Source organism: Kitasatospora sp. NPDC091207 (assembly GCF_044768625.1).
Taxonomy (GTDB): domain Bacteria; phylum Actinomycetota; class Actinomycetes; order Streptomycetales; family Streptomycetaceae; genus Kitasatospora.
In genome coordinates, this window is the sequence record NZ_JBIVVS010000006.1 from 147,562 (window position 1) to 204,281 (window position 56,720).

The 56,720-nt window shown below is 73.8% G+C and carries 47 protein-coding genes and 1 pseudogene (1 of these 48 running past the window's edge); 12 read left to right on the plus strand and 36 right to left on the minus strand.

Annotated features, from left to right (window positions below; all coding sequences use genetic code 11):
* Positions 1-410 precede the first annotated feature (410 nt).
* On the minus strand, positions 411-608 hold the full coding sequence (locus tag ACIQTO_RS13810; RefSeq protein WP_380577356.1) for a hypothetical protein: 198 nt from the start codon (positions 606-608) through the stop codon (positions 411-413).
* A 442-nt stretch (positions 609-1,050) separates the two neighbouring features.
* Between ACIQTO_RS13810 and ACIQTO_RS13815 the strand changes: the two are divergent.
* Positions 1,051-2,535: pseudogene (locus tag ACIQTO_RS13815) on the plus strand (serine/threonine-protein kinase); the annotation flags it as partial.
* 742 nt (positions 2,536-3,277) lie between these two features.
* On the opposite strand, the gene ACIQTO_RS13820 reads toward ACIQTO_RS13815, so the two are convergent.
* Complete coding sequence (locus ACIQTO_RS13820) at positions 3,278-4,087, minus strand: TrmH family RNA methyltransferase (protein ID WP_402387369.1); 810 nt, start codon at positions 4,085-4,087, stop codon at positions 3,278-3,280.
* Positions 4,088-4,184: 97 nt separating this feature from the next.
* Here ACIQTO_RS13820 and ACIQTO_RS13825 point away from each other — a divergent pair, with 97 nt between their 5' ends.
* Positions 4,185-6,953 carry a SpoIIE family protein phosphatase gene (locus ACIQTO_RS13825; RefSeq protein ID WP_402387371.1) on the plus strand — a complete coding sequence of 923 codons (2,769 nt, stop codon included), beginning with the start codon at positions 4,185-4,187 and terminating at the stop codon, positions 6,951-6,953.
* Between the two features lie 401 nt (positions 6,954-7,354).
* On the opposite strand, the gene cobA is transcribed toward ACIQTO_RS13825, so the two are convergent.
* The 17 genes from cobA to ACIQTO_RS13910 form a co-directional block, all read right to left on the minus strand.
* The gene (gene cobA / locus ACIQTO_RS13830; RefSeq protein WP_402387374.1) at positions 7,355-8,650 is read right to left on the minus strand and encodes a uroporphyrinogen-III C-methyltransferase; all 1,296 of its coding nucleotides are present in this window, start codon (positions 8,648-8,650) and stop codon (positions 7,355-7,357) included.
* A gap of 107 nt (positions 8,651-8,757) precedes the next feature.
* Positions 8,758-12,615, minus strand: a complete 3,858-nt coding sequence (cobT, locus tag ACIQTO_RS13835; protein WP_402387377.1) for a nicotinate-nucleotide--dimethylbenzimidazole phosphoribosyltransferase — start codon at positions 12,613-12,615, stop codon at positions 8,758-8,760.
* Between the two features lie 495 nt (positions 12,616-13,110).
* The gene (gene cbiE / locus ACIQTO_RS13840; RefSeq protein WP_402387380.1) at positions 13,111-14,376 is read right to left on the minus strand and encodes a precorrin-6y C5,15-methyltransferase (decarboxylating) subunit CbiE; all 1,266 of its coding nucleotides are present in this window, start codon (positions 14,374-14,376) and stop codon (positions 13,111-13,113) included.
* Positions 14,377-14,573: 197 nt separating this feature from the next.
* Positions 14,574-15,275, minus strand: a complete 702-nt coding sequence (locus ACIQTO_RS13845; RefSeq protein ID WP_402387383.1) for a GNAT family N-acetyltransferase — start codon at positions 15,273-15,275, stop codon at positions 14,574-14,576.
* Positions 15,276-15,479: 204 nt separating this feature from the next.
* The gene (locus tag ACIQTO_RS13850; protein ID WP_402387386.1) at positions 15,480-16,307 is read right to left on the minus strand and encodes a MetQ/NlpA family ABC transporter substrate-binding protein; all 828 of its coding nucleotides are present in this window, start codon (positions 16,305-16,307) and stop codon (positions 15,480-15,482) included.
* A gap of 58 nt (positions 16,308-16,365) precedes the next feature.
* On the minus strand, positions 16,366-17,103 hold the full coding sequence (locus ACIQTO_RS13855) for a methionine ABC transporter permease (RefSeq protein WP_402387389.1): 738 nt from the start codon (positions 17,101-17,103) through the stop codon (positions 16,366-16,368).
* Positions 17,100-18,125, minus strand: coding sequence for a methionine ABC transporter ATP-binding protein (locus tag ACIQTO_RS13860; protein ID WP_402387392.1), 1,026 nt, complete (start codon positions 18,123-18,125; stop codon positions 17,100-17,102). The genes ACIQTO_RS13855 and ACIQTO_RS13860 overlap by 4 nt, the downstream gene beginning before the upstream one ends.
* Positions 18,126-18,682: 557 nt before the next feature.
* Complete coding sequence (locus ACIQTO_RS13865) at positions 18,683-19,186, minus strand: GNAT family N-acetyltransferase (protein WP_402387395.1); 504 nt, start codon at positions 19,184-19,186, stop codon at positions 18,683-18,685.
* Between the two features lie 312 nt (positions 19,187-19,498).
* Complete coding sequence (locus tag ACIQTO_RS13870) at positions 19,499-19,756, minus strand: hypothetical protein (protein WP_402387398.1); 258 nt, start codon at positions 19,754-19,756, stop codon at positions 19,499-19,501.
* 140 nt (positions 19,757-19,896) lie between these two features.
* Complete coding sequence (gene argH, locus ACIQTO_RS13875) at positions 19,897-21,321, minus strand: argininosuccinate lyase (RefSeq protein ID WP_402387401.1); 1,425 nt, start codon at positions 21,319-21,321, stop codon at positions 19,897-19,899.
* Positions 21,322-21,417: 96 nt separating this feature from the next.
* Positions 21,418-22,611 carry an argininosuccinate synthase gene (locus ACIQTO_RS13880; protein WP_402387403.1) on the minus strand — a complete coding sequence of 398 codons (1,194 nt, stop codon included), beginning with the start codon at positions 22,609-22,611 and terminating at the stop codon, positions 21,418-21,420.
* Positions 22,612-22,848: 237 nt separating this feature from the next.
* Positions 22,849-23,397: an arginine repressor gene (locus ACIQTO_RS13885; protein WP_380578057.1), complete on the minus strand. Its 549-nt coding sequence runs from the start codon at positions 23,395-23,397 to the stop codon at positions 22,849-22,851.
* A gap of 17 nt (positions 23,398-23,414) precedes the next feature.
* Positions 23,415-24,644, minus strand: a complete 1,230-nt coding sequence (locus ACIQTO_RS13890) for an acetylornithine transaminase (RefSeq protein ID WP_402387406.1) — start codon at positions 24,642-24,644, stop codon at positions 23,415-23,417.
* The gene (gene argB / locus ACIQTO_RS13895) at positions 24,641-25,516 is read right to left on the minus strand and encodes an acetylglutamate kinase (protein ID WP_402387732.1); all 876 of its coding nucleotides are present in this window, start codon (positions 25,514-25,516) and stop codon (positions 24,641-24,643) included. Before argB ends, ACIQTO_RS13890 begins: the two co-directional genes overlap by 4 nt.
* An 88-nt stretch (positions 25,517-25,604) precedes the next feature.
* Positions 25,605-26,750 carry a bifunctional glutamate N-acetyltransferase/amino-acid acetyltransferase ArgJ gene (gene argJ, locus ACIQTO_RS13900; RefSeq protein WP_402387735.1) on the minus strand — a complete coding sequence of 382 codons (1,146 nt, stop codon included), beginning with the start codon at positions 26,748-26,750 and terminating at the stop codon, positions 25,605-25,607.
* Between the two features lie 35 nt (positions 26,751-26,785).
* The gene (gene argC / locus ACIQTO_RS13905) at positions 26,786-27,814 is read right to left on the minus strand and encodes an N-acetyl-gamma-glutamyl-phosphate reductase (RefSeq protein ID WP_402387409.1); all 1,029 of its coding nucleotides are present in this window, start codon (positions 27,812-27,814) and stop codon (positions 26,786-26,788) included.
* A gap of 223 nt (positions 27,815-28,037) precedes the next feature.
* On the minus strand, positions 28,038-29,288 hold the full coding sequence (locus ACIQTO_RS13910) for a methyltransferase (RefSeq protein ID WP_402387412.1): 1,251 nt from the start codon (positions 29,286-29,288) through the stop codon (positions 28,038-28,040).
* A gap of 98 nt (positions 29,289-29,386) precedes the next feature.
* Between ACIQTO_RS13910 and ACIQTO_RS13915 the strand changes: the two genes are divergently transcribed.
* On the plus strand, positions 29,387-29,794 hold the full coding sequence (locus tag ACIQTO_RS13915) for a VOC family protein (protein WP_402387418.1): 408 nt from the start codon (positions 29,387-29,389) through the stop codon (positions 29,792-29,794).
* Positions 29,795-29,865: 71 nt separating this feature from the next.
* Complete coding sequence (locus ACIQTO_RS13920) at positions 29,866-30,240, plus strand: RNA-binding S4 domain-containing protein (RefSeq protein ID WP_402387421.1); 375 nt, start codon at positions 29,866-29,868, stop codon at positions 30,238-30,240.
* A gap of 85 nt (positions 30,241-30,325) precedes the next feature.
* Here ACIQTO_RS13920 and ACIQTO_RS13925 read toward each other — a convergent pair whose 3' ends face one another.
* A complete protein-coding gene (locus ACIQTO_RS13925; protein ID WP_402387424.1) occupies positions 30,326-30,832 on the minus strand; it encodes an FBP domain-containing protein in 507 nt (168 codons plus the stop codon).
* Between the two features lie 215 nt (positions 30,833-31,047).
* Positions 31,048-31,926, minus strand: a complete 879-nt coding sequence (locus tag ACIQTO_RS13930; RefSeq protein WP_402387427.1) for an SAM-dependent methyltransferase — start codon at positions 31,924-31,926, stop codon at positions 31,048-31,050.
* Positions 31,927-32,192: 266 nt separating this feature from the next.
* Here ACIQTO_RS13930 and ACIQTO_RS13935 point away from each other — a divergent pair, with 266 nt between their 5' ends.
* Positions 32,193-33,131 (plus strand): polysaccharide deacetylase family protein, encoded by a 939-nt coding sequence (locus ACIQTO_RS13935; RefSeq protein WP_402387430.1) that lies wholly within the window; start codon positions 32,193-32,195, stop codon positions 33,129-33,131.
* A 73-nt stretch (positions 33,132-33,204) separates the two neighbouring features.
* A complete protein-coding gene (locus ACIQTO_RS13940; RefSeq protein ID WP_402387432.1) occupies positions 33,205-34,203 on the plus strand; it encodes a ketopantoate reductase family protein in 999 nt (332 codons plus the stop codon).
* A 38-nt stretch (positions 34,204-34,241) separates the two neighbouring features.
* Here ACIQTO_RS13940 and ACIQTO_RS13945 read toward each other — a convergent pair whose 3' ends face one another.
* The gene (locus tag ACIQTO_RS13945; protein ID WP_402387434.1) at positions 34,242-35,060 is read right to left on the minus strand and encodes an SDR family NAD(P)-dependent oxidoreductase; all 819 of its coding nucleotides are present in this window, start codon (positions 35,058-35,060) and stop codon (positions 34,242-34,244) included.
* 282 nt (positions 35,061-35,342) lie between these two features.
* Between ACIQTO_RS13945 and ACIQTO_RS13950 the strand changes: the two genes are divergently transcribed.
* Positions 35,343-36,212, plus strand: a complete 870-nt coding sequence (locus ACIQTO_RS13950; protein ID WP_402387437.1) for a 3-hydroxybutyryl-CoA dehydrogenase — start codon at positions 35,343-35,345, stop codon at positions 36,210-36,212.
* Between the two features lie 408 nt (positions 36,213-36,620).
* On the opposite strand, the gene ACIQTO_RS13955 is transcribed toward ACIQTO_RS13950, so the two are convergent.
* The 9 genes from ACIQTO_RS13955 to infC form a co-directional block, all read right to left on the minus strand.
* Positions 36,621-37,352, minus strand: a complete 732-nt coding sequence (locus ACIQTO_RS13955; RefSeq protein WP_380578070.1) for a hypothetical protein — start codon at positions 37,350-37,352, stop codon at positions 36,621-36,623.
* A 91-nt stretch (positions 37,353-37,443) separates the two neighbouring features.
* Positions 37,444-38,283, minus strand: a complete 840-nt coding sequence (locus ACIQTO_RS13960) for a chitosanase (RefSeq protein ID WP_402387440.1) — start codon at positions 38,281-38,283, stop codon at positions 37,444-37,446.
* Between the two features lie 234 nt (positions 38,284-38,517).
* The gene (gene pheT, locus ACIQTO_RS13965) at positions 38,518-41,019 is read right to left on the minus strand and encodes a phenylalanine--tRNA ligase subunit beta (RefSeq protein WP_402387442.1); all 2,502 of its coding nucleotides are present in this window, start codon (positions 41,017-41,019) and stop codon (positions 38,518-38,520) included.
* Positions 41,019-42,140 carry a phenylalanine--tRNA ligase subunit alpha gene (gene pheS, locus ACIQTO_RS13970; protein ID WP_380578073.1) on the minus strand — a complete coding sequence of 374 codons (1,122 nt, stop codon included), beginning with the start codon at positions 42,138-42,140 and terminating at the stop codon, positions 41,019-41,021. Before pheS ends, pheT begins: the two co-directional genes overlap by 1 nt.
* A gap of 279 nt (positions 42,141-42,419) precedes the next feature.
* Positions 42,420-43,523 carry an ATP-binding protein gene (locus ACIQTO_RS13975; RefSeq protein ID WP_402387446.1) on the minus strand — a complete coding sequence of 368 codons (1,104 nt, stop codon included), beginning with the start codon at positions 43,521-43,523 and terminating at the stop codon, positions 42,420-42,422.
* A gap of 124 nt (positions 43,524-43,647) precedes the next feature.
* Entirely contained in the window at positions 43,648-44,514 is an 867-nt protein-coding gene (locus tag ACIQTO_RS13980) for a TrmH family RNA methyltransferase (protein WP_402387448.1), read from the minus strand.
* A 141-nt stretch (positions 44,515-44,655) separates the two neighbouring features.
* A complete protein-coding gene (gene rplT, locus ACIQTO_RS13985; RefSeq protein WP_030055649.1) occupies positions 44,656-45,051 on the minus strand; it encodes a 50S ribosomal protein L20 in 396 nt (131 codons plus the stop codon).
* A 109-nt stretch (positions 45,052-45,160) separates the two neighbouring features.
* On the minus strand, positions 45,161-45,355 hold the full coding sequence (gene rpmI, locus ACIQTO_RS13990; protein WP_380578076.1) for a 50S ribosomal protein L35: 195 nt from the start codon (positions 45,353-45,355) through the stop codon (positions 45,161-45,163).
* 139 nt (positions 45,356-45,494) lie between these two features.
* Entirely contained in the window at positions 45,495-46,220 is a 726-nt protein-coding gene (infC, locus tag ACIQTO_RS13995; protein WP_402387738.1) for a translation initiation factor IF-3, read from the minus strand.
* Positions 46,221-46,704: 484 nt separating this feature from the next.
* Here infC and ACIQTO_RS14000 point away from each other — a divergent pair, with 484 nt between their 5' ends.
* Complete coding sequence (locus tag ACIQTO_RS14000) at positions 46,705-47,082, plus strand: DUF1844 domain-containing protein (RefSeq protein WP_329486878.1); 378 nt, start codon at positions 46,705-46,707, stop codon at positions 47,080-47,082.
* A gap of 89 nt (positions 47,083-47,171) precedes the next feature.
* Here the strand turns inward: ACIQTO_RS14000 and ACIQTO_RS14005 are convergent, their stop codons facing one another.
* Positions 47,172-47,915: an SseB family protein gene (locus ACIQTO_RS14005; RefSeq protein WP_402387452.1), complete on the minus strand. Its 744-nt coding sequence runs from the start codon at positions 47,913-47,915 to the stop codon at positions 47,172-47,174.
* A gap of 118 nt (positions 47,916-48,033) precedes the next feature.
* Between ACIQTO_RS14005 and ACIQTO_RS14010 the strand changes: the two genes are divergently transcribed.
* The 3 genes from ACIQTO_RS14010 (at position 48,034) to ACIQTO_RS14020 (ending at position 50,947) form a co-directional block, all read left to right on the plus strand.
* Positions 48,034-49,266 carry an amino acid deaminase/aldolase gene (locus ACIQTO_RS14010; protein ID WP_402387455.1) on the plus strand — a complete coding sequence of 411 codons (1,233 nt, stop codon included), beginning with the start codon at positions 48,034-48,036 and terminating at the stop codon, positions 49,264-49,266.
* Between the two features lie 80 nt (positions 49,267-49,346).
* The gene (locus ACIQTO_RS14015) at positions 49,347-49,784 is read left to right on the plus strand and encodes a hypothetical protein (RefSeq protein ID WP_402387457.1); all 438 of its coding nucleotides are present in this window, start codon (positions 49,347-49,349) and stop codon (positions 49,782-49,784) included.
* A 239-nt stretch (positions 49,785-50,023) separates the two neighbouring features.
* Entirely contained in the window at positions 50,024-50,947 is a 924-nt protein-coding gene (locus ACIQTO_RS14020; protein ID WP_402387460.1) for a lytic polysaccharide monooxygenase, read from the plus strand.
* A 139-nt stretch (positions 50,948-51,086) separates the two neighbouring features.
* On the opposite strand, the gene ACIQTO_RS14025 is transcribed toward ACIQTO_RS14020, so the two are convergent.
* From ACIQTO_RS14025 to ACIQTO_RS14040, 4 genes are all read right to left on the minus strand, one after another.
* Positions 51,087-52,298, minus strand: coding sequence for a DUF2510 domain-containing protein (locus ACIQTO_RS14025; RefSeq protein ID WP_402387463.1), 1,212 nt, complete (start codon positions 52,296-52,298; stop codon positions 51,087-51,089).
* A 99-nt stretch (positions 52,299-52,397) separates the two neighbouring features.
* A complete protein-coding gene (locus ACIQTO_RS14030) occupies positions 52,398-53,204 on the minus strand; it encodes a 3-oxoacyl-ACP reductase (RefSeq protein ID WP_402387466.1) in 807 nt (268 codons plus the stop codon).
* A 9-nt stretch (positions 53,205-53,213) separates the two neighbouring features.
* Positions 53,214-54,581 carry an aldehyde dehydrogenase family protein gene (locus tag ACIQTO_RS14035; protein ID WP_402387469.1) on the minus strand — a complete coding sequence of 456 codons (1,368 nt, stop codon included), beginning with the start codon at positions 54,579-54,581 and terminating at the stop codon, positions 53,214-53,216.
* A gap of 5 nt (positions 54,582-54,586) precedes the next feature.
* A complete protein-coding gene (locus ACIQTO_RS14040; RefSeq protein ID WP_402387472.1) occupies positions 54,587-55,981 on the minus strand; it encodes a glutamine synthetase family protein in 1,395 nt (464 codons plus the stop codon).
* 155 nt (positions 55,982-56,136) lie between these two features.
* On the opposite strand from ACIQTO_RS14040, the gene ACIQTO_RS14045 reads away from it, so the two are divergent.
* Positions 56,137-56,720 carry the 5' portion of a gamma-glutamyl-gamma-aminobutyrate hydrolase family protein gene (locus ACIQTO_RS14045; protein WP_402387475.1) on the plus strand. It continues 163 nt past the right edge of the window, so only the first 584 of its 747 coding nucleotides appear in the window; it begins with the start codon at positions 56,137-56,139; the stop codon falls past the right edge of the window.

The window sequence follows — 56,720 nt, forward strand, 5'->3', positions numbered from 1 at the left end:
CGTATCGCGCACAGTAACCGGCCGGGGCCGTGATCCACCAGGATCACGGCCCCGGCTCTTTGGCGTGCTCCGAGCCGGTGGATGCTCCGAGCCGGTGGATGCTCCGGCTGGTCGGGTGCTCCGGCTGGTCGGGTGCTCCGGCTGACGGGCCCTCTGCCGGGGCCGCTCCGGGGGTGGGCTCGTCCGGGGTGGGCCCCGGGAAAGAAGAAGAGCCGCGTACGGACGCCCTCACCGACGTCCGTACGCGGCGTCTCCGCCTGCCGGGGTGCTCTGTGCACCGCACTCGCCCGTCCGCGAGTCATCGCGGGCACGGCCTTCCCCGGCGGCACCGGCTCCCCGTCCCCAGGGGATCAGTGCCCGTTCAATGGCCGGCCGGGCTGGTGGCCGGCCGGGATTCACAGGGTGATCGGTCAGTGTTTGATCAGATCGGCGACGGCCTGGGCCTGGTTCGCCATCTGCTCCCAGCCTCCGAAGAGCATGACCAGCAGCACCGCGCAGGGCAGCGCGATGGCCAGCGCCACCGCCGGGTGCCTGGTCGGCTCGGCGGCCTGGCGTTGGGTGAAGGCCGGCCGACGGCGGCGGGGGGATCCCGTGAGCTGCGGTGCCATGCCCTCACTCCTGATTCCTGCGCTGTGTGAACGATGTGCTGCTCGTGCCGACCAGTGGCCGAAGTGGACGCGGTGGACGGCTTACCTCGGGGGACGAGCTCCCCGTCCACCGCTGAGGACAACGCTATGGCCCGAGGGGGTAGTCGGACGTCATGCCGTCGTACTGTTCTCCGGGCATCCCCGAGGATGACGCTCCGACTTGAGGACTACTACCGCAGGGGGAGACGCGCTCCACCCCACCCCCGGGGGAACCCTGAGGGCCGACCCCGAGAAGCGTCCGCCGCCCCGTGCGCGACTGTCAGTGCAAGATCGGACAATCGCACGGAGGGTTCAGGTGTTGCGTATCAGCACACCGCAGCAGGCAGTCCGTAAGCTGTGCCCGACAGGAACTGACGATGCCCCAACCGACGGGGCCTCATCCACAGGCTGACGGGGAACGATGATGGCGATGATGCGGCTGAGGCGTGAGGACCCCCGCATCGTCGGGCCGTACCGACTGCACCGGCGGCTCGGAGCCGGTGGCATGGGCGTCGTCTACCTGGGCTCGGACCGGCGCGGGCAGCGGGTCGCGCTCAAGCTGATCCGCGCGGAGCTGGCCGAGGACCTGGAGTTCCGGACCCGCTTCGCGCGCGAGATCGCCGCCGCCTCCAGGATCCGGGGCGGCTGCACGGCGCGGGTGGTCGGCTCCGACATCGAGACCGAGCGGCCCTGGCTGGCCACCGCGTACGTCCCCGGGCCCTCGCTCTACAAGCGGGTCGGCGACGGCGGGCCGCTGAGCTGGCCGGAGGCCGCCAGGATCGGCGCCGCGCTGGCCGACGGACTGGTCAAGGTGCACGAGGCCGGGGTCGTCCACCGGGACCTCAAGCCGTCCAACATCCTGCTCTCACCCCGCGGTCCGCGGATCATCGACTTCGGGATCGCCTGGTCGCGCGGCGCCAGCACGCTCACCCATGTCGGCACGGCGGTGGGCTCCCCCGGCTTCCTCGCGCCCGAACAGGTCCGCGGCGCCGCCGTGACACCCGCGACGGACGTCTTCGCGTTCGGGGCGACGCTGGCGTACGCGCTCACCGGGGACACCCCGTTCGGCTCGGGTGCCTCCTCCGAGGTGATGCTGTACCGGGTCGTGCACGAGGAACCCGACCTGTCCGCCGTACCGCCGCAGCTGGCACCGCTGATCGGGGCCTGCCTGGCGAAGGAGCCCGCCGAGCGGCCCGGTGCGGCCGCCCTGCACGAGCGGCTGAGCGAACTGGCGGCGCGCGGCGGGACCGACGGCCCGCCGGCCGAGCGGCCCGGCCGCGGCGCCGTCGGCCGCGCTGCCGCCGGGGCCCGGCCGAGCGCCCCCGGCCACGGCCCGGCCGCGGCACCGGGACCGGCGGCCGGCGCCGCGCGCGGCGTCCCCGCCCCGGGGCGGGCACCCGACCCGGCCGGCGCGCGGGTCCGGGCCGCCGCGGCGAGCCGCCCGGCCGCCCAGCAACCCGCCGCCGCCCACCCGGGAGTCCACCCGGGACCGCACCACGGCGCAGCCCAGCGGCGGCCGCAGGGCCGGCCCGGGCAGTCCGCCACCACGCCGATGCCCCGCCCCGAGGCGCACACCACCCGGCCGCTGCGCGAACGCCAGCAGACCCCGCCGCCGGGGCGGACCGGCGGGCCCGGTGGCCCGGCGGGCCCCCGCGAGCGGGAGCAGCGGCCGGACCGGCCGCGCGGACAGGCCCGCGACCGGCAGCACACCCCCGTCCCCGGTGGCCGCCCCGGCACCGCCCGGCAGCGGCTGCTGCGGCAGCGGCTGGTGGTCTTCGTCACCGTGACCATCGGTGTGGCGCTCGCCATCGCGGCAGCGCAGGGGTGCGAGAACCGGGACAACCAGAGCCTCGGACCGGTCCGCGGCGGGACGACGGTGAGCGCCGCGCCCGCCGACCAGCCGGGTACCACCGCGCCCGGAGCCGGGCTCTCGGCCGACGGCGCGGCACAGTCCGCGACCCCGCTGGCGGCCGCGGCCGCCGCGGCGGCGCACGGCAACGCGGCGGCGGGGGACGGTGCGCTGGCACCGCCGCAGGGCGCCGGGCCGGTGGTGGACTGGCCCAACCGCAGCTACCCCGATCCGGCGGGCGGCCCGCCGATCACCCTGCGGGACGGACGCTCGGCGGGGGCCGGGCCCCAGGTCGCGCTCAGCGCCGTCCTCCCGGCCCGCTACAAGGGCGCTCCGGCCGCCCTGGTGGTGCTGCGCCGGGCGGAGGGCTCCGTGCCGGCCGACCTGGTCCAGCTGTTCGCCTTCACCGGGGACGCACCGGTGGCGCTGGCCTCCCGCTCGTCGGCCGCCGATCCGCAGGCGACAGCCACCTGGCGGCTCGACAACGGCGCGCTGGTCCGCGAGGAACGGGGCGCCCAGAGCGGCGCGTCGGCCTCCACCCGCTACACGGTGCGATCGGACGGGACCATCGAGGAGTCCTGGCCCGGTGCCCCCACCCTGACCGTCACACCGCCGCCCGCCGCCGCGCCCGCCCCGCCGACGGCCCCGGCCGGCTGACCCCCGGCGGGTGGGTGCCCCGTCCTCGGGACGGGGTCCGGCCGCTCGTACGCCGGAAGTCGGCCGGTCCGACTTCCCACTCCCCCGGCCTTCCGGCCCCGCTCCTCGACCACCCCGGCGGGAGGGCATGCCCGCCCGGCGGGCGTCAGGCCGTGGCGGTGACGGCGTAGAAGGCCACGGCCGCGGCGGCGCCGACGTTGAGGGAGTCGATGCCGTGCGCCATCGGGATACGGACCGGGTGGTCGGCGAGGGCCAGGGCCTGGCGGGTGAGGCCGTCGCCCTCGGCGCCGAGCATCAGGGCCGCCTTGGGGAGGCGGTGCGGGGCCAGGGCGGCCAGGTCGACGGAGCCCTCGGCCGGGGTGAGGGCGAGCAGACCGAAGCCGGCGGCGCGCACGCTGTCCAGCGCGGCCGGCCACGGCTCCAGCCGCGCGTAGGGGACGGCGAAGACGGCGCCCATGGAGACCTTGACGGCGCGCCGGTACAGCGGATCCGCGCAGTCGGGCGAGAGCAGCACGGCGTCCATGCCGAGCGCGGCCGCGCTGCGGAAGATCGCGCCCAGGTTGGTGTGGTCGACCAGGCCCTCCAGCACGGCCACCCGGCGGGCTCCGGCCAGCAGCTCGGCGGCGTCCGGCAGCGGCCGGCGCTCCATCGAGGCGAGCGCGCCGCGGTGGACGTGGTAGCCGGTGACCGCCTCGGCCAGCCCCGGTTCGACCACGTGGACGGGGGCGTCGGCCTCGGCGATCACGTCCGCCATCACGTCCAGCCACTTGGCGGTCAGCAGCATCGACCGCATCCGGTAGCCGGCGGCCAGGGCCCGGCGGATGACCTTCTCGCCCTCCGCGATGAACAGGCCCTCGGCGGGTTCGCGGCGGCGGCGGAGTTCGACGTCGGTCAGACCGGTGTAGTCCCCGAGGCGCGGGTCGGTGGGGTCGGTGATGGTGCTGGGTTCGGACACCCTGCGATCTTGCCAAGCCGGGGTGGAGAAGGCCAAACGGCCCAGGGAGGGAAGTCCCGGCCTTGGCCTGTAGGTGCATCGAGTGCAAATATGACGTATGGCCCGTTTTCCGGGCCGATCATGGGCTCCGTCGGCCTCTGGCACATCCGGTTCCGCCACCTCATCCCGTGCCGCTGGTACCGCCGGCTCTTCCGGTGGGCGCCCACACGGTCGGCAACAGCAGCCGAAAGGGGCTCGGCCGAGGCCGGTGAAGCGCCGGTCCGTGGCCGGGCAGGTCTTCGCGCTGCAGGTGGTGGTGGTGCTGCTGCTGGTCGCCGCCGCCGTGGTCGCGCTGGTGGTGCAGTCCCGCAACGACGCCCAGCACGAGGCGACCAACCGGTCGGTGGCGGTCGCGCAGACCTTCGCCAACTCGCCGGGCATCGTCGAGGCGCTGCGCTCCCCCGACCCCACCGCGATCCTGCAGCCGAAGGCGCAGGCGGCCGCGCTCAACGCGGGGGTGGATTTCATCGTCGTCCTCAACACCGACGGCATCCGCTACACCCACCCCAATCCGGCCCGGATCGGCCAGAAGTTCGTCGGCGACTACCAGCCCGCCTTGCAGGGGCAGGTGGTGACCGAGCACGTCAACGGCACGATCGGACCGCTGGTCCAGGCGATCGTGCCGGTCCGCGCACCGGACGACTCGGTGGTCGGCATGGTCTCCGCGGGGGTCACCATCGCCAACATCAGCAGCGCGAGCCAACGGCAGCTGCCCGTGGTGCTGGGCGCCGCGGCGATCGCGCTCGGGCTGGCCACCTGCGGCACGGCACTGGTCAGCCGGCGACTGCGGCGGCAGACCCACGGGCTCGGCCCGGCCGAGATGACGCGGATGTACGAGCACCACGCGGCGGTGCTGCACGCGGTGCGCGAGGGTGTGCTGATCGTCGCGGGCGACGGGCGGCTGCTGCTCTGCAACGACGAGGCGCGCCGGCTGCTGGACCTGCCGGCCGACGCCGAGGGCCGGCTGGTCACCGAGCTCGGCCTGGACCGGGCGCCCGAGGAGCTGCTGACCGCCAACCGGCCGGTCACCGACGAGGTGGTGCTGGCCGGCGAGCTGCTCCTGGCGGTGAACGTCCGGCTGACCGACCGCGACGGCGGGCCCCCGGGCTGCGTCGCCACCCTGCGTGACTCCACCGAACTGCTGGCGCTGTCGGGGCGGGCCGAGGTCGCGCAGCGGCGGCTGCGGCTGCTGTACGACGCCGGGGTGACGGTGGGCAGCTCGCTCGATGTGACGCGGACGGCCCAGGAGCTGGCCCAGGTGGCGGTGCCGCGGTTCGCCGACTTCGTCAGCGTGGACCTGGCCGAGCAGGTGCTGGAGGGCGACGAGCCGCCGCAGGGGCAGGCCCTCGGGCAGATGCGGCGGGCGGCGTTCAGCGGCGTCCGGGACGACTCGCCGTTCTATCCGGTCGGCACCGTGCTGGAGGTCGTGCCGTCGACGCCGCTGGCGGGGGCGCTGGACAGCGGGCTGCCCGGCTTGGAGCCACGGCTCGCGGAGGCGGACGCCTGGCGGGCCCAGGACCCGGAGCGGTCGGCGCAGGTGGTGGAGTACGGGGTGCACTCGCTGGTGCGGGTGCCACTGCGGGCCCGCGGGGTCCTGCTCGGGGTCGCCCGGTTCTGGCGGGCGGACCGGGCGGAGCCGTTCGACGAGGAGGACCTGGCGCTGGCCGAGGAACTGGTCTCGCACGCCGCGGTCTGCATCGACAACGCCCGCCGCTACACCCGCGAGCACGCGATGGCGGTGACGCTGCAGCACAGCCTGTTGCCGCGCAGCCTGCCCCCGCAGAACGCGCTGGACGTGGCGCACCGGTACCTGCCGGCGCAGGCGGGCGTGGGCGGGGACTGGTTCGACCTGATCCCGCTGCCGGGCGCGCGGGTCGCGCTGGTGGTCGGGGACGTGGTGGGGCACGGCTTGCACGCGGCGGCGACGATGGGGCGACTGCGCACCGCGATCCACAACTTCTCCACGCTCGACCTGCCGCCGGACGAGTTGCTCGGGCACCTGGACGAGCTGGTGAACCGGATCGACCAGGAGGAGTCGGCGACCGGCGGTTCGGCGGCGGTCACCGGCGCGACCTGCCTGTACGCGATCTACGACCCGGTGTCCCGGCGCTGCACGCTGGCCAGTGCGGGGCACCCGCCGCCGGCGCTGGTCGGACCGGACGGCCGGGTGGAGTTCCCGGAGCTGCCGACCGGGCCGCCGCTCGGTCTGCGCGTGCTGCCGTTCACCACGGCAGAGCTGGAGGTGGCGGAGGGCAGCCGGCTGGTGCTGTACACGGACGGGCTGGTGGAGGACCGCGAGCGGGACATCGACGAGGGGCTGGAGCTGCTGCGGGCGGCGCTCACCGGGCCGCCGCGGACACCGGAGCAGACCTGCGCGGACGTGCTGGGCGCGATGCTGCCGGCGCGGCCGCAGGACGACATCGCGCTGCTGGTGGCGCGGACCCGGGTGCTGGCCGCGGACCAGGTGGCGGAGTGGGAGGTGCCGTCCGATCCGGCCGCGGTGGGCAGGGTGCGGGCGGCGGTGGCCGAGCGGCTGGAGCAGTGGGGGCTGGACGAGGCGGCGTTCGTCACCGAGCTGATCCTGAGCGAGCTGGTCACCAACGCGATCCGGTACGGGCGGGGACCGATCCGGGTCCGGCTGCTCCGTGACCGGGCGCTGATCTGCGAGGTGTCCGACGCCAGCAGCACCTCGCCGCATCTGAAGTACGCGGCCACGACGGACGAGGGCGGGCGTGGGCTCTTCCTGGTCGCGCAGTTCGCGGACCGCTGGGGTACCCGCTACACGGCCAGCGGCAAGGTCATCTGGACGGAGCAGCCCTTGGAGTGACCGTGGCCGAGCGGTGGGGGGTGCGGAGTGGGAAGTCGGCTGGGCCGACTTCCCACTCCCCGCTGTTTGCAAAGGTGCACCTTTGCAAACAGCGGGGAGGACGGCGCTGGAAGGCAGGGGCCGGGGCGGCGCCTGGGGCCGACCGGGCAGGTGGGCCGGGCCGGGTCGACGGAGGCAGGCCGTCCGGTCGAGGCAGGTGGGCCGCGTCGCGGAGCAGGTGGGACGGTCGGTGCGTACGTGACGGTGGCCGTGGGGCAGGTCGCGGCGGGGCCCCGAGGCGCACCTCAGGGCCCCGCTGTTTGCAAAGGGTTGGCTTTGCAAACAGCGGGGTCGGGCCTGGGTGCGCGAGGGGTGGCTCAGGCGAGGTCCGCGGGGACGGGCCCGGGCGGGCGAGCGGTGGCTCAGGCGAGGGACACGGGGAGGGTGGGGAACGCGGGGGCCAGGACGTTGACCACGTCGCCGATGACGATCACGGCCGGGGGCTTGATCTGCTCCGCCTCGACGGTGGCCGCGACCGTGGCGAGCGTGGCGTCCACCCGGCGCTGGGCCGCCGTGGTCCCCTCCTGGACAACGGCCACCGGGGTGTCGGCCGGGCGGCCGCACGCGATCAGCTTGTCCGCGATGGCGCCGATCTTGTCGACGGCCATCAGCAGCACCAGGGTGCCGGTCATCCGCGCGACGGCCTCCCAGTTGGTCAGCGAGCGCTCGTCGGCCGGGCCGACATGCCCCGAGATCACCGTGAACTCGTGCGTCATCCCCCGGTGGGTGACCGGCACGCCGACCGCCGCCGGGACGCTGATCGAGCTGGAGATCCCCGGGACCACGGTGACCGGCAGTCCGGCCTCCGCGCAGGCCAGCAGCTCCTCACCGCCGCGCCCGAACACGTACGGGTCGCCGCCCTTGAGCCGGACCACGAACTTGCCGGCCTTGGCGTGCTCAATGAGCGTCCGGTTGATCGCCTCCTGGGCCATGAACCGCCCGTACGGGATCTTGGACGCGTCGATCACCTCGACGTGCTCGGGCAGCTCGGCGAGCAGCTCGCGCGGGGCGAGCCGGTCGGCCACCACCACGTCGGCGTCGGCGAGCAGCCTGCGGCCGCGCACGGTGATCAGGTCAGGGTCCCCCGGACCGCCGCCGACCAGGGCCACGCTCCCCGCGCCCGGCGGCCGGGAGGCACCCCCGACCCCGTGCGAGCGGTACTGGCGGGTGGCCAGCGAGCCGTCCCGCAGGCCGTCCACGATGGCGTCGCGCAGGCCGGCGGAGTGCCGCGGGTCGCCGGTGAGGACGGCGACGGTGGCGCCCGCGTCGCGGCCGCTGGCCGGGGTCCAGGCGGTGGCGGCGGCCGCGTCGTCGCTGCGGGCGCAGAACACCCGCTCGCGCTCCGCCTCGGCACTGACCGCCACGTTGACCGCCGGGTCGTCGGTGGCGACCAGCGCGTACCAGGTGTCGGCCAGGTCGCCGTCCTGGTAGCGGCGCTCGTGCCAGGTGACCTCACCGGCGTCGGCCATCGCCTGGACGGCGGGGGTGGTGGTCGGCGATATCAGGTGCAGGTCCGCGCCGGCGGCGATCAGCGCGGGCAACCGGCGCTGGGCGACATGGCCGCCGCCGACCACGACGACGCGGCGGCCGGCGAGCAGCAGGCCGACCGGGTACGGGGTCCGGCCCTCGGTGCCGGGGTGCGGGTTGGGCGCGGTCATGGGCGGAACTCCTGGATCAGGGTGAGGGTGCGGTGGGGGTACGGCGCGGCACCGCTCCGCGGGCCGGCGCGCCCTCGGGCCGGTCCACGGAGCGGTGCGGGCGGACGTCAGGCCTTCTCGGTGACCCCGGCGGAGTCGAACGTGGCTACATCGTGCATCGCCCGGGCCGCACTCTGCACCAGCGGCAGGGCCAGCAGGGCACCGGTGCCCTCGCCGAGCCGCAGGTCGAGGTCGATCAGCGGACGCAGGCCGAGCTTGGCCAGCGCGGCCTGGTGGCCGGGCTCGGCGGAGCGGTGGCCGGCGATGCAGGCGGCGAGCACCTCGGGAGCGATCGCCTTGGCGGCCAGCGCGGCCGAACCGGCGATGACACCGTCCAGGATCACCGGGGTGCGCAGCGACGCCGCGCCGAGCAGGAACCCGGCGATGGCCGCGTGCTCCAGACCGCCGACGGCGGCGAGGACGCCGATCGGGTCGGCCGGGTCCGGCTGGTGCAGGGCGAGCGCGGCACGGACGACCTCGACCTTGCGGGCGTGGGTCTCGTCGTTGATGCCGGTGCCGCGACCGGTGACCTCGGCCGGGTCGAGCCCGGTGAAGACCGCGATCAGGGCGGCGGAGGCGGTGGTGTTGGCGATGCCCATGTCGCCGGTGACCAGGGCCTTGTTGCCGGCGGCCACCAGGTCGCGGGCGGTCTCGATGCCGATTTCGAGGGCCTTGAGGGCCTCCTCGCGGGTCATCGCCGGGCCCTGGGTCATGTCCCCGGTGCCGGGCCTGACCTTGCGCGGCAGCAGGCCGGTGGTCCGGCCCTGCTGGATGGCGTCGGGCAGTTCGGCGGCGACGCCGACGTCGACCACGCAGACCTCGGTGCCGATCTGCTTGGCGAAGGCGTTGATCACCGCTCCGCCGGCCAGGAAGTTGCCGACCATCTGGGCGGTGACCTCCTGCGGCCAGGGGCTGACGCCCTGGGCGTGGACACCGTGGTCGCCGGCGAAGATCGCCACGCAGGCGGGCTCCGGGATCGGCGGCGGGCACTTGCGGGAGAGTCCGGACAGCTGCGCGGAGATGATCTCCAGCATGCCGAGCGAGCCGGCCGGCTTGGTCATCCGCTTCTGGCGGTCCCAGGCCTCGCCGAGCGCCTTGGCGTCGAGCGGGCGGATTCCGCGCAGGGTCTCGGACAGCAGGCTGTGCGGCTCCTCGCCGGGCAGCGCGCGGTTGCCGTACTGCTCCTCGTGGACGACCCAGGAGAGCGGTCGCTTCTTGGCCCAGCCCTGCTGCTGGAGCTCGGGCTCGTCCGGGAAGGCGTCGACGTAGCCGACGCAGAGGTAGGCGACGACCTCCAGGTGCTCGGGCAGGCCGAGCTCGCGGACCATCTCCTCCTCGTCGAAGAAGCTCACCCAGCCGACGCCGAGGCCTTCGGCGCGGGCGGCCAACCAGAGGTTCTCGACGGCGAGGGCCGCCGAGTAGGGCGCCATCTGGGGCTGGGTGTGCCGGCCCAGGGTGTGGCGGCCGCCGCGGGTCCGGTCGGCGGTGACCACGATGTTGACGGGCGTCTCGAGGATGGCCTCGATCTTGATTTCCTTGAACTGCTTGGCCCGGCCCTTGGGGAGCGAGTCGGCGTAGGCCTCGCGCTGGCGCTCGGCCAGTTCGTGCATCTTGCGGCGGGTCTTGGCCGAGCGGATCACGACGAAGTCCCAGGGCTGGGAGTAGCCGACGCTGGGCGCGGTGTGGGCGGCCTCCAGGACGCGGATCAGCACCTCGTGCGGGATCGGGTCCGGGCGGAAGCCGTTGCGGATGTCGCGGCGCTCACGGATGACCTGGTGGACGGCCTCGCGGCCGGCGTCGTCGTAACCGGGGGCGGCCGGGCCGCGCGGCTCGGCGGGCTCCTCCACGGGCTCCTCCGCGGCCGGCTCCTCGACGGCGGGCTCCTCTGCGGCCTCGACGGGCGCGGCGGCGGCAGGCTCGCCAGCCACGACGGGCTCGGCGGGGTCCGTGGCTCCGGCGGTTTCGGCCTCGGGGCCGACGGCCTCGGCGGCTTCAGGCCCGGCTTCGGCCTCGGCCCCGGCGGCCGGCTGCTCCGGGAGCGCCTCGGGGGCCGCCTCGGCAACGGCATCGGCCTCCACAGCGGCGGTGGTGCCGGCGGCCTCGGCCGGGCCCTCCTGCGGCTGCTCGGCCTCCGCGAGCACGACGGCCTGGCCGGAGGGCATCTCACCGGTGCCGACGGCGGTCTCGGCGGACACCTCGACGACGGCCCCGGAGTGGCCCTCGGCCTCGGCGGGAGCGTGGACAGGGGTCTGGGCCTCGGCAGGGGCCTGGGCCTGCTCATCGGCGCCCACGGCCTGGACCTCCGGGACCGGGACCTCCGCGGCCTGGACGTCCGAAGCCTCGGCGTCCGAGGTCGGGACGTCCGAGACCGGGACGTCCGAGACCGGGGCGTCCGAAGCCTCGGCGTCCGGGGCCGCCTCGACGGCGGGCTGCTCCGGCTCGGTGTCCGGCACCGGCTCGACGGCGGGGGCCTCGGTCTGCTCGGCGGCCGCTATGGGGACGGACTGCTGCTCCGCGCCCTCCGCGACGGCCTGGACCGGCTCCGTCCCCTCGATCTGCGGAAGACCGTGCGGGGTGGGAGCGGCGAGGAAGGCCGAGATCCGGCGGGGCTGACCGGCCTGGGCGGCCGGCTGCTGCGGCGCGGGCTGGGCGGCGGCCTCGGCGGCCGGCTCCTCGGGGCCGGCCTGGGGAGCGGTCTGCTCGACGGCGGACAGGCCGGTCGTCACCGGGTCGGCGGCGGGCGCCTGGATCCCGGTGGGCTGCTCGGGCTGCCCGGTGACGGGCGCCTGCGCCTGGCCCGGCACGGTCTCGGCCGGGCCGACGGGCTGCCCGACGGACTGGTCGGCGACGGACTCCGCACCGGCCTCGGGCGCCGGTCCGGCGGCGAGCACCTCGGCGGCCACCGCGGCCTCGACGGCCGGACCGGCCGCCTCCACCACGTCCACGACCTGCGCGGCCGCCTCGGCGACGGGGATCCCGGTGTACTGCGGGGCCTGCGGAGCGTCCTGGACCGGCTGGACGCCCTGAACGTCCGCCAGCGGCTGGGCCGGGGCCACCGGCTGCTGCAGCACCGGCTGGGCGGGCGCCACGGGCTGGGCCGGCACGGGCGCGGCGGCCTGCGGCTCCGGCTGTCCGACGACGACCGGGATGCCGTGGGCGGGCGTACCGCCCTGCGACGGGCCGCGGTCGGCGAGCGAGCGCACCGGGACCTGGCCGGTCATCAGCGACGGGTCCGGGATCGGGGGGCCGGCGTGCAGCGGGCGGCGGGGCTGCTGAGCCGCCGTCAGCGACTCCTGGCCCTGCGGCTGACCCTGCGGCGGGAACGGGTTCTGCGGGGCCTGGCCCTGGAGCGGCGCCGGCTGCGGCTGCCCCTGGAACTGCTGGGCGGCCGGGTCGGCCACGCCGAGGAGCGGCGGCTCCAGCGGCGGCCAGGACGGCTCGACCGGAGTGCCGGGAACGCCGTGCTGGTCGCCGGTCTGCTCACCGGGGCCGGCCACCGGCGGCTCGCCCCAGGAGCCCTGCGGACCGGGCATCAGCAGCACGTCGTCCTCGTCGTCGAGGAGGAGGTCCGGCTGGTCGGGCTGGTCGAGGAAGTGGAACGCGGGGCGCGGGGCACCCGGGTCGGCTCCCCAGCCCTCGCCGGGAGCGCCCTGGACGCCGTAGCCGGTCCCGCCGAGCGGCTGCGGCGCGCCGACGAGGCCCTGGGCGGGAACCGTGCCGATGCCCTGCGGCACCGCGCCGGGCAGGCCGTTCCCCGGCGCCGCGGGGTTCGGGATCAGGCCGCCGTCCAGCGCGACACCCTGGACGGGTGCGACGCCCTGCACGGGTGCGGCAGTCGCTACGCCCTCCGGGCCGCCGAGTGGGTCGGACCCCGTGAGCAGGTGCTCCGGCAGTCCCTCGTTCGGGACGTGGCCGCCATCGGTCATGTCAAAGCTCCTTCCAGGCCGCTGCCGCGCCCTTGGCGACGCGATCACCGACCGCAGCGCCCATCCGCACGGGCCGGGCCTTGCAACCGGCCCGCCCCTCAACCACACGCGGCCGCCGCGCCGAGGCGCTGCGGCCGAAGTCTTTCCGGCGCGCTGCGGCACCCCGGCCCGCACCACCCGGGTGGGGCGGCGCGCCATCTGAAACAACGACAAGGCGGGGCAACCGGCAACGACCGCACCGGACCCTACGGCATTCTCCAGGTCCGGCACGCGGCCCGTCGAATTGCCCACACTCCGAGCCGTTCCGGGTTGCACCGCGTCAAAAAGGCGACAAACCGACCGGATCGGGCGAGCCACCGGACGCCGCAGCCGTCCCGGACGCCACACTACCGGCCCGGCGCCGCCACCTCTCGAATCGGTGTCCGGATGCGACCTGGATCACCGCCGGGGGGCTCGGAATCACCACCGGGGCGACCGGCGGGCCGCACCTCGCCTTCACACGATCTGCTCACCCCAGAGCAGGAGCACGCCGGGCTCCCCCGCCGCGAGCCCCAGGCCGCCGTCGGGCCCGGCCGGTCGCAGCGGCGTGGACTGCAGCAACGCGCCGTCGGCCCGGTAGCCGGCCTCCACGACGGCACGGCGGATCTCCTCCGCCTCGGTGAGGGTGCGGGCCACCGCCACGAACCGCTCGGGCCGGCGGGCCAGGACGGCGCGCGCCACCGTGATGCCACCGGCCTCGACGACGGCCGCGTCGGGCTCCGGCAGACCGCCGAGCACCTCCGGGCCGGAGCCGTGGACGGTCTCCACCTCGACGCCGAACCGCCGGGCGTTGACCGTCAGCCGGGCGCAGGCGGAGCGGTCGGCCTCGACCGCGACGACGGCCGCGCCGAACCGGGCGGCCTCGACGGCGAGCGCGCCGCTGCCCGCGCCGACCGACCAGACCAAGTCCCCCGGACGGGCGCCCAGCCGGGCCAGCACGAGGGCGCGCGCGTGCGCGGGCAGCGCCTCCGGTGCGCCGGGCGCATCCTCCGCGCGCCCGGCGCCCGTGTAGGCGTCGCCGGGGAGCGCCCAACCGCGGTCCGGGCCGGGGTAGCCGACGGGGCGTCCGGCCAGCCAGCCGGCCGCCTCGCCCACCGCGCCCGCCTGCGGGCCGCCGCTGTTGCCGCCGATGACCAGCACCACGTTCGGGTCGCGCCAGCTGTGGTCGGCGACCCGGTCGGAGGTGAGGACGGTGACGTCCTCCTCGGGGGTGCCGAGGGCCTCGCAGACCACGAAGGTGCGGTGCACCCCGCGCAGCATCAGGGCGAGTTCGCCCGGCCCGGCGCCGGGCGCGGTGAGCACGGCGACCTTGGGATGGGCCCGGCAGATGTTCGCGGCGCGGCGCAGCCGTCCGCCGTGGGCGCTGACCACCTGGGCGTCCTCCCAGGGCATGCCGGCGCGGGCGAAGGCGGTGGCGACGGTGGAGACGGCGGGCAGGACTTCGAGTTCGAGGCCGTACTCGGGGCGGCGCAGGGTGCGGACGACGCCGAAGAAGCCGGGGTCGCCCTCGGCGACGACGACGGCGGCGCCGCGGTGTTCGGCGATCCGGTGGGCCGCGAGCCGGACGTTGCCGAGGACGAGCCGCTCGGCGGCGGGGGGCACCGGGAGGGCGTTGAGTTGGTAGGGGGCGCCGGCCACCAGGGTGGCGGCGGCGAGCGCCGCGCCGGCGGCCTCGGTCAGCGGGGTGCCGTCCCACCCGATGACCGTGATCCGGTCAGCCATCTGCGGCCGTTCTCCCTCGCCTCGGTGCGCCGACATGCCGCGCCCGCGTACGGCGCCGCTGGAGAGGCTACCGGGTGTGTTCCCCTCGGCGCCGACATCTCGCACACATGTCCGGCACTCGTCGGCCGCCGCTCCCCCGCCGCTCCCCCGCCGGTCGGCTCGCGGCCCGCCGGGCCGGCTGGTGACTGGTGACTGGGTCAGTCGCGCAGGACGTAGCGGTGGTCGCCGTGCCAGGCGCTCTCCGGCTCGGCCGGGTTCTCCATGTCCTCGGGGAGCAGGCTCCACAGGATGAGGTCGCTGCGGCTCTCGGTCCCGCTCCGGCGGCCGGCCGGCGCTCCGGCTCCGCCCGTGCCCGCCACGGCGCTCTCACCGGTCCCGTCGGTCCCGCCGGATTCACCGCGCACTATCCAGGCACTGCGCAGCACGCCCTCGCTGATCGCGCCGACCTTCTGGGCGACCTGCTGGGCGGCGGTGTTGCCGGCCGCGGTGCGCATCTCCAGGCGCAGGAAGCCGCGGTCCTCGAACAGCCACTGCGCGGTGCCGAGGACGGCCTCCGGCGCGTAGCCCTCGCCGCGGGCCCAGGGGGCGGTGACGTAGGCGATCTCGGTGGCGCGCAACCGCCAGTCGGTGTTGCGCAGTTCGACCAGGCCGACCAGGCGCTCGGTGAGGTGTTCGGCGACGGCGAAGACGATGCCCCGGCCGGCCGCGCGGTGGGCGGGGGCGAGGGTGCGGGCGAGTTCGGCGGCGTAGGCCTCGGTGAAGGGGTACGGGAGGTCGGTCCAGTCGAGGACGAGTTCGTCGGCCATCATCGCGGCCAGGCCGGCGGCGTCGTGCTCCGCAAGGGGGCGCAGCAGCAGCCGTTCGGTGCTGATGGCGGTCTCGGGGAAGCTCGCTGCCATGCCGTCTCTCCTCGCCGGGTCGTGGACACACCGTACGCCTCGCCGGTACCCCGGGTGTCGCGCGGTGCGCGGACCGCACGACGGTACGTCAGAACACGGTCGGTCAGGGCACCACTGGTGCATACTGCCCGACCGGGCCCCCGCCGAGGTGCGGCGGGGGCCCGGTCGTGGTGGCGCGGTCGGCGGTACCGGGTGGGGCGCCGGTCAGAACGCCGGGATGACGGAGCCCTTGAAGGTGTCGTCGATGTACTTCTTGACCTCGGCGGAGTGGAGCAGCTCGGCGAGCTTCTTGACCCGGGGGTCGTTCTCCTTGCCCTGCTTGACCGCGAGGATGTTGGCGTAGGGGTTGCCCTCGGCCTTCTCCAGCAGCAGCGAGTCACCGGCGGGCTTGAGGCCCGCGTCGAGGGCGTAGTTGCCGTTGATGACGGCGGCGTCGAGGTCGTCGATGGAGCGGGGCAGCTGGGCGGCCTCCAGCTCCTTCCACTTGAGGTTCTTCGGGTTGGCGGTGACGTCGGCGGGGGTCGCGGCGGTGCCGACGCCGGCCTTGAGGGTGATGAGGTTGTTGTCGGCGAGCAGCTTGAGCGCGCGGCCCTCGTTGGTGGCGTCGTTGGGCAGGCCGACGGTGGCGCCGTCCTTGAGGTCGCCGATGGTCTTGACCTTCTTGGAGTACACGCCCAGCGGCTCCAGGTGGACCGGCTCGACGGAGACGATCTGGGTGCCGTGCTTCTTGTTGAAGTCCTCCAGGTACGGCACGTGCTGGAAGTAGTTCGCGTCGGCCGAGCCGTCCTGCACCGCGGTGTTGGGGGTCACGTAGTCGGTGACCTCCTTGATGGTGAGCTTGAGGCCGGCCTTCTCCGCGAGGTTGTCCTTGACGTACTTGAGGATCTGACCGTGCGGGGTGGGGCTGGCGACCACGGTCAGCGGGGCGTTCGGGTCGGAGGAGCCGGACGAGCCGGAGCTTCCGCAGGCGGCCAGCGAGAGGGCGATGCCGGCGGTGGCGAGGACGCTGGTGAACTTCAGGGCGTTGCGCACGAAAAGTGCCTTTCTGCGTGATACGGGGAGCCGCGTCCGGAGGCGGACGTCGGGAGGTCTAGGAGGCGACGAGGTCCTCGTCGGGGGCGGCCGGGGCCTTGCCGCGCGGGCCGAGCAGGCGGGTCCGGCCGCCGCCGCGGCCTCGGTTGGCGAGGCGGCTCACGGCCCAGTCGCCGAGCAGCTGGACGACGGTGACGATGATCACCAGTTCCGCGACGATGATCCACATGAAGGCGGTCTCGAAGCGGAAGTAGCCGTAGTTGATGGCGAGGGTGCCGAGGCCCCCGCCGCCGACCACGCCGGCCATCGCGGAGTAGCTGATCAGCGTGATGATCGTGGTGGTGACCGAGGCGGCCAGGCCGGGCAGCGACTCGGGGAGCAGCGCCTTGCGGACGATCGTCCAGGTGGAGGCGCCCATCGCCTGCAGGGCCTCGATCAGGCCGCGGTCGACCTCGCGGACGGAGGTCTCGACGAGCCGGGCGAAGAAGGGGATCGCGCCGATGGTGAGCGGCACGGTCGCGGCCTCCCAGCCGATGGAGGTGCCGACCAGCCAGCGGGTGAAGGAGATCAGGGCGATCATCAGGATGATGAACGGCACCGAGCGGACGATGTTCACGACCGCGCCGAGCACCTTGTTGACCGGCCGGTTCTGCAGCAGCCCGCCCTTGTCGGTGAGCACCAGCAGCACGCCGAGCGGCAGGCCGACCAGGACGGTGCCGACGGTGGCGACGCCGACCATCTGGAGGGTCTCCCAGGTGGCGGGCCACATCAGTTCCTGCATCTGGTCCCAGGTCATGCCACCGCTCCGTTCGCCGTGTCGAGCACGTCCACCTGCAGGCCCTGCTCGCGCAGGAAGCCGATCGGCACCACGTTGTCCTGGTGGCCGCCGGAGAGCTCGACCCGCATCCGGCCGACCATGCGGCCGGCGATGGTCTCGACGGCGGCGCCGAGGATGTTGATGTCGATCTGGTAGGTGCGGGCGAGCTGGGAGACGAAGGGCTGGGCGGAGGTGTCGCCCTGGAAGGTGATCTCCAGCACGGTGCTGCCGGGGTGGCCGGTGCCGAACTCGCTGAGCGGGAAGAGTTCGCGGGCGAGTTCGGAGCCGGGCTTGGCCAGCAGGTCGGTGAGTCCGCCGGACTCGACCACGCGGCCGCCGCGCATCAGGGCGGCGGAGTCGCAGACGGACTTGATGACGTCCATCTCGTGGGTGATCAGCAGGACGGTGAGGCCGAGCTGCTGGTTGAGGTCGCGCAGCAGCTTGAGGATCGAGCGGGTGGTCTCGGGGTCGAGGGCCGAGGTGGCCTCGTCGGAGAGCAGCACCTTGGGGTCGCCGGCGAGGGCGCGGGCGATGCCGACGCGCTGCTTCTGGCCGCCGGAGAGCTGGCCGGGGTAGCTGCGGGCCTTGTCGCCGAGGCCGACCAGGTCGAGCAGTTCGGCGGCCCGGCGGCGGCGCTCGGTGCGGTCCAGGCCGATGATCTCCAGCGGGAGTTCGACGTTCTGCTGCACGGTGCGGGAGGCGAGCAGGTTGAAGTGCTGGAAGACCATGCCGATCCGGCGGCGTGCCTCGCGCAGCTCCTTGCCGGCCCGGTTCTCGCCGCCGGCGAGCGCGGTGAGCTCGACGCCGTCCACGGTGACGGTGCCGGAGCTGGGGCGTTCGAGCATGTTGACGCAGCGGATGAGGGTGGACTTCCCGGCACCGCTGGTGCCGACGACTCCGTAGACCTCGCCGGGGCGCACGTGCAGGTCGACGCCGGCGAGGGCGGTCACCTCGCGGCCGCGGGCGCGGTAGACCTTGGTGAGGTCCGTGGTGGTGATCACAGCTGCTTCCGTGGGTCGGGGGTGGACGGCGTTGGGCCGCCGGGCCGGGTTGCGGTCGGCGGGAGGGACGGTGTCGCACCAGGGGGATCCGGACCTGCCACCTCTTGATCGTCGCCGCTGGGCGGCCGGGCCGCGCGACGGCGTGGCCCTTACGAGTCATCAGGGAGCGCCACCGGCCCGTGGGTGGGCAGGCGGAGGCGGTGGGTGGTGCCGTGGCAGGGGGGGCTGCTCGCACTGACGGGAGCAGACCGGGTCTCGCTTCGGGGCGCGAGGGGGAGGACCCCGGCCGGCGGCCGGGGAGGGGACGATGGCCCTCAGCGGTGACACATTCGACGACACATGGCGCGCTCACCTGCCGGCAGGGTGCCGGTGGGGGTCCATTTCGTCGTCGCAGTCATGTGAGCCAGTAAATCAGATGGGTCGATTTCGTCCCAACTATTTGGATCCGCTGTCCGCAATGCGGACAGCAACCGCCCTGAGCTGCGGTGACGCGGCTCGGCGCCGCCTCCGGATCGTCCGGATGGCGGCGGCGCCGAGCGCCGCGGGGGGCGTGGGGTTCAGGCGGTGGCGGCGAGCGGCGCGACCGCGGGCTTCTCCAGGTGGACCAGGCTCGGCCCGCCGTCGACGTGCTCGACGGCGGTCTGGCGGTACCCCTGACGGGTGTAGAGGCGCAGGTTGCCCAGGCTGCGGTGGCCGGTGAACAGGCGGTAGACGGTCACCGGGCGGCCGTCCGCGACGAGGCGGCGCTCCAGGGCCTCCAGCAGGCGGCCGCCGAGGCCGTGGCCCTGCATCCGGGGGTGGACGACCAGGCGCCCTATCCGGCCGATGCCGTCGGGGTCGATCCGGCCGCGGACGGTGCCGACCACCTCGTCACCCAGCCGGGCGACCAGGACGTACTGCTCGGTGAGTTCGTCGCGCAGACTCTCCAGGGTCTGCGTCAGCGGCTCCAGGTTCCAGTCGCCGTACAGCTCGGCCTCGCTCTGGTAGCCGAGGTACTGCAGCTTGAGGATCTGCTCCGCGTCCTCGGCGTCCGCCACCGAGATGATCACGCTCATGCCCATGTGCTGGGGCCTCCCCATCGTCGTGCCCGGCGCGCGAACGTGAGGGTGTCGCACCGGATGCCCTGCCGGAGATGTCCCGGCCGGGGATCGGTCCTGGCCGGGGTGGCGCACGAACGCACCGGTCGCGCGGCCCGGTGGGGCCACGACGAGAACGGCGCGCTCACGCTCAGTATCCGAGTGATCGCGCCGCCGTCAAGAGCTGCGTTCGCCAGCGCTCTACCCGCGTGTCAGCTGCTCTCAACCTCCCGGCCGTGCGACGTGGCGAGGGTCACGTCGCACGGCCGGGAGGTGGCGGCGGGGCGCGCCGGGGGGCTAGGGGTAGCGCTCGGCGTGCAGGACCAGCCGCAGGCAGGCGAGGCAGCGGGAGCGGGTGGGGCCGATCGAGCCGCGCGGCATGCCGAGCCGCGCGGAGAGTTCGCGGTAGCTCGGCGGCGGGTCCTCGGCGAGGGCGGCGACGAGCTGCGGGCAGCGGCCCGGCAGGGCGGCCACCGCCTCCCGGACGAGGCGGCGCCGCAGTTCGGCGAGGACCTCGTCCTCGGCGGAGGGGACGACAGGAAGGTTGGTGCACATACCGTGCATGACCGGCTCCGGCCCGGACCGGTTACGGCCGGCCGGGCGTGCGCACGCGAAAGGGGCGCGGCGGTCGACCCGCCACGCCCCCTCGCGAGGAGTACCGCCCGGTGTTCGGGGAGTACCGCCCGGACCCGGTGTCAGCCCTGGGCCCAGTCCTCCTGGAGCGCCAGGTCGGCCTTCACCTCGGCGAGCTGGACGGCCACCGCCGAGGGGGCCGTGCCGCCGCGGCCGCTGCGCGAGGCGATCGCGCCGTGGACGTTGAGCACCGTGCGCACCTCGGGCGTCAGGTGCCCGGAGATCCGGGCGAACTGCTCGTCCGTCAGGTCGGACAGCTCGATGCCCTGCTGCTCGCAGACCTTGACGCAGGCACCGGCGACCTCGTGCGCGACCCGGAACGGCACGCCCTGCTTGACCAGCCACTCGGCGATGTCGGTGGCGAGCGAGAAGCCGGCCGGGGCGAGCTCCTCCAGCCGCTCGCGGTGCACGGTGAGGGTGGCCATCATGCCGGTGAAGGCCGGCAGCAGCACCTCCAGCGTGTCGCAGGAGTCGAAGACCGGCTCCTTGTCCTCCTGGAGGTCCCGGTTGTAGGCGAGCGGCAGCGCCTTCAGCGTCGCCAGCAGGCCGGTCAGATTGCCGATCAGGCGGCCGGACTTGCCCCGGGCCAGCTCGGCGATGTCCGGGTTCTTCTTCTGCGGCATGATCGAGGAGCCGGTGGAGAAGGCGTCGTGCAGCGTGATGAAGCCGAACTCCTTGGTGTTCCAGATGATCACCTCCTCCGCGATCCGGGAGAGGTTGATCCCGATCATCGCGGTGATGAAGGCGAACTCGGCGACGAAGTCGCGCGAGGCCGTCCCGTCGATGGAGTTGCCGACCGAGCCCCGCTCGAAACCGAGCTCGGCGGCGACCGCCTGCGGGTCGAGGCCGAGCGAGGAGCCGGCCAGCGCGCCGGAGCCGTACGGGGAGACGGCGGTGCGGACGTCCCACTGGCGCAGCCGCTCGGCGTCCCGACCGAGGGCCTGCACGTGCGCGAGGACGTGGTGGGCGAAGAGGACGGGCTGCGCGTGCTGGAGGTGGGTGCGCCCCGGCATGGCGGTGTGCGGGTGCTCCTCGGCCAGGCCGACCAGGGCGTGCTGGAGGTCCAGGATCAGTCCGCCGATGATCCTGGCGTGGTCGCGCAGGTACATCCGGAACAGCGTGGCGATCTGATCGTTGCGCGAGCGGCCGGCCCGCAGCTTGCCGCCCAGTTCGGCGCCGAGCCGCTCCAGCAGGCCGCGCTCCAGCGCGGTGTGGACGTCCTCGTCGGCGACGGTGCCGGTGAAGGTGCCGGCCTCGACGTCGGCCAGCAGCCGGTCGAGCCCGGCGAGCATGTCGTCGAGTTCGGCGGCGCTGAGCAGCCCGGCCTTGTGCAGGACCCGGGCGTGGGCCTTCGAACCGGCGATGTCGTACGGCGCGAGGCGCCAGTCGAAGTGCACCGAGGCGGAGAGCCGGGCCAGCGCCTCGGACGGGCCGTCGGCGAAGCGCGCGCCCCAGAGGCGGACGTCGGCATTCTGGTCGGCGGGCATCGCTGGCTCCTTACAGGTGGCGGGTCGGGGGCGGCCCCGGCCGCGGGGTGGCACGGCCGGGGCCCGGCGGGTGGTCGGACGACCGGGCGGGGCGGATCAGGCGAGGTCGCGGCGGGCGGCGATCTTCGAGGACATCCCGAAGATCTCGATGAAGCCCTTGGACATCGACTGGTCGAAGGTGTCGCCGGTGTCGTAGGTGGCGAGGTTGAAGTCGTACAGCGACTGGTCGGACTTGCGGCCGTTGACGACGGCCCGGCCGCCGTGCAGCACGATCCGGATCTCGCCGGAGACGTGCTGGTTGGCCTCGTTGACGAAGCCGTCCAGGGCGCGCTTCAGCGGGGAGAACCAGAGGCCGTCGTAGACCAGCTCGGCCCAGCGCTGCTCCACCTGCCGCTTGTAGCGGGCGAGTTCACGCTCGACGGTGACGTTCTCCAGGGCCTGGTGGGCGGTGATCAGGGCGATCGCGCCGGGGGCCTCGTAGATCTCCCGGGACTTGATGCCGACCAGCCGGTCCTCGACCATGTCGAGGCGGCCGACACCCTGGGCCCCGGCCCGCTTGTTGAGCTCCTCGATGGCCTGCAGGACGGTCACCTTGCGGCCGTCGATGGCGACCGGGACGCCGGCGTCGAAGGTGATGACCACCTCGTCGGCCTCGCGCGGGGTGGCCGGGTTCTGGGTGTACTCGTAGACGTCCTCGATCGGGGCGTTCCAGATGTCCTCCAGGAAGCCGGTCTCGACGGCACGACCGAAGACGTTCTGGTCGATCGAGTACGGGGACTTCTTGGTGGTGGCGATCGGCAGGCCCTTGGCGTCCGCGAAGGCGATCGCCTTGTCCCGGGTCATCGCGTAGTCGCGGACCGGGGCGATGCACTTCAGCTGCGGGGCCAGCGACTGGATGCCGACCTCGAAGCGGACCTGGTCGTTGCCCTTGCCGGTGCAGCCGTGGGCGACGGTGGTGGCGCCGTGCTTCTGCGCGGCGGCGACCAGGTGCTTGACGATGGTCGGCCGCGAGAGGGCCGACACCAGCGGGTACTGGCCCTGGTAGAGGGCGTTGGCCTTGATGGCCGGGAGGCAGTACTCGTCGGCGAACTCGTCGCGGGCGTCCGCGACCTCGGCCTCGACGGCACCGCAGTCCAGCGCCCGCTGGCGGATGACCTCCAGGTCCTCGCCGCCCTGGCCGACGTCGACGGCGACGGCGATGACCTCGGCGCCCGTCTCCTCGGCGATCCAGCCGATGCAGACGGACGTGTCCAGACCGCCCGAGTAGGCGAGTACGACGCGCTCGGTCACGGCTTTCTCCTTCACAACTGTGCGAACAGGCTTACGGCGATAGGCATAAGTATGCACTACACCGTATGGATTTCAAAACCCCTGCCGAGAAGTCGGCGGCCCCGAGGTGAGGCCCGCGGGCGGGAGGGGCGGCGAGCGGGTGGTGACGGGGGTGGTGGCGCGGGTGGTGACGGGGGTGGTGCGGCCGCGCCGGGGCGGCACGCGGGCGGGCCCGGGGTCTCCGGGCCCGGCCGGTCGCTACTGGGCCTTGGCCTGGGCGAGCTGCATCAGGTGGTCGGCGAGGGCCTGGCCGCCGGACGGGTCGCGGCTGATCAGCAGCACGGTGTCGTCGCCGGCGATGGTGCCGATGATCTCGAAGACCTCGGCCTGGTCGATCGCCGAGGCCAGGAACTGCGCGGCGCCCGGCGGGGTCCGCAGCACCACGAGGTTGCCGGAGGCGGTGGCGGAGACCATGAGCTCGCCGGCCAGCCGGGCCATCCGGCCCTCGCTGGCCGACTCCCCCATCGGCGCGCGCGGCGTACGGTCGCCGCCCTCGGCCGGGACGGCGTAGATGAGCGCGCCGTCCCGGTTGCGGATCTTCACCGCTCCCAGCTCGTCCAGGTCCCGGGAGAGGGTGGCCTGGGTGACCACCAGTCCGTCGTCGGCGAGCAGCTTGGCGAGCTGGCTCTGCGAGCGCACGGGCTGGCGGGTGAGCAGGTCCACGATCCGCCGGTGGCGCGCGGTGCGGGTCTGCGGGACCTGCGGCGTCGGACCGGCGGCGGGCTGGTCGGCGTGGGGAACGGTCATGTGATTATTCTCCCGGACTACGCTCGGCTCGCATCGGCCGGGGCGTTCTCCCGCACCGTCCGGAGGATCGCCGGCAGGGCGGCCAGGAAGGCGTCCGCGTCCTGCTCGGTGAGCACCAGCGGCGGCGCGAGCCGCACCGCGTCCGGGACGGCGGCGTTGACCAGGAAACCGGCCTCCTGGGCGGCGGCCTGGATCCTGCCGGACACCGGCTCGGTCAGCACGATGCCGAGCAGCAGGCCGGCCCCGCGCACGTGCGACACCAGCGGGTCGCCGATCGCCTCGATCCCGTGCCGCAGCCGTTCGCCGATCTTGCGGACGTGCTCCAGCAGGCCCTCGGACTCGATGGTGTCGAGCACCGCGAGAGCGGCGGCCGCGACCACCGGGTTGCCGCCGAACGTGGTGCCGTGCTGGCCCGGGGTGAGCAGGTCGGCGGCCTCCCCGAAGGCGAGCACGGCGCCGATCGGCAGCCCGCCGCCGAGCGCCTTGGCCAGGGTGACCACGTCCGGCTCGACGCCCTCGGCGGCCTGGTGGGCGAACCAGTACCCGGTGCGGCCGATGCCGGTCTGGATCTCGTCCAGGACCAGCAGGGTGCCGGTCGCGCGGGTGATCTCGCGGGCGGCCCGCAGATAGCCGTCGGGCAGCGGGATCGCGCCGTTCTCGCCCTGGACCGGCTCCAGGAAGACGGCGGCGGTCTCGGTGGTGACGGCCGCGCGCAGGGCCTCGACGTCACCGAAGGGGACGTGGGTGACCTCGCCGGGCAGCGGCAGGAACGGCTCCTGCTTGGCGGGCTGGCCGGTCAGCGCGAGGGCGCCCATCGTCCGGCCGTGGAAGGCGCCCTGGAGGGCGACGACCCGGGTCCGGCCGGTGCGCCGGCTGATCTTGAACGCGGCCTCGTTGGCCTCGGCGCCGGAGTTGCAGAAGAACACCCGGCCGTCGCGGCCGGAGAGCGCGAGCAGCCGCTCGGCCAGCGCGATCGTCGGCTCGGCCATGAAGAGGTTGGAGACGTGGCCGAGGGTCGAGATCTGCCGGGTGACGGCCTCGACGACCGCCGGGTGGGCGGTGCCGAGGGCGTTCACGGCGATGCCGCCGAGCAGGTCGGTGTACTCCTTGCCGTCGGCGTCCCACAGCTTGGCGCCCTCGCCGCGGACCAGCGGGATCCGGGGGGTGCCGTAGTTGTCGGTGAAGGCGTGCTGCCAGCGGTCGGTGAGCCCCGCGTTGTCGCTGCTCCGCTGTGCTTCGGTCGTCATGCCAGTCCCCCGGTCACGGTCGCTTCGTCGTCCGGCACGACCATCGTGCCGATGCCCTCGTCGGTGAAGATCTCCAGCAGCAGGCTGTGCTGCACCCGGCCGTCCAGGACCCGGGCGGTGCCCACGCCGGAGCGCACGGCGCGCAGACAGCCCTCCATCTTGGGGAGCATGCCGCTGGCCAGCTCGGGCAGCAGCTCCTCCAGCTCGGTCGCGCTGAGCTGGCTGATCACGTCGTCGGAGTGCGGCCAGTCGGCGTACAGGCCCTCGACGTCGGTGAGGACGACGAGCATCTCGGCGCCGAGCGCCACCGCGAGGGCGGCGGCGGCGGTGTCGGCGTTGATGTTGTAGACGTGTCCGTCGGTGCCCCGGGCGATCGAGGAGATCACCGGGATCCGGCCGTCGGCGATGAGCGCCTTCACGGCGCCGGCCTCGATGTTGACGATGTCGCCGACCAGGCCGATGTCGACCTGCTCGCCGTCGACCACGGCGTACCGCTTGACGGCGGTCATGGTGTGGGCGTCCTCGCCGGTCATGCCGACCGCGAACGGGCCGTGGCCGTTGAGCAGCCCGACGAGCTCGCGCTGGACCTGCCCGGCCAGCACCATCCGGACCACGTCCATGGTCTCGGGGGTGGTGACCCGCAGGCCATTGGTGAACGAGGACTCCAGGCCGAGCTTGTCCAGCTGGGCGCTGATCTGCGGGCCGCCGCCGTGGACCACGACGGGGTGCAGACCGGCGTACCGCAGGAAGACGACGTCCTGGGCGAACGCCGCCTTGAGGCTCTCGTCCACCATGGCGTTGCCGCCGAACTTGATGACGACGGTCTTGCCGTGGAAGCGCTCCAGCCAGGGCAGCGCCTCGATCAGCGTCATGGCCTTGGGCAACGCGGTGTTGTTGCGGGCCTGTTCGCCCTTGGGTGCGATCTGCACGTGTCTGGTCCCCGGCTCGGTGGGCAGGCTGTCAGGTGGAGTAGGCGCTGTTCTCGTGCACGTAGTCGGCGGTGAGGTCGTTGGTCCACACCGTCGCGGCGGCCTCGCCGGCGTTGAGGCGGGCGGTGATGACGATCTCCCGGCCGGTCATGTCGACGAGGTCGCGGTCCTCCCCGACGCTGCCGCCCCGGCAGACCCAGACGCCGTTGATGGCGACGTCGAGGCGGTCCGGGTCGAAGGCGGCGGAGGTGGTGCCGATCGCGGCCAGCACCCGGCCCCAGTTCGGGTCCTCGCCGTGCAGGGCGCACTTGAGCAGGTTGTTGCGGCTGATCACGCGGGCGACGTCGACGGCCTCCGCCTCGGTGGCGGCGTCGGTGACGTCGATCCGGATGTCCTTGCTCGCGCCCTCGGCGTCGCCGATGAGCTGCCGGGCGAGGTCCGCGCAGACGGTGCGGACGGCTTCGTCGAACCCGTCCCGGTCCGGGGTGACGCCGGAGGCGCCGGAGGCGAGCAGCAGCACGGTGTCGTTGGTCGACATGCAGCCGTCGGAGTCGATCCGGTCGAAGGTGGTGCGGGTGGCGGCGCGCAGCGAGGCGTCCAGGGCGGCGGAGTCGAGCGCGGCGTCGGTGGTCAGGACGACCAGCATGGTGGCGAGGCCGGGGGCGAGCATGCCGGCGCCCTTGGCCATCCCGCCGACGGTCCAGCCGTCCCGCGTCACCTGCGCGGTCTTGTGGACGGTGTCGGTCGTCTTGATGGCGATCGCGGCGGCCTCGCCGCCGGCGGCGTCGAGCTCCCGGACGGCGAGGGCCACCCCGGGCAGCAGGACGTCCATCGGGAGACGCACGCCGATCAGGCCGGTGGAGGCGACGGCGACCTCGCCGGCGTTGAGCTTCAGCTCCTCGGCGACCTTCTCGGCGGTGGCGTGGGTGTCCTGGAAGCCGAGCGGGCCGGTGCAGGCGTTGGCGCCACCGGAGTTGAGGACGACGGCGCCGACCTGGCCGCCCTTGAGGACCTGCTCGGACCAGAGGACGGGCGCGGCCTTGACCCGGTTGCTGGTGAACACGCCGGCGGCGGCCAGCGACGGGCCGTCGTTGACGACGAGGGCGAGGTCGGGCGTGCCGGAGGCCTTGATCCCGGCGGTGACGCCGGCGGCACGGAAGCCCTTCGCGGCGGTCACGCCGACGTTCTGACTGGTGCTCACGGTGCTGTCGGTCACGGTGCGACTCCGTTCAGGGGAAGGCCCAGCTCCTCGGGCAGGCCGAGGGCGATGTTCATGCTCTGCACCGCGCCGCCGGCGGTGCCCTTGACCAGGTTGTCGATCGCGCTGATCGCGATGATGCGCCCGGCGCTCTCGTCCAGGGCGACCTGGACCAGGGCGGCGTTGGAGCCGTAGACGCTGCTGGTCTGCGGCCACTGGCCCTCGGCCAGCAGGTGCACGAAGGGCTCGTCGGCGAACGCCTCGGCGTAGGCGGCGCGCAGGCTCTCGCCGGTCACCCCGGGCTTCGCCTTGGCGGAGCAGGTGGCGAGGATGCCGCGCGGCATCGGCACCAGGGTGGGGGTGAAGGAGACGGTGACCGGCTCGCCGGCGACCGGCGTGAGGTTCTGCGACATCTCCGGGGTGTGCCGGTGCAGGCCGCCCACGCCGTAGGCGCTGACGCTGCCCATGACCTCGCTGCCGAGCAGGTGCGTCTTGGCGGCCTTGCCGGCTCCCGAGGTGCCGGAGGCGGCGACGATCACGGCCTCGGGCTCGGCGAGCCCCGCCGCGTACGCCGGGAAGAGCGCCAGCGAGACGGCGGTCGGGTAGCAGCCGGGGACGGCGATGCGGTTGCTGCCCTTGAGCGCGGCGCGGTGGCCGGGCAGTTCGGGCAGGCCGTAGGGCCAGGTGCCGGCGTGCGCGGAGCCGTAGAACTGCTCCCAGTCGGCGGCGGCCTGGAGCCGGAAGTCGGCGCCGCAGTCGACGATCAGCACGTTCTGGCCGAGGGCCTCGGCGACCGCGGCGGACTGGCCGTGCGGCAGTGCCAGGAACACCACGTCGTGGTCGGCCAGCACCTCGGGGGTGGTGGGCTCCAGGATCCGGTCGGCGAGCGGGATCAGGTGCGGCTGCAACGCGCCGAGCCTGGTACCCGCGTTCGAGCCGCCCGTCAGCGCCCCGATCTCCACCTCCGGGTGGCCGAGCAGCAGGCGCAGCACCTCACCGCCCGCGTATCCGCTCGCACCGGCGACGGCGACTCGCAATGCCATGGCAGTTTCCCTCCTTGGTCGTAGCATGAATATACGCATCACGGAACATTCATGCAAGGGAGTGCCGAACCGGCCGCCGCGCGGCCACCCGCACGCCCGAATGCCGGAGCGCACCCTTTCGCCGCGGACGGTTCCCCATCCGGCGGCGACACGAGCTTAGGCTACCCTTAGTTGATCACGGCGCACCGGGCGCCCGGTCCGACCGGACCGGCACCCGGCCGGTTCACCGGCGGACCGCCCGCAGCACCACGAACTTCGGGTTGCCGGCCACGAGTTCGCAGTTCCCGAACAGGCGGCGGAGCTTGACGTGGTAGCCGAGGTGACGGTTGCCGACGACCCAGAGCTCGCCGCCGGGGCGCAGGGCACGGCGGGCACCGGTGAACATCCGCCAGGCGGTGGCGTCCGTGGTGGCCTGGTGGGAGTGGAACGGCGGGTTGTTGAGCACCAGGTCGACCGAACCGGCCGGAACGGCATCGGTGTCGAGGGCGTCGGCGGTGAGGAACACGGCCGGCGCGGCCGGACCCAGGTTCGCGCGGAAGGTCGCCTCCGCCGAGGCGACGGCCTGGTGGGACTCGTCGACGAAGACCAACTCGGCGCCGGGGCTCGCCAGGGCCGCCGCGGTGCCGACCACGCCGTTGCCGCACCCGAGGTCGACGACCCGGGCGCCGGGCGCGGCCGTCGGCAGGTGACCGAGGAGGAAACGGGTACCGATGTCCAGCCGCTCGGCGCAGAAGGTACCGGCGTGGTTGACCACCGTGCGCCCGGACGCCGGGCCGATGTCACCGGGCAGCGCGTAGCTGTGCGGCCAGGGATTGGGGCCGGGGTCGAGCGCCGGGTCGGGGACGCAGAAGATCAGCCGGGCCTTGCGGACCGCGAGCGAGGTGCGGGTCGGGCCGAGGATCCGCTCGAATAGCTGGAGGGTGGAGGTGTGGATCTCGGTGACCATGCCGGTGCCGATCACCACCGTGCCGGGGTGCACGGCCGGCGCGAGGCGGTGCAGCTGGTCCTCCAGCAGCGCGAGGCTCTTGGGGACGCGGACCAGCAGGACGTCGACGCGCTCGGGCGGGGTGTCGCGGGTGGTGAGCAGCCGGGCGGCCGTACCGGGGGCGGCGCCGGCCCGGGCGAGGTTGGCGAGGGTGGCCTGCCGGCCGAGGTGGGAGTCGCTGATCTGGACCGGCGCCGGGGCCGGGGCGGCGCTCGGGCCGGCGGTCAGGCCGGCGCTCGGCGCCGTGGCGAGCGCGGTGGTCAGCGCGCCCCAGCGGTCGCCGAGGACGACGACGGTGCGGCCGGCCAGCCCGGTGGCCTCGCCCCGCGCACTGTCGGCCTCGCCGGCGAGGTGGCGCAGCAGGTACTCGTCGGCGGCGTCCCAGGCGCGCAGCCGCTCGCGCGGGTCCGCCGGGAAACGGGTGAGGTCGAGGGTGCCCCACGGGGTGGTGAAGGGGGTCGCGGCGGTGGGCGTGCTGAGGCGGTTCATCGTGATCTCAGGCTAGCCGACCGCCGGGCGGCGGCCGTCCCGACGGCCGATACTGAAGGGGCCCGGCCGGAGAGCCCTGACCGGAAGGGGGTTGGGCGATGGACTGGAAGCTCGAAGTGGTGGTGGTCCCGGTGTCCGACGTGGGCCGGGCCAAGCTCTTCTACGAGGAACAGGTCGGTTTCACCGTCGACCACGACACCCGGATCCGTGACGGGGTCCGCGTGGTGCAGCTGACGCCGCCGGGCTCGGGCTGCTCGATCGTGCTGGGCACCGGGGTCACGGACGCGCCGCCGGGGTCGATGAAGGGCCTGCAGCTCGTGGTGCCGGACGTCGCCAAGGCACACGACGAGCTGGTGGCGCGAGGCGTGGAGGTGAGCCCGGTCCAGCACTTCGAGGCCGGCGCCCGGGTGGACGGCCGCGGCGGGGCGTGGAACTCCTTCGTCTTCTTCAACGACCCGGACGGCAACGGCTGGGCGGTCCAGGAGTCGCCGGCCGGGCAGCCGTGACTCCCCCGGCGCCCGACCTCGTCACCCGTCCCCCGGCACGGCGGCGGCCCGGCCGTGGGTAGGCTCGGAGGATGGTCGAAGACGAGGGAAGCGTCCGGGTGGACAGCTGGATCTGGTCGGTGCGGCTCACCAAGACGCGGGCGCTGGCCGCGGCCGCGTGCCGGGCCGGGCACGTGCGGGTGAACGGGGAGCGGGTCAAGCCCGCGCAGGCGCTGAAGCCCGGGGACGAGGTGCGCGTGCGCCAGGAGGGCTACGAGCGGGTCGTCACGGTGAAGCGGCTGGTCCGCAAGCGGGTCGGCGCGGTTGTCGCCGCCGAGTGCCTGGTGGACACCAGCCCGCCGAGGCCGCCGCGCGAGCTGCTGGTGGCGGCCGGTGAGCGCGACCGGGGTGCCGGCCGGCCCACCAAGCGGGACCGGCGGGAGTTGGACCAGCTGCGCCACGGATGACGACGCCGAGGGGCCGGACGTCTCGGGGTCCGGTGGCCCGGGGGCCCGGGGGTGCCTCGGGGCCCGTCCCGCCGGCCCGAGGGCGTCAGGCCGGGGCGTCGGTGAGGACCTTGGCCAGGAAGGCGTCCAGGTTCGCCACCGTGCGGGCGACCAGCTCGTCCTGCGAGAGCGACTCCTCGGGCCGGCTGACCAGCGCGGACTTCTTCAGCCCGCGCAGATAGAGCGAGCAGGCCAGGTCGGCGCAGATGTAGGTGCCGACGGTGTTGCCCTCACGGCCGGAGACCCCGGCCCGGCGGGCGGCCAGCAGTGCCACGCCCGAGCCCGCGTGGGCGGAGAGGCAGAGCGAGCACACATTGGTCTTGGTCAGGCTGCGGCGCACCGTCGGCACCCGGAGCGTGACACCGACCAGCGCGCCGCCGTGCTCGGCGACCAGATAGGCGCGGTCGGGCGCTCCCTGGTCCCGCCAGCCGAGGAAGTCGAGGTGCTCCCACGGGAGTTCGGCCAGACCCCGGGGCAGGTTGAGCCGACGGGCCTCGCCCTTGGAACAGTTGACGAAGGAGCCGCGGATCTCGGTCTCGCTCAGGGGGTTCATGATCCGAAAAGTAACACCGCGGGTGCCGGAACGTCGCGGCATTTTCCACCGAACCCTCCCCCGGTGCGGCCAATGTCGCCCCGGGACGGGGGCGGACGCGGGCCGGCCCCGGTACCCGGAGCGGGCATCGGGGCCGGCGGGGCCGCACGGCGGTCCGGGCGGTCGGTTCGGGCCCGGTTCAGGCCCGGTTCAGGCCGTCGCTTCAGGCCGTCGGTTCAGGCCTTGAACGCGACCCCCGCGTAGGCGGAGACGTCCTGCCAGCCCTCGGGCAGTTCACCGGTCGGGACGTGACCGGCCTCGGAGCGCCAGAGCGGGAGCTGGACGAGACCGGGCCCGGCGAACCCGAAGTCACCGAAGAAGGGTTCGACGGCGGCCCGCGGCCGCAGCACCAGCGGCGCGCTCGCGCTCCGGTAGATCCGGGCGCCCTCGGCCGCGCTCTGCCGGGAGGCGAAGTCGGGACTGCCGTGCGAGAGGATCAGCGCGCTGCCGGGAGCGAGCGCGTCGCGCAGGGTGCGGACGATCTCCTGGGCGCCGTCCTCGTCCCGGATGAAGTGCAGGACCGCGACCAGCATCAGGGCCACCGGCCGGCCGAGGTCGACGGCGGCGCGCAGGCCGGGGTGGTCGAGGATGGTCGCCGGGTCGCGGAGGTCGGCCTCGATGACGGAGGTGTGACCGGCCTTGTGGCTCGCCAGCAGGGCGCGGGCGTGGGTGGCCACGATCGGGTCGTTGTCGACGTACACCACGCGCGCGTCCGGGGCGACCCGGCGGGCCACCTCGCTGGTGGAGCCGACGGCGGGGATGCCGGTGCCGATGTCGACGAACTGACGGATGCCCCGGCCGGCCGCGAACTCGACGGCACGGCCGAGGAATTCACGGTTGGTGCGGGCCAGCAGCGGCAGCGCCGGGTAGGCGGCGATGGCGGCCTCGGCGGCCTTGCGGTCGGCCTCGAAGTTGTCCTTGCCGCCGAGGTAGTAGTCGTACATCCGGGCGGTGTGCGGGATACCGGTGTCCAGCTCGGTCGGCGGCTCCCAGTCCTCGGCCTTCACCCAGTCCCAGCCCGTACCGACGTCCGTCGTCGTGGTGTCCTCGTGCATCCTGCTTCCGCCCCCTCGAACTCACTGCCGGACTGCCTGCCCGTCACGGCGCCGGAGCACCTCGGCGGGGCACCGGTCGTGGGCGGACCGATCCGCCGGACCCACCCACACGGTGCGCGGTGATCGTATCCGACGACACGCCGCCGAGACAGCGGGAGTTCAGGATTCCGCGGCCCTCCGGGGCCGGTGCGTACGCGGGGCGTTCCACCGACGACGGCGCTGCCCCGAATCGCCCCGCGGTTTCGCCGTCTCTATGCTGGCTGCCGATGACTGCCGACCGGATGACCGCCGACCGCCGCACCGTCCTGCGCGCCACCGCCAGGCTGGCCGCGCTGACCGCCGTCGGCGGGCTGCTCGGAGCCTGTGCCGGGGCCGCCCCCCGCCGGGCCGACCCGGGGGCGCTCGCCGTCCACCCCGGCACCGTGGACCCGGGCGGTGGCGACCCGGCGGCGGTCGACCCGGCCTGGGCGCCCGGCGAGGGCCCGGCCTCCCCCGCCCCGGGCACCGGCCCCGCGGCCGCCCCGCAGGCGGCCTCCTCACCCGCAGCGACCGCCACCACCGCCGCGCCGCCGGCCCCGCCCGTGCTCACACCCCTCGCCCCGGGCACCCCGGTCGAGGTCGCGTACGGGCCGCGTACCGGCAAGAACGTCGCCCTGACCTTCCACGGCAGCGGGGACCCGAGGATGGCCACCGCCCTGCTGGAGATCGCCGAGCAGCGCGGCGCCAAGCTCACCGTGATGGCCGTCGGCAGCTGGCTGGACCAGCAGCCGCAGATGGCCCGCCGCATCCTGGACGGCGGCCACGAGCTGGGCAACCACACCCAGAACCACCAGAACATCTCCGCGATGAGCCCCGACCAGGCGCGCGCCGAGATCGCCCAGTGCGCGGAGCGGCTGCAACGGCTCACCGGTTCGATCGGCCGCTGGTTCCGGCCGTCCGCCGCCCAGTACGCCACGCCGATGGTGCGCGAGCAGGCCCGGGCGGTCGGCTACGAGCACGTGCTCTCCTTCGACGTGGACCCCCGCGACTACAGCGACCCGAGCGCGGCCGAACTCCAGCGCCGGGTGCTCGGCTCGGTCAAGGGCGGCTCCGTGGTCGCGCTGCACATGGGCCACCAGTGCACGGTGGACGCGCTGCCGGCCATCCTGGACGGGCTCACCAAGGCGGGGCTCACCCCGGTCACGGCCAGCCGGCTCTGCGCCTGAGGTCGGTCGTCCCGGGCCCCCGCCCACCGCCGTCCCCGGTTCCCGCCGGGGCGCCCGTGCCATGCTGTCGCGCATGCGCTACATCATCATCGGGGCGGGTGCGGTGGGCGGCACGATCGGTGCCCGGCTGCACGAGGGCGGTCACGACGTCCTGCTGGTCGCGCGGGGCGCGCATCTGACGGCCCTGCGGGAGCGGGGCCTGCGGTTCGGCACCCCCGAGGGCTTCCGGACGCTGCGGATCCCGGTCACGGACGGACCGGAGGGCGTCGGCCTGCGGCCGGACGACGTCCTGCTGCTCGCCGTCAAGACCCAGGACACCGCCGCCGCGCTGGCCGCCTGGGCGCCGCGCCCGGTGGCCGGCGGCGGTACGGCCGGTGAGCGGCTGCCGCTGGTCTGCGCGCAGAACGGGGTGGAGAACGAGCGCCTCGCGCTGCGTCTGTTCCGCGTGGTGCTGGCGATGTGCGTCTGGCTGCCGTCCGACCACCTGGAGCCGGGCCGGGTCACCGCCGGCGGGACGCCGGTCAGCGGCGTGCTGCGGCTGGGCGGCCACCCCGCCGGCGACGGCGGCGAGCGGGCCGCGGCGGTCGCCGCCGACCTGGCCGGGTCCGCGTTCGAAGCGGCCGTCGACGCCGACGTGATGCGCTGGAAGTACGCCAAGCTGCTCAGCAATCTCGGCAACGCGCTGGACGCGGTGGCCGGCCGGATCGACGGCGACCCGCTCGCCGGGCTCCAGCGGCGGGTGACGGCGGAGGGCGCGGCGGTGCTGGCCGCCGCCGGCATCCCCCACCACGACCCGCGCGAGCTGGTCCGGCTGGTCGGGGAGGTGATGCGGCAGGCCCCGGTCGCGGGGGCGCAGCGCAGCGGGGGCTCGTCCTGGCAGAGCCTGGCCCGCGGCACCGGTTCGATCGAGACGGACCACCTGAACGGCGAGATCGTGCTGCTCGGCCGGCTGCACGGGGCGCCGGCGCCGCTCAACGAGGCCCTGCGGCGGCTCGCCGGCACCTTCGCCCGCACCGGGCGCCGCCCCGGGTCGCTCACCGACGAGGAGCGTGCCGCGCTCGCGGCGCTGTGACGAGGGTGCCGCCGGGGCCGGCGGCGTCGCGCGCGGGGTCAGCCCAACGGGTCGTCGGGCCCGTACGGGCGCAGCCGCAGCGTGCGGGCGTCGGTCGCGCGGATCTCCTCGGCGCGGCGGACCAGCTCCTCCAGGTTGTCCCGGCCGGCGTGGATGAACCGGCCGTGCAGCGCGTCGAAGCGGCCCCTGGCGGCGTCCACCGTCACCGCGACCATGTACGGGATCGAGCCCCAGGTCTTCATGGACCGGAACATCGGCATGCCGGCGGTCATGTCGGTGGCGACCGCGCCCGGGCTGATGTCGAGGATCACCACGCCGTGCTCGGCGAGCGGGTCGGCCAGGTTGTCGGAGAGCCGCAGCAGTGCGCTCTTGGAGGTGGCGTACGCGGTGTAGCGGCCGTCGGGGCGCAGGGCGAAGCCGGTGTTGAGGTTGACCACCCGGCCGCCCCGGCGCTCGACCATGCCCGGCAGGACGCAGCGCAGCAGGTTGTAGGGGCCGCGCAGGTTGGTCTCGATCACCTGCCACCAGTGGTTGGCGTCGGTCTCCCAGAGCGGGACCTCGGTGCGGTCGACCTGGCCGGCGTTGTTGACCAGCAGGTCGATCGGGCCGAGGTCCCGCTCGACGACGCGGACGGCCTCGCGCACCGAGCCGGGCCGGGTGACGTCGGCGGTGACGGCGACGCCGCGGGCGCCGTGGCGGGCGCACTCCTTGAGGGCCTCGGTGAGGGTCTCGTGGGTGCGGCCGACCAGGCCGACGGCCATGCCCTCGGCGGCGAGGCCGACGGCGATCTCCCGGCCGATGCCCCGGCCGGCTCCGGTGACCAGGGCGACCTGTCCTGTGAGCGATCCCGTCGGCATCCCCTGCTCCCTTCGCGCGGCCCCCGACCGACCCGCATTCTGTCCGGCGGCGGGCGTGCCGGCGCCCGGGCGCACGGGTTCCCGACCGGGGCTCACCCGTTCGGAGCAGCGGCCCGGCGGCCGGACTCAGCCGGGGAGGGGATGACCTACCGGCCAGTACGGAGTAGTAACGTCGTCGGGGCGGTGCACCGGTGCGCACATACCGGTGCACCCACCCGCTGAACAGCAGCTTCCTGGGACACCTCTCGCTGGGGGATCCCAGCACCACCGAAGGGCAACTGAGTGAGTGACATCGCGCGCGTCGGAGTGATCGGCTGCGGTCTGATGGGGTCGGGCATCGCGGAGGTGTTCGCCCGGGCGGGGCTGGACGTCCTGGTGTCGGAGGCCGGCGGGGAGGCTCTGGAGTTCGGTCGCACCCGGCTGACCAACTCCCTGGAGACGGCGGTCAAGCGGGGCAAGCTCAGCCCCGAGGACCGTGACGAGGCACTGGCCCGGCTGTCCTTCACCACCGACCTGGCCGACTTCGCCGACCGCGACCTGGTGGTCGAGGCGGTCGCCGAGCGCGAGGACATCAAGGTCCAGATCTTCCAGAAGCTGGACCAGGTCGTCGAGCGCCGGGACGCGATCCTGGCCTCCAACACCTCGTCGATCCCGATCGTGAAGCTGGCCGCCGCCACCTCCCGCCCGGAGCAGGTCATCGGTCTGCACTTCTTCAACCCGGCGCCGGTACAGAAGCTGGTCGAGGTGATCCCGACGCTGACCACCTCGGCGGCCACCACCGAGCGGGCCGAGGCCTTCGCCTCCCAGGTGCTCGCCAAGGAGCCGATCCGCGCCCGCGACCGGGCCGGCTTCGTGGTGAACGCGCTGCTGGTGCCGTACCTGCTGTCGGCGGTGCGGATGTTCGAGTCGGGCGTGGCGACCGCCTCCGACATCGACAAGGGCATGGAGGCCGGCTGCGCCCACCCGATGGGCCCGCTGCGGCTGTGCGACCTGATCGGTCTGGACACCATCGTCTCGATCGCCGAGTCGATGTACGACGAGTACAAGGAGCCGCTGTTCGCCGCTCCCCCGCTGCTCTCCCGGATGGTCGACGCGGGTCTGCTGGGCCGCAAGTCCGGCCGCGGTTTCTACGACTACACCGCGAGCGCCTGAACCCGGCGGGGAACGGTGACGGGGCCCGGGAGCGGTATCCAGCTACCCGGGCCCCTGAGGTGCCACCCAATTGCTCGCACCGGCACGTTTAAGGGTGTGGGTCAGTCTCACAGCATCGCGCTTTGCCATTGAAGCTACCGCGCCGCGAAAGAGGCGCAGACGGGAGTCGAACCCGCATCCGACGCTTACAGCACACACCCGGTCGATCCGGCGCTCGGCGGCGAATACTGAGCCTGGAGCGAGAGTCTGAGTCTTACAGGGGCGCCTCTGCCATGTTGGGCCACCCCGGCCCGAAGTGCCGGGAGGAGGACTCGAACCTCCACGTTCTCCCCTGATATCAGCTTCAACTTCAGTATCAGCTTGCGCTCTTCGCGCCACCCCCGCTCTCATACGGGGGCGATCAGGAGGCTACCCGAAGAGGTAGCCGAATACCGCGTCACCGACCCTGCGGTCGGTGACCTCGGAGCCGTTGGCCTCCTCGCGGGCGAACTGGACGGCCTGCTGGAGCTTCTCGACCCGCTCCACCAGTTCGTTCACCCGCCGGGCCGCGAGGGCTCCGGAGAACTTGACGGTCGTCCAGTAGCCGACCGCGATGTCCTCGTAGTACACCTCGACCTGCGCCGGGTGCTTCTCGGTCGCCTCGGCCTTGACGTGGTTGCGCGGCACCTTCTTGGTGCGGATGGTACGCACCGCCTCGGTCTTCCAGGAGTCCGTGGAGGCGTCGTGGTGCCACGCCTCGGAGGCGTCCAGGACCGGCAGCTTGCGGACGAAGGTGCGCAGGTCGGTGAGCTGCTTCTCCAGGAAGAGCAGGTAGGTGACCGGCACGTCGGCGACGAGCGTCCGGCCGTCGACCACGACGTCGGCGCGGGCCTCGGTGTTCGCCCAGTCCTTGGTCGCGGTGACGTCGAACAGCCGGGACAGCGTCGCGGCGGTGGTCCGCAGGACGTCCTCGGCCTTCACCTGGACGCGGGTGGACTCCGGGGGGAGCTGCTCGCCCTCCTCGTCCTTGGGCTGGTACGTCCGGGAGATGCCGGCCAGCAACGCGGGCTTCTGCACCTCCTGGTGGGACTGCGTCAGCTCCTGGAAGGACTTGGACTTGACGCCCTTTTCGACGGCGATGATCTGGTTCAGCTTTGCCACGTCGCCGAACGTATCAGCGGGTGCGGCCGGGTGTCACCCGATAATCGGGCGGCCGCGGAGGCCGGCGAACGGCCTCCGCGGCCGGTGCGGCTCAGCTGTTGATGGCGTAGCTGTCGCCGTAGACCTTCCACTTGAGCGGGGGGTTGAGGTCGAAGTTCTTGGCGTTGAGGAAGACCAGTTGCTCGGTGTCGACGCGGCTGGTGTCCGAGTGCGCCTCCTCCAGCTTCATGGCGGCCTTGCGGGCGTCCAGGAAGGCCTTGAGGTAGGTGGCCTCGTCGCCGCCCTGGGCGGGGCTCTTGGCCTTCTTCAGGGCGTTCTTGCGGATGGTGCCGAAGCCCGCCGGGTCGAAGCCGCCGCCGTGCATCACGATGGCGTCGTAGTAGGCGAACTGGCCGAGCGCGCGCAGGCCGTCGGCCTTGGCCTGGCTGACGGCGGGGTTGAAGTAGACGCGGTCGCGCTCGTCGTTCTGCGCCCGCTGGAAGACGCCGTCCTTGGCGGCGGTGGCCCAGTCCTTCTCGAAGGCGCTGCCCAGGCCCGCGTGCGACTCGGTGCCGTTCACCTTGCGCAGCGCCGGCAGGTACTTGGCGAGGACGTTGCCGGGCTTGAGATCGGTGTAGTGCACGACCAGGTCGAGCATGTCGCCGGTGCCGGAGCAGAAGCCGATGATGCCGGCGGTGTAACCGCGGCCGTCACCGATGTCCTCGATGTACTTGTACTGCGACTTCCAGTCCAGCGAGGAGTTCTCGGCACTGGACACCAGCTGCATCGCGATGTCCTTCTTGTGCGGGTCGTCCAGGCCGACGGCCTTGAGCTGGACGACGGCGGCGGTCGGCGCCGCGTGGGCGGCACCGGCGGCCGCGACCGTGGCGGGGGCGGCCACCAGCAGGGCGGCGAGGGCTATCCGGACGGTGCGGTGCTGAGGACGGTGCATCTGACGCTCCGTGTTCCGTGGGGGGCGGCATGGGGGTGCCACTGCCGGGAAGTTAGGAAACTTTCCTAACCAAGAAATAGCGCCCACCGGCCCGGGCCCGCAAGGGCTTTGACGGAAAGTCTTCAAAGACCCAGGTCAGCCGCCCGGGGCGGGCAGCCGCCCCCGCACCCTGCCGCCGCACGACGGAGGGCCCCGCCGCCGGAGACCGGCGACGGGGCCCTCCAGGGGCGGGCGTCAGGCGCCGCGCAGCACCGCGCCGGTGCGGGCGACGGCCTCGGCCACGGCCGACTCACGGGCCGCGCTGGCCTCGTCGGCGGTCAGCGTGCGGTCCGCCGCGCGGAAGCGCAGCGCGTAGGCCAGCGACTTCCTGCCCTCGCCGACCTGCTCGCCGGTGAAGACGTCGAACAGCCGGATGGCCTCCAGCAGTTCGCCGGCGCCGGCGCGCAGCGCGGCCTCCACCTCGGCGGCCGGGACGGCCCCGTCCACGATCAGCGCCACGTCCTGGGTCGCGACCGGGAACGCGGAGACGGCCGGGCCCTCGACCCGCACGGCACCGTCGGCGGTCAGCAGGTCGAGGTCGACCTCCATCGCGCTGGTGCGCTCGGGCAGGCCGAGCGCCTTGACGACCCGCGGGTGCAGCTCACCGGCGTGGCCGACCACCCGGTCGGTACCGGCGACCACCAGCTCGGCGCAGCGGCCCGGGTGCCACGGAGCCAGCCGGCCCTGGCGGACGGCCAGTTCGACCCCGGCCGCGCCGGCCACCGCGCGGGCGGCCTCGATCGCGTCGGCCCAGGAGGCCGGCGCGCCCTTGCCCCACCAGCCGGACGGCAGCCGCTCGCCCGCGAGGGCGACGGCGACCCGGCGCGGCTGGTCCGGGAGGGCGGCGTCGAGCGCGGCCAGCTCCTGGTCGCTCGGACGGCGGTCGACGGCCGGCCGCGGCGCGACGGTCCGCTCGTCCTTGGGCAGGAAGACGGTACCCGTCTCGAAGACCGCCAGGTCGGTGTTGCCGCGGCCGGTGTTGCGGCGCAGCGCCCCGAGCAGGCCCGGCAGCAGCGTGGTGCGCAGCGCCGGCTCCTCGTCGTTGAGCGGGTTGACCAGCTTCACCGTGCGGCGGCGCCGGTCGTCCTTCTCCAGGCCGAGCCCGTCGAAGGCGGCCTCGCCGACGAACGGGTAGTTGTTGACCTCGACGTAGCCGGCGGCGGCCAGCGCGACGCCGACCCGGCGGTGGGTGCGCTGGTCCTCGGTCAGGCCCTTGCCCGGCGGCACGGTGGGCATCCGGGCGGGCACGTTGTCGTACCCCTCCAGGCGGATGACCTCCTCCGCGAGGTCGTACGGGTCGGTGAGGTCGGGACGCCAGGTCGGCGGGGTGACCTCCAGGACGTCGGCGCCCGCGACGGAGCAGCCGATCTCCTGCAGGCGCCGGGTGACGCTCTCACGGCCGTAGACGGTGCCGGCCACGCGGTCGGGCAGGTCCGCGGCGATGGTGATGGTGCGCACCGGGTGCGGGGCCGCGATGTCGGTGACCCCGGCCTCGGCGGTGCCGCCGGCGATCAGGACCAGCAGGTCGACGGCGCGCTGCGCGGCGGCGCGGGCGGCCTCCGGGTCGACGCCGCGCTCGAAGCGCTTGGACGCCTCGGAGGGCAGCTTGTGCCGCTTGGCACCGCGGGCGATGACGACCGGGTCGAAGTGCGCCGCCTCGATGATCACCTCGGTGGTGCCCGGGCCGGCGGCCGGGTCGAGGATCTCGGTGGAGGCGCCGCCCATGACACCGGCCAGGCCGATCGGGCCGCTGTTGTCGCAGATCAGCAGGTCCTCGGCGGAGAGCTTGCGCTCGACGCCGTCGAGGGTGGTCAGGCGCTCGCCCGACTCGGCCCGGCGGACCAGGATGGGCCCGTCCACACGCTGCTTGTCGTAGGCGTGCAGCGGCTGGCCGACCTCCAGCATCACGTAGTTGGTGATGTCCACGGCCAGCGAGATCGGCCGGATGCCGGCCTTCTGCAGCCGGCGCTGGAGCCAGATCGGCGACTTGGCGGCCGGGTCGAGACCGATCACGGTGCGGGCCACGAAGCGGTCGCAGCCGGCCGGGTCGGCGACCTTCACCAGGTAGCCGTAGGAGTTCGCCGGCGGCACGTCGAGCAGCGCCGGGTCGGCCAGCGGCAGCCCGTACGCGGCGGCGGCCTCGCGGGCCACCCCGCGCATCGAGAGGCAGTAGCCGCGGTCCGGGGTGACGGCGATGTCCAGCACCTCGTCGACGAGCTGGAGCAGCTCGATCGCGTCGGTGCCGGGCTCGTACTCCGGCGGGAGGACGATGATGCCGTCGTGGTCGTCGCCCATGCCCAGCTCGCGGGCGGAGCAGATCATGCCGGCCGAGGTGTGGCCGTAGGTCTGCCGGGCCGCGATCGGGAACGGGCCGGGCAGCACGGCGCCCGGGAGGACGACGACGACCTTGTCGCCGACGGCGAAGTTGGTCGCGCCGCAGACGATCTCCTGCGGCGCGCCGGTGCCGTTGGCGTCGCCGACGTTGACGTAGCAGTGCCGGATCGGCTTCTTGAAGCCGGTGAGCTCCTCGATGGAGAGCACCTGGCCGACCACCAGCGGGCCCTTGAGGTCGGTGCCGATCCGCTCGACCGTCTCGACCTCCAGGCCGGCCCGGACGAGTCGCTCCGCCACGTCACGGCCGGTCTCGCCGGCCGGCAGGTCGACGTACTCGCGCAGCCAGGAAAGCGGGACGCGCATCAGATCTCCATCCCGAACGGGAGGGTGAAACGCACGTCACCCTCGACCATGTCGCGCATGTCGGCGACGTTGTGACGGTTCATCAGGATTCGCTCCAGGCCCAGGCCGAAGGCGAACCCGCTGTAGCGGCTCGGGTCGATGCCGCAGGCGACCAGCACCCGCGGGTTGACCACGCCGCAGCCGCCGAGCTCGATCCAGCCCTCGGAGGAGCAGGTGCGGCAGGGCTTGTCCGGGTTGCCGACGCTCTCGCCGCGGCAGACGAAGCACTGCAGGTCGATCTCGGCGCTCGGCTCGGTGAACGGGAAGTAGGAGGGCCGCCAGCGCAGCTCCAGCCCGTCCCCGATCAGCTTCGAGACCAGCAGCTCGATGGTGCCCTTGAGGTCGGCGAAGGTGATGCCCTCGTCCACGGCCAGACCCTCGACCTGGCGGAAGACCGGGGTGTGGGTGGCGTCGAGCTCGTCCGTCCGGTAGACCCGGCCGGGGCAGACCACGTAGATGGGGGGCTCGCGGTCGAGCATGGTGCGCGCCTGGACCGGGGAGGTCTGGGTGCGCAGCACCACGCCGGAGTCGGCGGAGCCGTCCGGGGCCTGGACGAAGAAGGTGTCCTGCATCGAGCGGGCCGGGTGGTCCGGGCCCAGGTTGAGGGCGTCGAAGTTCAGCCACTCGGCCTCGACCTCGGGGCCCTCGGCGACCTGGTAGCCCATCGCGACGAAGGTGTCCTCGATGCGCTCGGCCAGCGTGGTCAGCGGGTGGCGGGCGCCGCGCGGGGCCCGGTCGTAGGGCAGCGTGACGTCCACCGCCTCCTCGACCAGGACGCGGGCGTCGCGCTCCGCCTCCAGCTCGGCCTGGCGCCGGGCGAGTGCCTGGTTGACGGCGCCGCGGGCCTGGCCGATCAGCTTGCCGGCGGCGGCCTTGGCGTGCGGGGGCAGAGCGCCGATCTCGCGGTTGGCGAGGGAGAGCGCGGAGCGGTCGCCGGTGTGGGCGACCTTGGCCTGCTTCAGCTCGTCGAGGGTGGTGGCGGCGGCGAAGGCCTGGACTGCCTCGTCCCGGGCCTGCTCCACCACCTCGGGCTTGAGGGCCTCGACCTCGACCGGGTCGTACGACTTGTTGGGTGCCGACATCTCTATCTTCCCGTGCTCCTGCTCGTCCGTGCTCAGGTAAGGGCTCGTGCCTTCGCGTGACGCCCGGCGTGGCCGGGGCACGGGCAGCCCCCGCCGCGGTACTCGGGAGGGGGTGTCCGCGGCACGGCCGCGCAGGGCGTCCCACAACGCCAAAGGTCGAGTGTAGTCGCAGCGCGTGGCGCGGCTGCCGTGAAGCCCGTCCGGCCTCCCGATCCGCACCGTGCTCCGGGGGTGGTCCGCCACCTCCGGGAGCCCGGCGGGTGTGTCGTCCAGGCTCGTTCAGAGCATGAAGTCGGGCACGCCGGCGGGCAGGATGAATCGGAACCGGGCGCCGCCGCCGGGCGCGCGGTCGACGCGGATCGAGCCGCCGTGGGCCTCCACGATGCCCTTGACGATGTAGAGGCCCAGGCCCGTGCCGCCGCGCTTGGAACCGCGCCAGAAGCGGGTGAAGACGCGCGGCATCGAATCCTCGGGGATGCCGGTGCCTTCATCGCTCACGGTGACCGCGGTGCCTTCCACTGTGCGGGGCGGGGTGCCGGAGCGCTCCCAGACGGGTGCCTCGACGACCTCCTTGGCCGGTGCCACCTCGATCGTGACAGTTCCCTCACCGTGGCGCACCGCATTTTCCAGCAGGTTCGCCAGCACCTGGTCGACCTTGTCCGGGTCGGCCCAGAGCACGGTGAGCGGCTCGCTGATCCGGATGTCGAAGCGGTCCTCGGGGATGCCGGTGGCGACCTTGCGGTCCACGTGCCGGCGCACGGCGGCCGCCAGGTCGACCACCTGCTTGCGCAGCTCCAGCCGGCCGGCGTCGATCCGGGAGATGTCCAGCAGCTCGGCGATCAGCCGGGTGACCCGGTCGGCGTCCGCGTCGACGGTCTCCAGCATCAGCCGCTTCTGCCCGTCGGTGAACCGCTCCCACTTGGCCAGCAGGGTCGCGGTGAAGCCCTTGACGCTGGTGAGCGGCGAGCGCAGCTCGTGCGCGACGGTGGCGATCAGCTCGGCGTGGCTGCGCTCGGTGCGACGCCGGGCCTCGGTGCCGCGCAGCGCGATCACCAGCCGCTCCAGCGGGGCCTGCGGGCGGGCGCGCACGTACCGGGCGGAGACCAGCACCTCGCGGCCGCCGGGCAGCAGCAGGTTGCGTTCGGGCTGGCTGGTCCGGATCGCCAGGCCGCCGTACGGGTCGGTCAGCTGCCACCAGCGGCGGCCGTCCAGGTCCTCCAGCGGGAGGACGTGCTCCAGCGGGCTGCCGAGCGCGCGCTCCTGGAGGATGCCGGTCAGCCGGGCGGCGGCGCGGTTGAAGCAGACCACCCGGCCCAGGGCGTCGGCGACCACCAGGCCGTCCGGCAGGTCGTCCGGGTCGAGCTCTGGCCCGCTGCCGACCATGGGTGTCCTCCCCGATTACCCACCGTGTCTTTCCCCCCACCGAGGCAGACCCTAGCGTCTCGCGGCCCCCCGCAGTAGGGCCCACGGCGTCGCGTTGGCGACTTCCGGGAGCACCCGGGGCGGTCTACGCCTGCGCGCGGCAGCCGCCGGGCGAGCGCTGTGCCCGGGCGGAGGCGTAGAGGCAGACGGCGGCGGCGGTCGCGAGGTTGAGACTCTCGGCGTGTCCGTGGATCGGCACGCGCACCACCTCGTCGGTGAGTGCGCGGGTCTCCTCCGGGAGCCCCCAGGCCTCGTTGCCGAACACCCACGCGCCGGGCGCGCCCAGGGTGCCCTCGTCCAGCTCCTGGTCGAGGTCGCGCTCCCCCGCGCCGTCCGCGGCCAGCACCCGCACGCCGGCCTCGCGCAGCCGGCCGACCGCCTCCTCGACCGGTACGCCGACGGCGACCGGCAGGTGGAACAGGCTGCCGACGGAGGCGCGGACGGCCTTCGGGTTGTAGAGGTCCACCGAGGCGTCGGTGAGCACCACGGCGTCCGCGCCGGCCGCGTCGGCGGTCCGCAGCACGGTGCCCGCGTTGCCGGGGTCGCGCACGTGGGCGAGGACCGCGACCAGCTTGGGGCGGGCCTCGAGCACCTCGGCGAACGGGGTGTCGATGAAGCGGCAGAGCGCCACGATGCCCTGCGGGGTCACGGTGTCGCAGATCTCCGCGATGACCTCGTCGGTGGCGGTGAGCACCGGCAGCCCCTCGGCGAGGGTGGCGGCGATGATCCCGGCGTGCCGCTCGGCGGCCTCCGGGGTGGTGTAGACCTCGACCACGGCGTGGTCGGCCGAGCCCGGCAGCTTCCCGAACGCGACGGCCTCACGGACGGCCTGCGGGCCCTCGACGAGGAAGCGGCGCTCCTTGGTGCGCTGGTTCCGCTTGGCGAGCCGGCGGGCGGCGACGACGCGGGGCGAGCGCAGGGAGGTGAGCAGGGGGGTGTCGGTGCTCGACATGGTCTCGTCTCTGAGGCGGGGCGCCGGTGGCGTGCAGGGACTGGGGCGGGGGGAACGCAAAACCGGACCCGCAGGAAGAGCCTGCGGGTCCGGTCAGTGCGACAAACCGATCCAGGAGGATCAGGCCGATCCGGAGGAGGATCAGGCGGCGTCGGCGGCGGCCTTCGGGGCGTTGACGTCGGCCGGCAGCGCCTTCTGCGCGACCTCGACGAGCGACGCGAACGCGCCCGGGTCGTTGACCGCGAGGTCGGCCAGCATCTTGCGGTCGATCTCGACGCTGGCGGCCTTCAGGCCCTGCACGAAGCGGTTGTAGGTGATGCCGTTGGCACGGGCCGCAGCGTTGATGCGCTGGATCCACAGCTGACGGAAGTCGCCCTTGCGCTTCTTGCGGTCGTTGAAGTTGTAGACCAGCGAGTGGGTGACCTGCTCCTTGGCCTTGCGGTACAGGCGCGAGCGCTGGCCCCGGTAGCCGCTGGCGCGCTCCAGGATGACCCGGCGCTTCTTGTGGGCGTTGACTGCCCGCTTGACGCGTGCCACTTGATTACTCCTTGGGTTGGACCACGGACTACTTCACGCGGTCCGTCATTCGAATGGGTCGGGAAGGATCAGCTGCCCCGCTCGCGGCTCGCGCCGGGCGGGAGGGCGATCACTTGCCGAGAAGCTTCTTGATCTTCTTGGCGTCGGCGGGGGCCACCACGACGGTGCCGGCCAGCTTGCGGGTCAGCGTGGAGGGCTTGTGCTCCAGGTAGTGGCGACGGCCGGCGCGCTCGCGCAGCACCTTGCCGGAGCCACTGATCTTGAAGCGCTTGCTGGCGCCACTGTGCGTCTTCTGCTTCGGCATTTCGCCGTATCTCCTCGTCGGTCCGTCCACGCCCGCGCGGTGTGCGCCGCGCGGGCGTGAAGGATGGATCTGCGATGACCGGGCGGACGCTCGGTCACCTTGGTGGCCGGTCTCCCGAACCGCCCTGGCCGGTGAAGGCTCAGGCGTCCTGGGAGGCCTCGGCCGGCTGCTCGACCTCGTCGGCGTCCTCGGCGTCGGCCTCGTCGGCCTCCGCCTCGGCCGCGGCGTTCTCGGCCTCAAGCGCTGCGTCCTCGTCGATGTCGACGTCGGCGGCGTCGGAGCCGGGGGCCCGGCCCTGACGCTCGGCCTTGCGGGCGTCCGCCAGCGCGCGGGCCTCGGCCATCGCCTCGGTCTTCTTCTTGTGCGGGCCGAGAACCATGATCATGTTTCGGCCGTCCTGCTTGGCCGAGGACTCGACGAAGCCCAGGTCCTGGACGTCGTTGGCCAGCCGCTGCAGCAGTCGGAAGCCCAGCTCGGGGCGGGACTGCTCACGACCGCGGAACATGATCGTGATCTTGACCTTGTCGCCCTGCTTGAGGAACCGGACGACGTGACCCTTCTTGGTGTCATAGTCGTGCGGGTCGATCTTCGGCCGGAGCTTCATCTCCTTGATGACCGTGTGCGCCTGGTTCTTGCGCGCCTCACGGGCCTTCATGGCCGACTCGTACTTGAACTTGCCGTAGTCCATGAGCTTGCACACCGGCGGCCGGGCGGTCGCCGCGACCTCGACGAGGTCGAGGTCGTACTCCTGCGCGAGCTCCAGCGCCTTGGCAAGCGGCACGATGCCGACCTGCTCGCCGCTGGGACCGACGAGTCGCACCTCGGGGACGCGAATCCGGTCGTTGATGCGGGGCTCGGTGCTGATGGGGCCTCCTCGGTTGCACCTTCTGCGATGCGGCCGTCGGACGGCGGTCGCACGTAGTGGACTCGACCACTGGGCGGGGCTTCATTCGTGCTGCGCTGCCTACCTTGCTGGTGGGCACTGCATGCACCGCGACACGAAAAAAGCCCCGCTCGGTACAAGCGGGGCTCCACACAACCGGGGGCCGCACCCGGTGAGGGGTGCTGCGGGCGACTCGGCACCTGGGCGCCGGCCGCGGACCGGGACCCGTCGACCGCGAGGCCGATCGGGTGGGAGACTTTCGCGGTTGCCCTCTCGGGCCTCCTGGGTGGAGCCTCCACTTGCTGGCCGGGCGCCCCTCAGGGGCTCCTGGCCGGTCAGTCTCGAAGCATACAGCGTTTCGGCCGCGCCCGGTATTCCGCCCCTCGCCGACCGCGGCCCGGGCCCTCGTCCGCCCCCTTGTACGCTCCTTGGGTACGGACACCGGCACGACGGAACGAGCCCCCCCTTGAGCAGCGAGCCCACCCAGAACCCCGCCGCGGACGACGAGGCGATCGGTTTCGACGACCTCACCCGGGACATCGCCGAGGTCCCGGCCGTCGAGGTGATCACCACCGTCGCGGTGCACCTGATGAGCGCCGCCGCCGTGAAGTGCGGCCTGGCCGAGGGCGGCGAGGCCGACAAGGACCTCGACGAGGCACGCAAGCTGATCACCGCGCTGGCCGGGCTGGTCACCGCCGGCGCCCCCGAGATCAGCAACTTCCACGCCGCCCCGCTGCGGGACGGCCTGAAGTCGCTCCAGCTGGCCTTCCGCGAAGCGTCGATCGTCCCGGACGCGCCGGGCACCGGCCCGGGCGAGAAGTTCACCGGCCCGGTCTACGCCTGAGAACGGACCGGACCGGCGGTGCCCCCGCGCTCGGTGAGCGTGGGGGCACCGGCGGTTCCGGCCCGGGTGGCGGGGCGCTCCTACCGCCGCTAGCGGCGGTACAGGGGCTCGCCGGGCAGCTCGGCGCCGGCCGGCAGGACGGCCAGGCTGAGACCCCGGTCCAGCCGGACCCGCAGCACCGGGTCCGCCGCGACGGCCTGCCCGACCCGCTGCGCGGCCGCCTGCACGGCCTCCTGGTCCAGCGCCGGGTCCAGCACCACCGCGAGCAGCCCGTCCCCCTCCTGGTAGGGCGCCAGCAGACCGCTCACCACCCCCGGCTCGGCCGCCAGCAGCGCCCGGACGGCCTCGCGCACCTCGGGGTCGCGCACCGGCGGCAGGTACGGCCGGTTCTCCGCCAGCGCGCGCAGCCGGGCCCCGGAGAGCTGGTACGGCACCGGGCCGGCCGGGTCGATCAGCAGGGTGTCCGCCCGCTCGGAGAAGGCCACCATCGCGGCCTGCGGGGCGGCGACCGGCGCCGGGCGGGCGTCGGCCCGCCAGCGGGTCAGCGACTCCATCGAGGTGAAGGCCGGCAGGGCGCGACGGCCGTCCGCGGCCTCGATCACCGGGACGGCCATGTCACTGGTCTTCTCGTGCTTGTGCCCGTGCTCGTCCAGCTCCACCTCGCCGAGGACGGCGACGATCGGGACCATCAGCCGGGTCGGCGTCAGCGCCGCGAGCACCTCCGGCTCGGCCGCGCGCTCCCGCGACCAGCGCGCGAGCGCCTCGGCGAGGGCCGGGTCGGCGGTGCCGTCGTCGGCGGCGAATCCTGGGTTCGGGATGTTCTTGCGGTCCACCCGGCCGACCCTATGCCACCTCACACCCGCCGCCGGATCCAGGCGGATCCGACGCCACCGGGGTGGATCACCCGTCACAGGCCTACCCACCGGTAGTCCGGTGTGGCACTCTGCGCCCATGGCCACGCTCGAAGCTGCTGCCCGTACCGCCGCCGTGCCCTCGCCGGCGGCCGACCGCGCCCGGTACGACCGGGCCACCGCCCACCTGGACGGCCCGGTGGCCGTCGTCGACCTGGCCGCCTTCGACGCCAACGCCGCCGACCTGGTCCGCCGGGCCGGCGGCAAGCCGATCCGGGTGGCCAGCAAGTCGGTGCGGTGCCGCGCGCTGCTGGAGCGGGTGCTGGCCACCGACGGCTTCGCCGGGGTGATGAGCTTCACCCTGGGCGAGTCGCTCTGGCTGGCCCGCGCCGGCGTCCACGACATCCTGCTCGCCTACCCCTCGGCCGACCGGGCCGGCTTCGCCGAGCTGACCGGCGATCCGGCCCTGGCCGTCGCCGTCACCGTCCTGGTGGACGACCCGGCCCAGCTCGACCTGATCGACGCGGCCCGGACCGGCCCCGCCGAGGTGCGGGTCTGCCTGGAACTGGACACCTCGCTGCACCTGCTCGGCGGGCGGGTGCGGGTCGGCGCCCGGCGCTCGCCGATGCGCACGCCCGAGGACCTGGGCGCCTTCGCCGAGCTGGTGCAGCGCCGCCGGGGGTTCGGGGTGGTCGGCCTGATGGCCTACGAGGGGCACATCGCCGGGGTGGGCGACAGCCCGCTCGGACGGCCGGTGCGCTCGCGGATGATCCGGCTGATGCAGGCGAAGGCACGGGCCGAGCTGGCCGAGCGGCGCGCGGCGACGGTCCGGCGGCTGCGCCGGGTGGCCGAGCTGGAGTTCGTCAACGGCGGCGGCACCGGCAGCGTCGAGTCGACCGCGGCGGAGCGGGCGGTCACCGAGGTCGCGGCGGGCTCGGGACTGTACGTGCCGCGGCTGTTCGACCACTACCGCGCGTTCCGGGGCCGACCGGCGGCGCTGTTCGGGCAGCCGGTGGTGCGCCGGCCCGGCCTCGGCGTCGTGACGGTGCTCGGCGGCGGCTACCCCGCCTCCGGCGCCGCCGGGCCGGACCGCTCGCCGGTGCCCTACCTGCCGCCGGGGCTGCGCTACGACCCGATGGAGGGCGCCGGCGAGGTGCAGACCCCGCTGCTCGGCCCGGCCGCGGACGACCTGCTGATCGGCGACCGGGTCTGGTTCCGGCACGCCAAGGCGGGCGAGCTGTGCGAGCGGTTCGCCGAGCTGCACCTGATCGAGGGCGACGCGGTGGTGCGCACCGTCCCGACCTACCGGGGTGAGCGGAAGACCTTCCTCTGACCTCGCCGAGTTCCCCGCCCCGGCGCCTCCGCTCCTCTACCGTGGTCCCGACAGGACCGGACGCGACACCAGGGGGCGCCGTGGAGGCCGAGATCGTGCAGCAGCTGGTGGCGTCAGGTGCCACCACCCTCGTCGGACTGATGGCCACCGAGGCCTGGACGCAGGCCCGTTCGCGGTTCGCCGCGCTGTTCGGACGGGGCGAGAGCGACGAGACGGAGGCGGCGGCGCTGGAGCGCTCGCGGACGGCCATCACCCGTGCCCGGGAGGCCGGCGACGCCGAGGCCGTCAACGACCTGACCGGCACCTGGCGCGGCCGGCTGCGCGAGGCGCTGCTGGAGAACCCCGAGGTGGCCCGCGAACTCCAGGACATCCTGGACGAGTTCAGGCCGAAGCCGGCGGCGGCCCCGGGCAGCGTGCACAACACGATCAGCGGCACGACGGTGCACGGCATGGTCATCCAGGCCGGCACGGTGACCGGGGTGAGTTCCCACTCGACGGCGGCGCCGCCGCCGAGCTGACCTTTCCCGAACCTTAAAGAGGCCCGAGGGGACGCCTAACATCCGCGTCCCCTCGGGCCTTTGCGCTGCGCGTACGGCTACAGTCCGTCAAAAAGTACGCCACAACGGGCTATTGCCAGTTGGTCTAGTCCAATCATACGCTCTGCCCGGGTCCCGCGTGCCGGGCCGGCGGACCCCGGGCAGACGTGCCCATCCCCCACACTCTCGGTCCGGAACACTGGTCAAGGAGTCCCCACCCCATGTCCATCAAGCGAAGTGCCCTGTCCCTCGGCGTCATAGGCGCCGCGGTCCTCGCGGTGTCGACCACCGCCGCCGGCACCGCCAGTGCCCACGGCGCCATGACCAACCCGGTCAGCAGGATCGCGGCCTGCTACGCCGAGGGCCCGGAGACCCCCAAGTCCCAGGTCTGCAAGGACCTCGTGGCGATGAGCGGCACCCAGCCGCTGTACGACTGGAACGAGGTCAACATCGCCAACGCGAACGGCAACCACCAGGCGCTGATCCCGGACGGCAAGCTCTGCTCGGCCAACCGCGACAAGTACAAGGCGCTGGACATGCCGCGCACCGACTGGCCGGCCACCCCGGTCAGCGCCGGCGCGTTCACCTTCAAGTTCCGCGTCACCGCCGCGCACGTCGGCACCCAGACCGTCTACATCACCAAGGCCGGCTACGACCCGACCAAGCCGCTGAAGTGGTCCGACCTGGAGTCGACCCCGGTCGCCCAGGTGCCGGTCACCCGCACCGCCACGGACGGCTACTACAACTACACCGGCACGCTGCCGCAGCGCACCGGCCGCCAGCTGCTCTACATGGTCTGGCAGCGCAGTGACAGCCCCGAGGCGTTCTACAGCTGCTCCGACGTCGACTTCGGCCAGCCCGCGGCCGCCGCCGGCCAGAGCGTCTCGGCGCTCTCCGCGCAGGCTCCGGTCGCGCCGAGCGAGGAGCAGATCACCGCGGGCCAGTCCAAGTCCACCGTCGCCCACCACGGGCACGGCGGCAACGCCAACGAGCCGGCGGGCGCGGTGGTGCCGACCGCCAGCGCCGCCGTCGGCGGCTCGGCCACCGGTCCGCTGCTGCTGGCCGGCGCCGCCGCGATCAGCGTCGGCTGGGCCGGCATGGTGCTCCGGCGCCGTCGCTTCGAGGCTGTTCGACGCGACTCCTGACCGCCGGAAGCCCGGGCCGGACCGCCCACCGACCCCCGTGCGATCCGGCCCGGGCTACCCCCACCAGGGTGTGTGAACACGGCGGCGGCCCACCCGGACTCATCCGGGTGGGCCGCCGTACGTGAGCGGAGCGGCGCGGTCAGGTGGTGGTACCGCCACCGGGGCCGGCGCCGCCCCCCGGGAAGGCCGGCAGCTTGCCGGTGTAGTCGGCGATGCCCTTGACGATGGTGTCCATCACGGAGACGTCGGGCGCCTTGTCCGCGATGTCGAAGCCGAGGTGGACGGAGATCAGCGACTTGCCGTCGGCGGACGGGAAGACCACGGTCTGCACGTAGCCGTCGTTGCCCTTCGCCGCGTCGACCTTCCACCGGACCAGGTAGCCGTCCCGGCCGCCGACCTTGACCGCCTCCGACTTCAGCTCCTCGTGCGAGTTGAGGTCGTTGTAGGAGTCCTTGGCCGCCGCCGCGATGTCGGCCTTGGCCGCCGCCTGGACGTCGGTGCCGCCGCCGGCGATCCGGCCGGTGTTGGCACCGCCCAGCGAGCAGCTGCCGCCGCCGTCACAGGTGTAGGAGCCCACGCTCAGTGCGGCGAAGCCGTCCTGGGTGGTGCCGCCCTGCCAGCCGGCGGGGACGGGCAGGGTGATCCGGTTCACCAGGTCGGTGGCGGGCCCGCCGTCCTGGGCGTTGCCGCCGTTGCCCTTGCCCTGGCCGTTCCCATTGCCCTGCCCGTTGCCGTTGCCCTGGCCGTTGCCCTGCCCGTTGCCGTTGCCCTGCCCGTTGCCGTTGCCCTGGCCGTTGCCCTTGCCCTGCCCCTGGCCGTTCCCGTTGCCGTTGCCGCCGTTGCCACCCTGGCCGCCGTCGTTGTTCGGGCCGCCCAGGTCGGGCAGACCGCCCCACGGGCCGTCCTCGCCGTAGGGCGGAGCCTGCCGGGAGATCCGGTGCGTGGCACGCGACTCCCCGTTGCCGTCCATCGCCAGGTAGGTGATCCCCGAGCCGGCGCCGAGGCCCAGCAGGGCGGCGACGGTGGCCGCGACGACCAGCTTGGACGGCTTGCGCCGGGCCTTGGGAGCCGGCGGCGCGACCGCGCCGTAGGCGGCGCCGAAGGGGGGCGGCTCCGGGTAGCGGACCGTCGGACCGCTCCCGAGCACCTCCCCCTCCAGCACGCGGGTCTCGGCGGTCGCGTCCGGCCCCGGCTCCCCGGACGCCGCGGGCTCCGGCGTCGTCGGGGCGTCCGAGGGTGCGGGCCGGGTGTCGGCCGTCCAGCCCTTGCCGTCCCACCAGCGCTGCGGTCGCGGATCGCTGGTGATGTCCTTCGGGTCCGGGTACCACCCGGCGGGAATCTGCTCGCTCACGACAGAGAATCTAAAGGCAGCCGGATAAACGCGATATCAGCGCGACCGCCAATTCCCGGCATTCTGCATGAGATTACGGTGAGAAGGCCGAACGGAGGGCTACACCGGGGTCACATAGGCCCCCGCGATGCCCCCGTCGACCAGGAACTCGCTCGCCGTGATGAAGGACGAGTCGTCGCTGGCGAGGAAGGCGACGGCGGCCGCGATCTCCTCGGGCCGGGCGAAGCGGCCGAGCGGAATGTGCACCAGCCGGCGGGCGGCCCGCTCCGGGTCCGCGGCGAACAGCTCCCGCAGCAGCGGGGTGTCCACCGGCCCGGGCGAGAGCGCGTTGACCCGGATGCCCTCGCGGGCGAACTGCACGCCCAGCTCGCGGGACATCGCCAGCACCCCGCCCTTGGAGGCGGTGTAGGAGATCTGCGAGGTGGCCGCGCCCATCCGGGCCACGAAGCTGGCGGTGTTGATGATCGAGCCGCGCCCGTGCCGCCGCATGTACGGCAGCGCCGCCTTGCAGCACAGGTAGACGGAGGTCAGGTTGACCTCCTGCACCTTGCGCCAGGCCGCCAGCCCGGTGGTGAGGATGGAGTCGTCCTCCGGCGGCGAGATGCCCGCGTTGTTGAAGGCGACGTCCACGCTGCCGCAGGTCTCGTAGGCCTCGTCGAAGAGCGCCTCGACCATGTACGGGTCGGTGACGTCGGTGTGCACGAAGAGGCCGCCGACCTCCTGGGCGGCCGCCTTGCCGGTGGCCTCGTCGACATCGGCGCAGACCACCTTCGCGCCCTCGGCGGCGAGCCGGCGGGCGGCGGCCAGGCCGATGCCGCTGCCGGCGCCGGTGATCACGGCCGTGCGGCCGACCAGGCGCCGGCAGACCGGGGCGTCCTTCTCGTTCGCGGCGGGCTTCTCGCTCATGGCCGGCTCCTACTCCTCGCTCTGGATGAACACGTTCTTGGTCTCGGTGAAGTGGACCAGCGCGTCGGGCCCGAGCTCCCGGCCGACACCGGACTCGCCGAAACCGCCGAAGGGCGTCCAGTACCGCACCGAGGAGTGCGAGTTCACCGACAGGTTGCCCGCCGCGACGCCCCTGGCCAGGCGCAGCGCGCGGCCGACGTCCCGCGTCCAGATGGAACCGGAGAGTCCGTAGCGGGTGGCGTTGGCCAGCCGCACGGCGTCCGCCTCGCCGTCGAAGGGGAGCACCACCGCGACCGGGCCGAAGATCTCCTCGGTGGCCGCGGGCACGCTCGGGTCGGCGGGGGCCAGCACGGTGGGCGGGTACCAGAAACCGGGACCGTCGGGCACCGCGCCGCGGGCCAGCACCGGCAGCTCGGGGGTGACGTAGGAGGCCACCCGGCGGACCTGGGCGGCGGAGATCAGCGGGCCCAGCTGGGTGTCCGGGTCGGCCGGATCCCCGGTGCGGACGGCTTCGACGGCGGGCAGCAGCAGGGCGAGGAAGTCGTCGAGCGCCTCGCGCTGGACCAGGATGCGGCTGCGCGCGCAGCAGTCCTGGCCGCTGTTGTCGAGGAAGGACATCGGATCGGCGGCGCGGGCGAGGTCGGCGTCGGCGAAGACGATGTTGGGGCTCTTGCCGCCGAGTTCGAGGGTGACCCGCTTGGCCCCGGCGGCGCAGCGGGCGGCGACCTCCTTGCCGACCACGGTCGAGCCGGTGAAGACGATCTTGCGGACGGCGGGATGGTCGACCAGGGCCCGCCCGGTGGTGGCGCCGGGGCCGGGGACGACCTGGAGGAGGCCTTCCGGAAGCCCGGCGGCGAGGGCGAGTTCGGCCAGCCGCAGTGCGGTGAGCGGGGTGGCCTCGGCGGGCTTGAGGAGCACGGCGTTGCCCGCGGCGAGGGCGGGCGCGAAGCCCCAGGCGGCGATCGGCATCGGGAAGTTCCACGGGGCGATCACCCCGACCACCCCGATCGGCTCGTGGAAGGTGATGTCCACCCCGCCGGCCACCGGGATCTGCCGGCCGGTGAGCCGCTCCACTCCCCCGGCGGCGTACTCCAGGAGGTCACGGACGTTGCCGGCCTCCCAGCGGGCGTTGCCGAGGGTGTGCCCGGCCTCGCTGACCTCCAGGGCGGCCAGTTCGGGGATGTGCGCGTCGACCTGGTCGGCGAAGCGGCGCAGCAGTCGGGCGCGGTCCCCGGGGGCGAGCGCGGCCCAGCCCTGCTGGGCCTTGACGGCGTGCAGGACGGCGGCGTCCAGCCGGGCCGGGGTGGTGTCGGGGACGGTGCCCAGCGGTTCGCCGGTGGCGGGGTTGAGGACGGTGCTGGCGGTGGGGGTCTCCATGCCGCTCACATCCGCTCGAAGGACCGGTAGCGCTCCCAGTCGGTGACGGCGCTGTCGTACGCGTTCTGCTCGACCCGGGCCATGTGCAGGTAGTGCTCGACCACGTCGTGGCCGAACGCGGTGCGGGCGAGTTCGCTGTCCGCCCAGCGGTCGGCGGCCTCGCGCAGCGAGCCGGGCACCCGGGCGTACTCGTCGGCGGCGTAGGCGTTGCCGAGGCAGGGGGCGGGCAGTTCGAGCTTCTGCTGGAGGCCGTGCAGACCGGCCGCGATCATGCCGGCCACGGCGAGGTACGGGTTGACGTCGCCGCCGGGGACGCGGTTCTCCATCCGCAGGCTGGGGCCGCGGCCGACCACCCGGTAGGCGCACGTCCGGTTGTCCCGGCCCCAGGCGACGGCGGTCGGCGCGAAGGAGCCGGGCCGGTAGCGCTTGTAGGAGTTGATGTTGGGCGCGTAGAGCAGGCTGAACTCGCGCAGCGCGGTGAGCTGGCCGGCCAGGAAGTGCCGCATGGTGTCGGTCATCCGGCCGTCGCGGTCGGCGAAGGCGGGGGCGCCGCCCGGGTCGCGCAGGTCCCGCAGGGACAGGTGGATGTGGCAGCTGTTGCCCTCGCGCTCGTCGTACTTGGCCATGAAGGTGAGTGCGCAGCCCTGTTGGGCGGCGATCTCCTTGGCCCCGGTCTTGTAGACGCTGTGCTGGTCACAGGTGGTGAGGGCGTCGGCGTAGCGGAAGGCGATCTCGTGCTGGCCGAGGTTGCACTCGCCCTTGGCCGACTCGACGACGAGGCCGGCGCCGGCCATCTCGTTGCGGATCCGGGAGAGCAGCGGCTCGACCCGGGCGGTGCCGAGCAGCGAGTAGTCCACGTTGTACTGGTTGGCCGGGGTGAGGCCGCGGTAGCCGCCGAGCCAGGCCTGTTCGTAGGTGTCGCGGAAGACCAGGAACTCCAGCTCGGTGCCGATGTCGGCGGCCAGGCCGTACTCGGCGAGGCGCTCGATCTGGCGCTGCAGCAGCCGGCGGGGCGCGGTGTCGACGGGGTGGCCGCCGTGCCGGGCGAGGTCGGCGGTGACCTGGGCGGTGCCGGGCTGCCAGGGGGTGAGCCGCAGGGTGCCGAGGTCGGGGCGCATGGCGAAGTCGCCGTAGCCGGTCTCCCAGGAGGACGAGGCGTAGCCGTCGACGGTGTTGAGGTCGATGTCGACGGCGAGCAGGTAGTCGCAGGCCTCGGCGCCGTGCTCGGCGACCTCGTCGAGGAAGAACCGGGCGGCGAAGCGCTTGCCCTGGAGCCGGCCCTGCATGTCGGTGAAGGCGAGGGCGACGGTGTGGATCTCGCCGGCGTCGACCAGCGTGCGCAGCTCGTCGAGGGTGAGCGGCGCGCGCGGCGGCGCGCCCGCGGCGGCGTTGTCGGGCATGACGGAACCCTCTCCTTCGATCACTCAGCGAGATCAGTCGGTCACAGCGAACCGTACGGCCTGCCGGTGACAGCGCGGAAGAGGGCGGACGGGTGTGGCGCGCCGATACGCGTGGTTGACGGGGGATCGGGCGGAGCGGGAGGAGAATGCCCGCCATGGATCGCAGGCCTTTCATCGGCGTCAGCACCTACCTGGTGGACGCGAGTTGGAGCGACTGGCGGGACCGCCGGGTGGCACTGGTGCCCGAGCGGTACACCGCGTACGTGCGGGATTCGGGCGGGATCGCGGTACTGCTGCCGCCGGACGCCCCGGAGCGCGCGCCGGAGGTGCTCGCCCGGTTGGACGCGCTGGTCATCGCGGGCGGGCCGGACATCGACCCGGCGTACTACGGGCAGCCGCCGCACCCGCTGACCGAGGCGGACGCGCCGGAGCGGGACCACTGGGAGTCGGCGCTGCTGCGGGCGGCCCTGGCGGCGGGCATGCCGCTGCTGGGCATCTGCCGGGGCATGCAGGTGCTGAACGTGGTCTGCGGCGGCTCGCTCGTCCAGCACCTCCCGGACGTGGTGGTCCCGGACGTGCACGGCGGCTCGCCCGGCAAGTACGGGGAGCACACGGTGCGGCCGGTGCCCGGGACCTTGCTGGGCGGGCTGCTGCCGGAGAGCGAGCTGGCCGTGCCGACCTTCCACCACCAGGCGGTGGACCGGCTCGGCGCGGGGCTGCGGGTGAGCGCGCACGCGCC

Excerpts from the sequence above, each read along its gene's own strand:
- argC (WP_402387409.1), bottom strand. The coding sequence starts at position 27,814 with ATGGCATTGCGAGTCGCCGTCGCCGGTGCGAGCGGATACGCGGGCGGT.
- ACIQTO_RS14040 (WP_402387472.1), bottom strand. The coding sequence starts at position 55,981 with ATGCCCGACAACGCCGCCGCGGGCGCGCCGCCGCGCGCGCCGCTCACC.
- cbiE (WP_402387380.1), bottom strand. The coding sequence starts at position 14,376 with ATGGCTGACCGGATCACGGTCATCGGGTGGGACGGCACCCCGCTGACC.
- pheS (WP_380578073.1), bottom strand. The coding sequence starts at position 42,140 with ATGTCGGCACCCAACAAGTCGTACGACCCGGTCGAGGTCGAGGCCCTC.
- ACIQTO_RS13825 (WP_402387371.1), top strand. The coding sequence starts at position 4,185 with ATGGCCCGTTTTCCGGGCCGATCATGGGCTCCGTCGGCCTCTGGCACA.
- ACIQTO_RS13975 (WP_402387446.1), bottom strand. The coding sequence starts at position 43,523 with ATGGTCGGCAGCGGGCCAGAGCTCGACCCGGACGACCTGCCGGACGGC.
- ACIQTO_RS13865 (WP_402387395.1), bottom strand. The coding sequence starts at position 19,186 with ATGGGCATGAGCGTGATCATCTCGGTGGCGGACGCCGAGGACGCGGAG.
- ACIQTO_RS13980 (WP_402387448.1), bottom strand. The coding sequence starts at position 44,514 with ATGTCGAGCACCGACACCCCCCTGCTCACCTCCCTGCGCTCGCCCCGC.
- argB (WP_402387732.1), bottom strand. The coding sequence starts at position 25,516 with ATGACGCTGATCGAGGCGCTGCCCTGGCTGGAGCGCTTCCACGGCAAG.
- ACIQTO_RS13935 (WP_402387430.1), top strand. The coding sequence starts at position 32,193 with ATGACTGCCGACCGGATGACCGCCGACCGCCGCACCGTCCTGCGCGCC.
- ACIQTO_RS13855 (WP_402387389.1), bottom strand. The coding sequence starts at position 17,103 with ATGACCTGGGACCAGATGCAGGAACTGATGTGGCCCGCCACCTGGGAG.
- ACIQTO_RS13925 (WP_402387424.1), bottom strand. The coding sequence starts at position 30,832 with ATGAACCCCCTGAGCGAGACCGAGATCCGCGGCTCCTTCGTCAACTGT.
- ACIQTO_RS13915 (WP_402387418.1), top strand. The coding sequence starts at position 29,387 with ATGGACTGGAAGCTCGAAGTGGTGGTGGTCCCGGTGTCCGACGTGGGC.
- ACIQTO_RS13920 (WP_402387421.1), top strand. The coding sequence starts at position 29,866 with ATGGTCGAAGACGAGGGAAGCGTCCGGGTGGACAGCTGGATCTGGTCG.
- rpmI (WP_380578076.1), bottom strand. The coding sequence starts at position 45,355 with ATGCCGAAGCAGAAGACGCACAGTGGCGCCAGCAAGCGCTTCAAGATC.
- cobA (WP_402387374.1), bottom strand. The coding sequence starts at position 8,650 with ATGACCGCGCCCAACCCGCACCCCGGCACCGAGGGCCGGACCCCGTAC.
- ACIQTO_RS13940 (WP_402387432.1), top strand. The coding sequence starts at position 33,205 with ATGCGCTACATCATCATCGGGGCGGGTGCGGTGGGCGGCACGATCGGT.
- ACIQTO_RS14020 (WP_402387460.1), top strand. The coding sequence starts at position 50,024 with ATGTCCATCAAGCGAAGTGCCCTGTCCCTCGGCGTCATAGGCGCCGCG.
- ACIQTO_RS13945 (WP_402387434.1), bottom strand. The coding sequence starts at position 35,060 with ATGCCGACGGGATCGCTCACAGGACAGGTCGCCCTGGTCACCGGAGCC.
- ACIQTO_RS13845 (WP_402387383.1), bottom strand. The coding sequence starts at position 15,275 with ATGGCAGCGAGCTTCCCCGAGACCGCCATCAGCACCGAACGGCTGCTG.
- ACIQTO_RS13910 (WP_402387412.1), bottom strand. The coding sequence starts at position 29,288 with ATGAACCGCCTCAGCACGCCCACCGCCGCGACCCCCTTCACCACCCCG.
- ACIQTO_RS14010 (WP_402387455.1), top strand. The coding sequence starts at position 48,034 with ATGGCCACGCTCGAAGCTGCTGCCCGTACCGCCGCCGTGCCCTCGCCG.
- ACIQTO_RS13810 (WP_380577356.1), bottom strand. The coding sequence starts at position 608 with ATGGCACCGCAGCTCACGGGATCCCCCCGCCGCCGTCGGCCGGCCTTC.
- pheT (WP_402387442.1), bottom strand. The coding sequence starts at position 41,019 with ATGCGCGTCCCGCTTTCCTGGCTGCGCGAGTACGTCGACCTGCCGGCC.
- ACIQTO_RS13885 (WP_380578057.1), bottom strand. The coding sequence starts at position 23,397 with ATGACCGTTCCCCACGCCGACCAGCCCGCCGCCGGTCCGACGCCGCAG.
- ACIQTO_RS13960 (WP_402387440.1), bottom strand. The coding sequence starts at position 38,283 with ATGCACCGTCCTCAGCACCGCACCGTCCGGATAGCCCTCGCCGCCCTG.
- ACIQTO_RS13890 (WP_402387406.1), bottom strand. The coding sequence starts at position 24,644 with ATGACGACCGAAGCACAGCGGAGCAGCGACAACGCGGGGCTCACCGAC.
- ACIQTO_RS13870 (WP_402387398.1), bottom strand. The coding sequence starts at position 19,756 with ATGTGCACCAACCTTCCTGTCGTCCCCTCCGCCGAGGACGAGGTCCTC.
- ACIQTO_RS13930 (WP_402387427.1), bottom strand. The coding sequence starts at position 31,926 with ATGCACGAGGACACCACGACGACGGACGTCGGTACGGGCTGGGACTGG.
- cobT (WP_402387377.1), bottom strand. The coding sequence starts at position 12,615 with ATGACCGATGGCGGCCACGTCCCGAACGAGGGACTGCCGGAGCACCTG.
- ACIQTO_RS14030 (WP_402387466.1), bottom strand. The coding sequence starts at position 53,204 with ATGAGCGAGAAGCCCGCCGCGAACGAGAAGGACGCCCCGGTCTGCCGG.
- argH (WP_402387401.1), bottom strand. The coding sequence starts at position 21,321 with ATGCCCGCCGACCAGAATGCCGACGTCCGCCTCTGGGGCGCGCGCTTC.
- ACIQTO_RS14035 (WP_402387469.1), bottom strand. The coding sequence starts at position 54,581 with ATGGAGACCCCCACCGCCAGCACCGTCCTCAACCCCGCCACCGGCGAA.